Annotated in this window: 52 protein-coding genes and 5 tRNA genes (2 of these 57 running past the window's edge); 36 read left to right on the top strand and 21 right to left on the bottom strand. The window is 71.0% G+C overall.

Going from position 1 to position 56,992, the window contains the following annotated elements:
- Together pruA and OG985_RS15940 are read left to right on the top strand one after the other, a co-directional pair.
- Positions 1-131 carry the 3' portion of an L-glutamate gamma-semialdehyde dehydrogenase gene (pruA, locus tag OG985_RS15945; RefSeq protein ID WP_371668992.1) on the top strand. Its footprint begins 1,501 nt before the window's first position, so 131 of the gene's 1,632 nt are visible here — the last part of the coding sequence; the start codon falls outside the window, past its left edge; its stop codon occupies positions 129-131.
- A 76-nt stretch (positions 132-207) separates the two neighbouring features.
- Entirely contained in the window at positions 208-1,062 is an 855-nt protein-coding gene (locus OG985_RS15940) for an alpha/beta fold hydrolase (RefSeq protein WP_371668991.1), read from the top strand.
- On the opposite strand, the gene OG985_RS15935 is transcribed toward OG985_RS15940, so the two are convergent.
- Positions 1,052-1,933, bottom strand: a complete 882-nt coding sequence (locus OG985_RS15935; protein ID WP_371668990.1) for an alpha/beta fold hydrolase — start codon at positions 1,931-1,933, stop codon at positions 1,052-1,054. The two genes, OG985_RS15940 and OG985_RS15935, sit on opposite strands and share 11 nt — an antisense overlap.
- 368 nt (positions 1,934-2,301) lie before the next feature.
- Here OG985_RS15935 and OG985_RS15930 point away from each other — a divergent pair, with 368 nt between their 5' ends.
- Positions 2,302-2,433: a hypothetical protein gene (locus OG985_RS15930; RefSeq protein ID WP_371668989.1), complete on the top strand. Its 132-nt coding sequence runs from the start codon at positions 2,302-2,304 to the stop codon at positions 2,431-2,433.
- Positions 2,434-2,516: 83 nt separating this feature from the next.
- On the opposite strand, the gene OG985_RS15925 is transcribed toward OG985_RS15930, so the two are convergent.
- On the bottom strand, positions 2,517-4,085 hold the full coding sequence (locus OG985_RS15925) for a purple acid phosphatase family protein (RefSeq protein ID WP_371668988.1): 1,569 nt from the start codon (positions 4,083-4,085) through the stop codon (positions 2,517-2,519).
- Between the two features lie 142 nt (positions 4,086-4,227).
- On the opposite strand from OG985_RS15925, the gene OG985_RS15920 reads away from it, so the two are divergent.
- From OG985_RS15920 to cimA, 7 genes are all read left to right on the top strand, one after another.
- On the top strand, positions 4,228-5,271 hold the full coding sequence (locus OG985_RS15920; RefSeq protein ID WP_371668987.1) for a 3-isopropylmalate dehydrogenase: 1,044 nt from the start codon (positions 4,228-4,230) through the stop codon (positions 5,269-5,271).
- A 248-nt stretch (positions 5,272-5,519) separates the two neighbouring features.
- The gene (locus tag OG985_RS15915; RefSeq protein ID WP_371668986.1) at positions 5,520-6,611 is read left to right on the top strand and encodes a branched-chain amino acid aminotransferase; all 1,092 of its coding nucleotides are present in this window, start codon (positions 5,520-5,522) and stop codon (positions 6,609-6,611) included.
- 564 nt (positions 6,612-7,175) lie between these two features.
- On the top strand, positions 7,176-7,859 hold the full coding sequence (gene ureA, locus OG985_RS15910; RefSeq protein WP_371668985.1) for an urease subunit gamma: 684 nt from the start codon (positions 7,176-7,178) through the stop codon (positions 7,857-7,859).
- A complete protein-coding gene (locus OG985_RS15905; protein ID WP_371668984.1) occupies positions 7,856-9,532 on the top strand; it encodes an urease subunit alpha in 1,677 nt (558 codons plus the stop codon). Before ureA ends, OG985_RS15905 begins: the two co-directional genes overlap by 4 nt.
- 11 nt (positions 9,533-9,543) lie before the next feature.
- The gene (locus OG985_RS15900; RefSeq protein ID WP_371668983.1) at positions 9,544-10,578 is read left to right on the top strand and encodes an agmatine/peptidylarginine deiminase; all 1,035 of its coding nucleotides are present in this window, start codon (positions 9,544-9,546) and stop codon (positions 10,576-10,578) included.
- Positions 10,579-10,587: 9 nt separating this feature from the next.
- The gene (locus tag OG985_RS15895) at positions 10,588-11,214 is read left to right on the top strand and encodes a TetR/AcrR family transcriptional regulator (protein ID WP_371668982.1); all 627 of its coding nucleotides are present in this window, start codon (positions 10,588-10,590) and stop codon (positions 11,212-11,214) included.
- A 285-nt stretch (positions 11,215-11,499) separates the two neighbouring features.
- Positions 11,500-13,104: a citramalate synthase gene (gene cimA, locus OG985_RS15890; RefSeq protein ID WP_371668981.1), complete on the top strand. Its 1,605-nt coding sequence runs from the start codon at positions 11,500-11,502 to the stop codon at positions 13,102-13,104.
- A gap of 99 nt (positions 13,105-13,203) precedes the next feature.
- On the opposite strand, the gene OG985_RS15885 is transcribed toward cimA, so the two are convergent.
- Positions 13,204-15,069 (bottom strand): ricin-type beta-trefoil lectin domain protein, encoded by a 1,866-nt coding sequence (locus OG985_RS15885; protein WP_371668980.1) that lies wholly within the window; start codon positions 15,067-15,069, stop codon positions 13,204-13,206.
- A 238-nt stretch (positions 15,070-15,307) separates the two neighbouring features.
- Here OG985_RS15885 and OG985_RS15880 point away from each other — a divergent pair, with 238 nt between their 5' ends.
- Both OG985_RS15880 and OG985_RS15875 read left to right on the top strand, forming a co-directional pair.
- Complete coding sequence (locus OG985_RS15880; RefSeq protein WP_371668979.1) at positions 15,308-18,328, top strand: CIA30 family protein; 3,021 nt, start codon at positions 15,308-15,310, stop codon at positions 18,326-18,328.
- A 62-nt stretch (positions 18,329-18,390) separates the two neighbouring features.
- A complete protein-coding gene (locus OG985_RS15875; protein ID WP_371668978.1) occupies positions 18,391-19,749 on the top strand; it encodes a hypothetical protein in 1,359 nt (452 codons plus the stop codon).
- A gap of 105 nt (positions 19,750-19,854) precedes the next feature.
- Here the strand turns inward: OG985_RS15875 and OG985_RS15870 are convergent, their stop codons facing one another.
- The 3 genes from OG985_RS15870 to OG985_RS15860 form a co-directional block, all read right to left on the bottom strand.
- Positions 19,855-20,637, bottom strand: a complete 783-nt coding sequence (locus tag OG985_RS15870; RefSeq protein ID WP_371668977.1) for a serine protease — start codon at positions 20,635-20,637, stop codon at positions 19,855-19,857.
- Positions 20,638-20,885: 248 nt separating this feature from the next.
- Complete coding sequence (locus OG985_RS15865; protein ID WP_371668976.1) at positions 20,886-21,560, bottom strand: response regulator; 675 nt, start codon at positions 21,558-21,560, stop codon at positions 20,886-20,888.
- A complete protein-coding gene (locus tag OG985_RS15860) occupies positions 21,557-22,747 on the bottom strand; it encodes a sensor histidine kinase (RefSeq protein ID WP_371668975.1) in 1,191 nt (396 codons plus the stop codon). Before OG985_RS15860 ends, OG985_RS15865 begins: the two co-directional genes overlap by 4 nt.
- Before the next feature lie 101 nt (positions 22,748-22,848).
- Here OG985_RS15860 and OG985_RS15855 point away from each other — a divergent pair, with 101 nt between their 5' ends.
- Genes OG985_RS15855 through OG985_RS15840 form a run of 4 tightly spaced genes read left to right on the top strand, consistent with a single transcriptional unit; the run spans position 22,849 to position 26,847 of the window.
- Positions 22,849-23,892 carry an ABC transporter ATP-binding protein gene (locus OG985_RS15855; protein WP_371668974.1) on the top strand — a complete coding sequence of 348 codons (1,044 nt, stop codon included), beginning with the start codon at positions 22,849-22,851 and terminating at the stop codon, positions 23,890-23,892.
- Positions 23,889-25,421 carry an ABC transporter permease subunit gene (locus OG985_RS15850; protein WP_371668973.1) on the top strand — a complete coding sequence of 511 codons (1,533 nt, stop codon included), beginning with the start codon at positions 23,889-23,891 and terminating at the stop codon, positions 25,419-25,421. The genes OG985_RS15855 and OG985_RS15850 overlap by 4 nt, the downstream gene beginning before the upstream one ends.
- Positions 25,418-26,203, top strand: coding sequence for an ABC transporter permease (locus OG985_RS15845; RefSeq protein WP_371668972.1), 786 nt, complete (start codon positions 25,418-25,420; stop codon positions 26,201-26,203). Before OG985_RS15850 ends, OG985_RS15845 begins: the two co-directional genes overlap by 4 nt.
- 59 nt (positions 26,204-26,262) lie before the next feature.
- Complete coding sequence (locus OG985_RS15840; RefSeq protein WP_371668971.1) at positions 26,263-26,847, top strand: YdeI family protein; 585 nt, start codon at positions 26,263-26,265, stop codon at positions 26,845-26,847.
- A 96-nt stretch (positions 26,848-26,943) separates the two neighbouring features.
- Here OG985_RS15840 and OG985_RS15835 read toward each other — a convergent pair whose 3' ends face one another.
- Positions 26,944-27,561: a YceI family protein gene (locus OG985_RS15835; protein ID WP_371668970.1), complete on the bottom strand. Its 618-nt coding sequence runs from the start codon at positions 27,559-27,561 to the stop codon at positions 26,944-26,946.
- Positions 27,562-27,998: 437 nt separating this feature from the next.
- On the opposite strand from OG985_RS15835, the gene OG985_RS15830 reads away from it, so the two are divergent.
- Positions 27,999-29,618 (top strand): acyl-CoA carboxylase subunit beta, encoded by a 1,620-nt coding sequence (locus OG985_RS15830; protein WP_371668969.1) that lies wholly within the window; start codon positions 27,999-28,001, stop codon positions 29,616-29,618.
- 65 nt (positions 29,619-29,683) lie between these two features.
- Entirely contained in the window at positions 29,684-29,872 is a 189-nt protein-coding gene (locus OG985_RS15825; RefSeq protein ID WP_371668968.1) for an acyl-CoA carboxylase subunit epsilon, read from the top strand.
- A 141-nt stretch (positions 29,873-30,013) separates the two neighbouring features.
- Here OG985_RS15825 and OG985_RS15820 read toward each other — a convergent pair whose 3' ends face one another.
- The 8 genes from OG985_RS15820 to OG985_RS15785 all read right to left on the bottom strand — a co-directional run bounded on the left by OG985_RS15820 (position 30,014) and on the right by OG985_RS15785 (position 40,633).
- Positions 30,014-30,595 (bottom strand): ATP/GTP-binding protein, encoded by a 582-nt coding sequence (locus OG985_RS15820; protein WP_026248371.1) that lies wholly within the window; start codon positions 30,593-30,595, stop codon positions 30,014-30,016.
- Positions 30,576-31,157, bottom strand: coding sequence for a DUF742 domain-containing protein (locus OG985_RS15815; RefSeq protein WP_371668967.1), 582 nt, complete (start codon positions 31,155-31,157; stop codon positions 30,576-30,578). Before OG985_RS15815 ends, OG985_RS15820 begins: the two co-directional genes overlap by 20 nt.
- Positions 31,158-31,251: 94 nt before the next feature.
- The gene (locus tag OG985_RS15810) at positions 31,252-31,665 is read right to left on the bottom strand and encodes a roadblock/LC7 domain-containing protein (RefSeq protein ID WP_356035147.1); all 414 of its coding nucleotides are present in this window, start codon (positions 31,663-31,665) and stop codon (positions 31,252-31,254) included.
- Between the two features lie 10 nt (positions 31,666-31,675).
- On the bottom strand, positions 31,676-34,954 hold the full coding sequence (locus OG985_RS15805; protein WP_371668966.1) for a nitrate- and nitrite sensing domain-containing protein: 3,279 nt from the start codon (positions 34,952-34,954) through the stop codon (positions 31,676-31,678).
- A 377-nt stretch (positions 34,955-35,331) separates the two neighbouring features.
- Positions 35,332-35,910 (bottom strand): ATP/GTP-binding protein, encoded by a 579-nt coding sequence (locus tag OG985_RS15800; RefSeq protein ID WP_371668965.1) that lies wholly within the window; start codon positions 35,908-35,910, stop codon positions 35,332-35,334.
- Positions 35,891-36,286: a DUF742 domain-containing protein gene (locus tag OG985_RS15795; protein ID WP_030611532.1), complete on the bottom strand. Its 396-nt coding sequence runs from the start codon at positions 36,284-36,286 to the stop codon at positions 35,891-35,893. The genes OG985_RS15800 and OG985_RS15795 overlap by 20 nt, the downstream gene beginning before the upstream one ends.
- Positions 36,287-36,397: 111 nt before the next feature.
- Positions 36,398-36,811 carry a roadblock/LC7 domain-containing protein gene (locus OG985_RS15790; RefSeq protein ID WP_030611534.1) on the bottom strand — a complete coding sequence of 138 codons (414 nt, stop codon included), beginning with the start codon at positions 36,809-36,811 and terminating at the stop codon, positions 36,398-36,400.
- A gap of 9 nt (positions 36,812-36,820) precedes the next feature.
- Positions 36,821-40,633, bottom strand: coding sequence for a nitrate- and nitrite sensing domain-containing protein (locus OG985_RS15785; RefSeq protein ID WP_371668964.1), 3,813 nt, complete (start codon positions 40,631-40,633; stop codon positions 36,821-36,823).
- 600 nt (positions 40,634-41,233) lie between these two features.
- On the opposite strand from OG985_RS15785, the gene OG985_RS15780 reads away from it, so the two are divergent.
- From OG985_RS15780 to OG985_RS15740, 9 genes are all read left to right on the top strand, one after another.
- Positions 41,234-41,422 carry a hypothetical protein gene (locus OG985_RS15780; protein WP_371668963.1) on the top strand — a complete coding sequence of 63 codons (189 nt, stop codon included), beginning with the start codon at positions 41,234-41,236 and terminating at the stop codon, positions 41,420-41,422.
- 188 nt (positions 41,423-41,610) lie between these two features.
- Positions 41,611-42,387: a fumarylacetoacetate hydrolase family protein gene (locus tag OG985_RS15775; RefSeq protein WP_371668962.1), complete on the top strand. Its 777-nt coding sequence runs from the start codon at positions 41,611-41,613 to the stop codon at positions 42,385-42,387.
- Positions 42,380-43,894, top strand: coding sequence for a glutamate--tRNA ligase (gltX, locus tag OG985_RS15770; protein ID WP_371668961.1), 1,515 nt, complete (start codon positions 42,380-42,382; stop codon positions 43,892-43,894). Before OG985_RS15775 ends, gltX begins: the two co-directional genes overlap by 8 nt.
- A gap of 114 nt (positions 43,895-44,008) precedes the next feature.
- Positions 44,009-44,740, top strand: coding sequence for an HAD family hydrolase (locus OG985_RS15765; RefSeq protein ID WP_371668960.1), 732 nt, complete (start codon positions 44,009-44,011; stop codon positions 44,738-44,740).
- Between the two features lie 91 nt (positions 44,741-44,831).
- A tRNA-Gln gene (locus OG985_RS15760) sits at positions 44,832-44,903 on the top strand.
- Positions 44,904-44,925: 22 nt separating this feature from the next.
- Positions 44,926-44,998, top strand: a tRNA-Glu gene (locus OG985_RS15755).
- Positions 44,999-45,060: 62 nt separating this feature from the next.
- Positions 45,061-45,133 (top strand) — tRNA-Glu (locus OG985_RS15750).
- Between the two features lie 20 nt (positions 45,134-45,153).
- Positions 45,154-45,225, top strand: a tRNA-Gln gene (locus OG985_RS15745).
- A 28-nt stretch (positions 45,226-45,253) separates the two neighbouring features.
- Positions 45,254-45,326, top strand: a tRNA-Glu gene (locus tag OG985_RS15740).
- A gap of 67 nt (positions 45,327-45,393) precedes the next feature.
- Here the strand turns inward: OG985_RS15740 and OG985_RS15735 are convergent.
- Positions 45,394-46,038 carry a MerR family transcriptional regulator gene (locus tag OG985_RS15735; RefSeq protein ID WP_371668959.1) on the bottom strand — a complete coding sequence of 215 codons (645 nt, stop codon included), beginning with the start codon at positions 46,036-46,038 and terminating at the stop codon, positions 45,394-45,396.
- An 83-nt stretch (positions 46,039-46,121) separates the two neighbouring features.
- On the opposite strand from OG985_RS15735, the gene OG985_RS15730 reads away from it, so the two are divergent.
- Positions 46,122-46,646: a DUF4188 domain-containing protein gene (locus tag OG985_RS15730; RefSeq protein ID WP_371668958.1), complete on the top strand. Its 525-nt coding sequence runs from the start codon at positions 46,122-46,124 to the stop codon at positions 46,644-46,646.
- A 62-nt stretch (positions 46,647-46,708) separates the two neighbouring features.
- On the opposite strand, the gene ndgR is transcribed toward OG985_RS15730, so the two are convergent.
- The gene (ndgR, locus tag OG985_RS15725; protein WP_028806673.1) at positions 46,709-47,425 is read right to left on the bottom strand and encodes an IclR family transcriptional regulator NdgR; all 717 of its coding nucleotides are present in this window, start codon (positions 47,423-47,425) and stop codon (positions 46,709-46,711) included.
- Positions 47,426-47,676: 251 nt separating this feature from the next.
- Here ndgR and leuC point away from each other — a divergent pair, with 251 nt between their 5' ends.
- The 4 genes from leuC to OG985_RS15705 all read left to right on the top strand — a co-directional run bounded on the left by leuC (position 47,677) and on the right by OG985_RS15705 (position 51,013).
- Positions 47,677-49,101, top strand: coding sequence for a 3-isopropylmalate dehydratase large subunit (gene leuC, locus OG985_RS15720; RefSeq protein ID WP_371668957.1), 1,425 nt, complete (start codon positions 47,677-47,679; stop codon positions 49,099-49,101).
- A 14-nt stretch (positions 49,102-49,115) separates the two neighbouring features.
- Positions 49,116-49,709 (top strand): 3-isopropylmalate dehydratase small subunit, encoded by a 594-nt coding sequence (gene leuD, locus OG985_RS15715; RefSeq protein ID WP_371668956.1) that lies wholly within the window; start codon positions 49,116-49,118, stop codon positions 49,707-49,709.
- A gap of 279 nt (positions 49,710-49,988) precedes the next feature.
- Entirely contained in the window at positions 49,989-50,219 is a 231-nt protein-coding gene (locus tag OG985_RS15710; RefSeq protein WP_371668955.1) for a hypothetical protein, read from the top strand.
- A gap of 137 nt (positions 50,220-50,356) precedes the next feature.
- Positions 50,357-51,013 (top strand): HU family DNA-binding protein, encoded by a 657-nt coding sequence (locus OG985_RS15705; protein ID WP_371668954.1) that lies wholly within the window; start codon positions 50,357-50,359, stop codon positions 51,011-51,013.
- 103 nt (positions 51,014-51,116) lie between these two features.
- Here the strand turns inward: OG985_RS15705 and OG985_RS15700 are convergent, their stop codons facing one another.
- Both OG985_RS15700 and cofC read right to left on the bottom strand, forming a co-directional pair.
- Positions 51,117-51,320: a hypothetical protein gene (locus OG985_RS15700; RefSeq protein ID WP_371668953.1), complete on the bottom strand. Its 204-nt coding sequence runs from the start codon at positions 51,318-51,320 to the stop codon at positions 51,117-51,119.
- Positions 51,321-51,329: 9 nt separating this feature from the next.
- A complete protein-coding gene (gene cofC / locus OG985_RS15695) occupies positions 51,330-51,968 on the bottom strand; it encodes a 2-phospho-L-lactate guanylyltransferase (protein WP_371668952.1) in 639 nt (212 codons plus the stop codon).
- 144 nt (positions 51,969-52,112) lie between these two features.
- Here cofC and OG985_RS15690 point away from each other — a divergent pair, with 144 nt between their 5' ends.
- The 3 genes from OG985_RS15690 (at position 52,113) to OG985_RS15680 (ending at position 55,123) form a co-directional block, all read left to right on the top strand.
- A complete protein-coding gene (locus tag OG985_RS15690; RefSeq protein WP_371668951.1) occupies positions 52,113-52,889 on the top strand; it encodes a lysophospholipid acyltransferase family protein in 777 nt (258 codons plus the stop codon).
- Positions 52,886-53,896 (top strand): NAD(P)H-dependent glycerol-3-phosphate dehydrogenase, encoded by a 1,011-nt coding sequence (locus tag OG985_RS15685; protein WP_371668950.1) that lies wholly within the window; start codon positions 52,886-52,888, stop codon positions 53,894-53,896. The genes OG985_RS15690 and OG985_RS15685 overlap by 4 nt, the downstream gene beginning before the upstream one ends.
- A 69-nt stretch (positions 53,897-53,965) precedes the next feature.
- Positions 53,966-55,123, top strand: a complete 1,158-nt coding sequence (locus tag OG985_RS15680; RefSeq protein WP_371668949.1) for a D-alanine--D-alanine ligase family protein — start codon at positions 53,966-53,968, stop codon at positions 55,121-55,123.
- A gap of 51 nt (positions 55,124-55,174) precedes the next feature.
- Here the strand turns inward: OG985_RS15680 and OG985_RS15675 are convergent, their stop codons facing one another.
- Both OG985_RS15675 and OG985_RS15670 read right to left on the bottom strand, forming a co-directional pair.
- Positions 55,175-55,675: a DUF3515 domain-containing protein gene (locus OG985_RS15675; RefSeq protein WP_371668948.1), complete on the bottom strand. Its 501-nt coding sequence runs from the start codon at positions 55,673-55,675 to the stop codon at positions 55,175-55,177.
- A gap of 20 nt (positions 55,676-55,695) precedes the next feature.
- Positions 55,696-55,929: an Lrp/AsnC family transcriptional regulator gene (locus OG985_RS15670; protein WP_020121007.1), complete on the bottom strand. Its 234-nt coding sequence runs from the start codon at positions 55,927-55,929 to the stop codon at positions 55,696-55,698.
- A gap of 206 nt (positions 55,930-56,135) precedes the next feature.
- Between OG985_RS15670 and OG985_RS15665 the strand changes: the two genes are divergently transcribed.
- Positions 56,136-56,992 carry the 5' portion of a thiamine-phosphate kinase gene (locus OG985_RS15665; protein ID WP_371668947.1) on the top strand. The gene runs 109 nt beyond the window's last position, so the window shows 857 of its 966 coding nt (coding positions 1-857); the start codon lies at positions 56,136-56,138; the stop codon falls past the right edge of the window.

The raw sequence follows: 56,992 nt of genomic DNA, 5'->3' as shown, positions 1-56,992 counted from the left end.
GCGGCGGCCGTGCCTCCGGCACCAACGACAAGGCCGGCGCCCCGCAGAACCTGATGCGCTGGACGCTGACCCGCGCCATCAAGGAGACGCTGGTCCCGCCGACCGACTACGCGTACCCGCACATGGGCTGACGCCCGCGCGGGCGGAACGGGCCGGGTCCTGCGGGGATCCGGCCCGTTCGCGGCTTCGGGTGGGCAGACTCGGAGCATGGAGACGACGGTGATCGCGGACGACGGGACGCGCCTGTGGGCGTCCGCTTCGGGGGACGGCGATCCGCTGGTGCTCTGCCACGGCGGGCCGGGACTGTGGGACACGCTCGGGGACGTGGCCGGCCTGCTGGCCGACCGGGCCACGGTCGTCCGCTGGGACCAGCGCGGGTGCGGGCGCTCCCGGCGGTGCGACGGGCCGTGGACGAGCGAGCGGTTCGTCGCCGATCTGGACGCCGTGCGCGCGCACTTCGGCTTCGAGAGGACCGCCCTGCTCGGCCATTCCTGGGGTGCGCAGCTGGCGTTGAGCTACGCGCTCGCGCATCCGGAGCGGGTGAGCGCGCTGGTGTACGTGTCGGGAACCGGCATCGGACCGGACGCCGACTGGCACCCGGCCTACGTCGAGACCTTCCTGGCCCGCCTCGGTGACGTGCCCGAACGCCTCGCCCGCTGGCGGGAGTTGACGGACCGGCCGGACCTCACCGAGCAGGAGGACCGGGAGCGTGCGGTGCTCCAGTGGTCGATCGAGTTCGAGGACCGCGACCGGGCCCTGGAGCACGCCGGGCGCATGGCCGACCCCTGGTACGGGATCAACACGGAGTGCGGCAGGGCCCTCAACGAGGAGCGCCGGCGCACCTGGGGCACACCGCGGCTGTACGAGGCCTGCCGCGCGGTCGGGCTGCCGGTGCTGATCGTCGACGGCGCCCGGGACATCCGGCCGCGCTCGGCGGTGGACTCGCTGGCGCGGGCGCTCGCGGACGTTCGCCGGGTGATCCTTCCGGAGGCCGGCCACATGCCCTGGACGGAGGACCCGAAGGGCTTCCGGGAGGCGGTGGCGTCGTTCCTCAGCCGGTGAGGCGGCGGTCCAGGAAGCCCCGGACGAGGTCGGCGATCTGGTGCGCGTGCGTCTCCAGGGCGAAGTGCCCGGTGGGCAGCAGGTGCACCTCGGCGTCCGGCAGGTCGCGCCGGAAGGCGAGGGCTCCGGCCGGGACGAAGATCTCGTCGTGGGCGCCCCAGACCGCCAGGAGCGGGACCCGGCTGGTGCGGAAGTACTCCTGGAAGGCCGGGTACAGCGCGAGGTTGGAGCCGTAGTCGGAGATCAGGTCGAGCTGGATCTCCGGCTGGCCGGGGCGGGCCATGAGGGCCGTGTCGTGCTCGTAGGCGTCCGGGCTGACGAGCTCCCGACGGTCCGCGGGAACCCCGTGCAGGTACTGCCACCTGATCCCCTCGGGGCTGCTGATCGCACGGACGGGTGCCTCGGTCTCCGGGGTGCGGTCGGCGATCAGGGCCAGCACCGGCGCCCAGGCCTCCGTCCCGAGCCCGTCCTCGTAGGCGTTGCCGTTCTGCGTGACGATCGCGGTCACCCGGTCGGGGTGGGCCAGGGCCAGGCGCAGTCCGATGGGGGAGCCGTAGTCCTGGAGGTAGAGGGCGTACTCCTTCAGTCCCAGCTGCTCGGTGAACTCGCCCGTGACGGCCGCGAGTTCGGCGAAGGTGTACGGGAAGTCCGCGGCGGCCGGTGCCGCAGACCGGCCGAAGCCGATGTGGTCGGGGGCGATCAGGCGGTAGCGGTCGGCGAGCAGGGGGATCAGGTCGCGGAACATGTGCGAGCTGCTCGGGAAGCCGTGCAGAAGCAGCAGCACCGGCGCGTCGGCGGGACCCGCCTCCCGGTAGTACACCTCGTGGCCGCGGACGGTGGTGGTGCGGTGGTGGACCTGGTGGGTGGTCATGACGGCAGTGCATCACGCCCACCTCTAACCAGTCAAGGTGCTTTGAGTAGTTAGGCAGCTCTCCGGTGGTGCCGAGGCCCACTTCCGGGTGTGACGGTCACCGCGACTTCAATGCCGGGAGAGCGAAACCGCAGGTCACGTACGTGCGAGGCAGTGGGCCGTCTCAGATAGTAGGAAGTCCGAGTAATTGTGGAGACAGGCGCGGGCTCCTCCCTTACTTTTGTAGAAGCCGAACGTCTCGCTCGATCAAGCGAATGGCGGTCGTGAGCGGAGCCCCATGCAGGCAACCCCTGCGGCACCGCTCCCCGCCCCTTCCGGCGTCTCGTACACCCTTTCCGCCTCCCGGATTCCAAAGGAGTCGATTTCTCATGGCCGAGACGACCGCACGCCGTCGAGTCCGTCACACCTCCCGCAGCAGCGAGTCGGACCGCAAGAACGCCGCCGCCGCTCTCCAGCGCGCCCTCGACCGCCGGGACAACGGCGGCTCGACCGGTCACTGAATCCCCGGCCGGTCACTGAGCCGCCGTCCGAGCGGGTAGAACCCTCATGCCGGGAGCCGCACCCGCCGGGGTGCGGCGCGGCCTCAACCGCCGCGCCGCACCTCGAAATGGTCGATGCGCTCGCCGCTCTGCGCGAGTGCCGACACCCGCAGCCGTGGGGTCGCACCGCTCTCCGCCTCCACCGAGAGCAACGAGAAGCCCCGGTAGCGGACCCGCGACCACTCGACGCTCTCCTTGTCGGGGTCCTTCGACCTGGTCCAGCGGAAGGTGTCGACGGCCTCGGCGCGGGTGACGTGCCCCTCGTAGCTCTCCTTCACGCCCGGCGGAAAGCCGTACAGGTCACGGCCGCCGCCGCCCGCCGTGACGTACACGATCCCGTCCCGCGTGGGGTCGGTGGCCGCGCCGATCGGCACGGCCCGGCCGACGCGGCCGTCCCGGATGGCGTCGGTCCGCTCGTACACGTGGTTGTGCCCGTTGATCACCAGGTCCACCTGGTGTCGCGTGAACAGCGGCAGCCACTCCGCGCGGACGCCTCCGTCGGAGGCGTGCGTGGACGTCGAGTAGGCGCAGTGGTGGAAGAACACGACGACGAAGTCGACCGCCTTGTCCGCTCGCAGCTCACCCAGCTTCCGGTCGAGCCACGCCGTCTGCCGGCCGCCCGTGTAGCCGAGGTTGGCGGGGATCTCGTAGGAGACGTCGTTCGCGTCCAGCGCGACGACACCGACATTGCCGTACGTGAACGCGTACGCCCCCGGCGCCGCGCGCGGGTCGAAGCCGCTGTCGGGCAGGGAGAAGCGGGCCAGCTGGCCGCCGTAGCCGTCCGGTGAGTACCAGGCCTCCATGTCGTGGTTGCCGGTGGTCACCATCCACGGCACCGACCTCGCCACCGGCTCGTTCTGCTTGAGGAACAGGTCCCAGAAGGCGGGGTCGTACCCGTCCGTCCTCTCGCCCCGCCCGTTCCCGTCGGCGTAGCAGATGTCGCCCGCGTGGAGGTGGAAGGCCGGCTTCCGGCGCAGCAGCAGGTCGTCGTTGGCGGCGGCGGCCCGGCCCACACCCTGGTCGCCGAAGGCGGTGAACACGAACTTCCGCGGGCTCGCCGGTGCCGTGTCGAAGGAGGCGATCGTGCGCCGGTTGGCGGACGAGGCCGGGTCGAAGCCATCGTGGCCGACGCCGTAGTAGTACGTCGTGCCGGGGCGCAGGCCGTCCAGGGCCGCGTGGAGGTAGTACTGGTCCAGCGCCGCCCGTACGCCCGTCAGTCCCGGGGTGTGCAGGTGGCGTACCTCGGCCTCGATTTTCCGGCCGAGCCGGTCGGGCCGCGGGCCGATGCGGACGTAGGGCTTCCGGACCGTCAGCGGCACCTGCCAGGAGATCCGCATCTGGGTCCTCGGGTCGGCGCCGAAGGCGAGATGGCGACCGAAGGGGTGGACGACGGAGCCGTGCACCTTCTCCGGAGCCGACGCGGCAACCGGCGCGCCGACCGCCGTACCACCCGCTCCCGAGCCGGAGCAGCCGGTCAGCAGGCCGCCCGCCACCGCACCCGCCGTGACCAGCGTGCGGCGCCGGGTCAGCTTCGTGCGCAGGTACTCGTACTGTTCCGCCATGCTCATCCGGCGGGCGAGCCGCTCGGGGATGCCGACGTCGGGTGTCTCCATGCCTGTCAACTTCCCGGCGGAACTCAACGGCCGGCACACACACGGGTGAACGGCGGACGAAGGGCTGACGCTGTCCACCGTGCGGGTGTCCGGATCGCGGACACCGCATGTCATCCCATGGGACAAGGAGTACGGTGCCGACATGTCTCGCAGCATCAATCTCGCAGTGATTCCCGGTGACGGCATCGGCCAGGAGGTCGTGGCCGAAGGTCTCAAGGTCCTCTCCGCCGTCCTTCCGCAGGATGTGAAGCTGGAGACCAAGGACTACGACTTCGGCGCCACTCGCTACCACGCGACCGGTGAGACCCTCACCGAGGCCGACCTCGACGCCCTCAGGCAGCACGACGCCATCCTGCTCGGCGCGATCGGCGACCCGTCGGTGCCGTCGGGCGTGCTGGAGCGCGGCTTCCTGCTCAAGCTCCGCTTCGCCTTCGACCACCACGTCAACCTGCGCCCGTCGAAGCTCCTTCCGGGCGTCGCCACCCCGCTCGCCGGTGAGCCGCAGATCGACTTCGTCGTGGTCCGTGAGGGCACCGAGGGTCCGTACACCGGCAACGGCGGCACCATCCGCAAGGGGACCGAGCACGAGGTCGCCACCGAGGTGTCAGTCAACACCGCCTTCGGTGTGGAGCGCGTGGTCCGCGACGCCTTCGCCCGCGCCCAGGCGCGGCCGCGCAAGAAGCTGACGCTGGTCCACAAGAACAACGTGCTGACCTTCGCCGGACACCTGTGGACGAACGTCTTCAACAAGGTGGCCCAGGAGTTCCCCGAGGTCACCACCGACTACATCCACGTGGACGCCGCGACGATCTACCTCGTCACCGACCCGGCGCGCTTCGACGTGATCGTCACGGACAACCTGTTCGGCGACATCATCACCGACCTCGCCGCGGCCGTCTCCGGCGGCATCGGCGTCGCCGCCTCCGGGAACATCAACCCGAGCGGCGAGTTCCCGTCCATGTTCGAGCCGGTGCACGGCTCGGCCCCGGACATCGCCGGTCAGGGCAAGGCCGACCCCAGCGCCACGGTCCTGTCCGTCGCCCTGCTCCTGCGCCACCTCGGCTACGAGGCCGAGGCGGCCCGCATCGAGGACGCCGTCTCCGCCGACCTCGCGGAGCGCACCGGCAAGCCGGCCCGCAGCACCGCCGAGATCGGCGACGCGCTCGCCGTACGAGTAGCCGGCTGACCCCGCGCCGCTCGAACCACTTTCGAAGCCGCCGGGTCACTCCGTACCCGGCGGCTTTCGTATGTCCCCGCCGGGTGCCACCATCATCCCCTGGGCCGCATTCACGCCGTTTTCGTCCACGGTCTCCGCTCTTGCGATAATCGAACGCGGAGCCGCGGAATGAGGGAATGCTCGGACGTTAGCACTGGCCACTGGCAGTACGGGCGTGAGCGCGGCCCGTCACTACAACCGGTGAAGGACACCCATTCATGACGACGCCCACGACGATCGAACTCAAGCCGTCCGCCAGCCCGCTCGCCGACGCCGAGCGCGCGGCGCTCCTGGCCAACCCAGGGTTCGGCCGCCACTTCACCGACCACATGGTGACGATCAAGTGGACCGAGGGCCGCGGCTGGCACGACGGCCAGCTCGTGCCGTACGGCCCGCTCTCCCTGGACCCGGCGAACATGACCCTGCACTACGCGCAGGAGATCTTCGAGGGACTCAAGGCGTACCGCCAGCCCGACGGAACCGTCGCCACCTTCCGCCCCGAGAAGAACGCCCGCCGCTTCCAGTTGTCCGCGCGCCGGCTCGGCATGCCCGAGCTGCCGGTCGAGACGTTCATCGAGGCCTGCGACGCGCTGGTCCAGCAGGACCGGGACTGGGTTCCCGCGCACGGCGGCGAGGAGTCCCTCTACCTGCGCCCGTTCATGATCGCCACCGAGGTCGGCCTGGGCGTGAAGCCCGCCAACGAGTACCTCTTCCTGGTGATCGCCTCCCCGGCCGGCGCGTACTTCCCCGGCGGCGTGCGGCCGGTCTCCATCTGGCTGTCCGAGGACCGCGTCCGCGCCGTGCCCGGCGGCATGGGCGACGCGAAGACGGGCGGCAACTACGCGGCCTCCCTCCTCGCCCAGGCCGAGGCCGCCGCCAAGGGCTGCGACCAGGTCTGTTACCTCGACGCGGTCGAGCACAAGTGGGTCGAGGAGCTCGGCGGCATGAACCTGTACTTCGTGTACGGGGACAAGATCGTCACGCCCGCCCTGACCGGATCGATCCTGGAGGGCGTCACCCGCGACAGCCTCCTGACGGTCGCCCGCGACCTCGGTTACACCTCCGAGGAGGGACGCGTCTCCATCGACCAGTGGCAGCGCGACGCCGAGAACGGCACCCTCACCGAGGTCTTCGCCTGCGGCACCGCCGCGGTCATCACCCCGGTCGGCACGGTCAAGCGCGAGGGCGTCGAGTGGAAGCAGTCGGGCGGCGAGCCCGGCGAGGTCACCCTCAAGCTCCGCCAGGCCCTCCTCGACATCCAGCGCGGCATCGCCGAGGACAAGCACGGCTGGATGCACAAGCTGGGCTGAGCCCGACGGTCCGTCGAACGCCGCGAGTCGGTTCGACGCGAACAGCTCCCCCGCACGGGTGTCCACCACCGATGCCGCGGGGGAGCGCGTGCCCTCCCTCCCGAGGAGGGCACGCACGGCGCGGCCTGACCGACAGCGTCAGGCCGTGTCCGGCCCTGGACACCGGGCGGGTGCCGTCCCGTCCGGCACCTTCGCCGTCCCGCTGTCACCCGAGTACGCCCGGTTCGCGGGTCGTCCTCCGCCTCGCGACGCGCCCACCGGGCGCCGTCCGCCCGCGGTCCTGACATGAGTGCCCGGCACTGCCTGGTGCCCGCTTCCGGCGCGAGCCGGTTTCCGCCCCGTCCCAGGACGGGCTGCGCGAGCGGCATGCGGGGCGGCCCGCCACCACGCCCGGCGGCGGGAAGCCGCAGTCCACTCCGCCGGTCAGGGTCAGCAGCGGGTCCGTGGGCAGAGTTTGAGTGATGCTCTATGTGAGCTCGACACTTCTCCACGCCAAGCGTTCCGCCACGTCGATTCAGCGTTTAGAGTGATGCTCTAAAGCAAGTGAGACATGGAGGTGCCGTCGTGAGACTCACTCCCACGGAACGTGACCGGCTGCTGCTCTTCGGTGCCGCGGAGCTGGCCCGCGCCCGCCGGGCCCGCGGTCTCCGGCTCAACGTGCCGGAGGCCACCGCGCTCGTCGCGGACACCGTGTGCGAGGCCGCGCGGGACGGCAGACGGCTGGCGGAGGCCATCGCGGCCGCCCGCTCGGTGCTCGGCCCCGAGGACGTCCTGCCGGGCGTCGCGGACGTCGTCACGGAGGTGCACGTGGAGGCCGTCTTCGACGACGGGTCACGGCTCGCCGTCGTCAGCGATCCGATCGGCGCAGGCGGACTCGGCGAGCACGGACCGGGCGCCCTGCTGCCGGGACCGCCGCACTCCGAGCCCGAGGCGGTGGACCGGGTGACGGTCACCAACACCGCCACCGTGCCCATCTCCGTCACCTCGCACTTCCACTTCTTCGAGGCCAACCCCCGGCTCGACTTCGCGCGCGAGCGGGCCTACGGCATGCGGCTCGCCGCGCCCGCCGGCTCCTCGGTCCGCTTCGGGCCCGGCGAGAGCGTCGAGGCCGGGCTGCTGCCGATCGGCGGCGACCGGATCGCCATCGGTTTCGCCGGTCTGGTCGACGGGGCGCTGGACGCGCCGGGCGCGAAGGACGAGGCCCTGCGCAGGGCCGTGGCCTGCGGATATCTGGGAGCCGACCGATGAGCGTCGACCCCTACGCGTACGCCGCCACCCACGGTCCCCGGGCCGGTGACCGCGTCCGCCTCGGCGACTCCGGCCTGATCGTCCGCGTCGAGTCCGACGCGCAGCGCCCGGGTGACGAGTTCCTCGCCGGCTTCGGGAAGACCGCCCGCGACGGGCTGCACCTCAAGGCGGCGGCCGTCCGGGAGACCTGTGACGTCGTCGTCAGCAACGTGGTGGTGATCGACGCGGCGCAGGGGATCCGGAAGGTCTCCATCGGCATCCGGGAGGGGCGGATCCACTCCATCGGGCGGGCAGGCAACCCCGACACGCTCGACGGTGTCGACGTCGTGGTCGGCACCGGCACGTCGATCGTGTCCGGCGAGGGCCTCATCGCCACCGCCGGCGCCGTCGACACCCACGTCCATCTGCTGTCGCCGCGCATCATGGAGGCCTCGCTGGCATCCGGGGTGACCACCGTCATCGGGCAGGAGTTCGGGCCGGTGTGGGGCGTGGGGGTCAACTCGCCCTGGGCGCTGCGGCACGCGTTCAACGCCTTCGACGCCTGGCCGGTCAACATCGGCTTCCTGGGCCGGGGTTCGTCGTCCTCTCCCGCCCCGCTCGTCGAGGCCCTCGCGGAGGGCGGCGCGTCCGGCTTCAAGGTGCACGAGGACATGGGCGCCCACACCCGGGCGCTGGACACGGCGTTGCGCGTCGCCGAGGAGTACGACGTCCAGGTGGCCCTGCACAGCGACGGGTTGAACGAGTGCCTGTCGGTCGAGGACACCCTGCGGGTGCTGGAGGGCCGCACCATCCACGCCTTCCACATCGAGGGCTGCGGCGGCGGACACGTGCCGAACGTGCTGAAGATGGCCGGCGTCGCCAACGTCATCGGTTCCTCCACCAACCCGACCCTGCCCTTCGGCCGGGACGCGGTCGCCGAGCACTACGGGATGATCGTCTCCGTCCACGACCTGAAGACGGACCTGCCCGGCGACGCCGCCATGGCCCGCGACCGTATCCGCGCCGGGACGATGGGCGCCGAGGACGTGCTGCACGACCTGGGCGCGATCGGCATCACCTCGTCGGACGCGCAGGGCATGGGGCGCGCGGGCGAGACGGTACGGCGCACCTTCGCGATGGCCGGAAAGATGAAGGCCGAGTTCGGCGCCCCCGAGGAGCACGACAACGCACGCGTCCTGCGCTACATCGCCAAACTGACCATCAACCCCGCCATCGCCCACGGCCTCGCGCACGAGGTCGGCTCCATCGAGGTGGGCAAGCTCGCCGACCTCGTGCTGTGGCGGCCGGAGTACTTCGGCGCCAAGCCGCAGCTCGTGCTCAAGTCGGGCTTTCCGGCGTACGGCGTGGTCGGCGACCCGGGCGCGGCGACCGACACCTGTGAACCCCTGGTGCTGGGACCGCAGTTCGGCGCGTACGGCGCGACCCCGGCCGACATCTCGGTCGCCTTCGTCGCGCGGGCGGCCCTCGACCAGGGAAACGACACGATGCCGACCCGGCGCCGCCGGGTCGCCGTACGCGGCACCCGCGGGATCGGTCCGGCCGACCTGCGCCTCAACTCCCGTACCGGCGCGGTCGACGTCGACGGGCGCACCGGTCTGGTCACCCTCGACGGCGAGCCGATCCGCTCGGATCCCGCCGAGTCCGTCTCCCTCAACCGTCTCTACTTCCTCTGAAGGTGCCCGCCATGACTCCTGCCGCCGACGGCTTCCGCATGCCCGCCGAGTGGACCCCGCACGAGCGCACCTGGATGGCGTGGCCGGGCCCCAACCCCACCTTCGACGACCCCGGGGACCTCGCCGCCGCACGCGCCGCCTGGGCGTCGGTCGCCCGCGCGGTCCGCCGCTTCGAACCGGTCACGGTGGTGTGCGGCCCCGGACAGTCGGGCGAGGCACGGGCCCTTTTGGGCGAGGGGGTCGACACGGTCGAGCGCGACCTCGACGACGCCTGGATGCGCGACATCGGACCCACCTTCCTGACCAACGGGCGTGAACTGGCCGCCGTCGACTGGACGTTCAACGGCTGGGGCGCCCAGGACTGGGCCCGCTGGGAGCACGACGCGAAGATCGCCGCCCACGTCTCGGACCTGGCGGGGGCGAGGACGTACGCCTCGAAGCTCGTCAACGAGGGCGGGGCGATCCACGTCGACGGCGAGGGCACGGTCCTGCTCACGGAGACCGTGCAGCTGGGCCCCGAGCGCAACCCGCACTGGTCGAGGGAGGAGGTCGAGGCGGAGATCCACGCCCACCTCGGCACCCGCAAGGCGATCTGGCTGCCGCGCGGCCTGACCGGCGACTACCCTCCCCACGGCTTCGGCACCCTCGGTCACGTCGACATCGTCGCCGCCTTCGCCCGCCCCGGCGTCGTCGTCGCCCACCACCAGCAGGACCCCGCGCACCCCGACCACGAGGTGAGCCGGGAGGTCATCGGCCTGCTGCGGGCGCAGACCGACGCGCGCGGGCGCCGCCTGGAGGTCGTGGAGGTGCCCGCCCCGACCGTCCTGGAGGCGGACGGCCACTGGGCCGACTACTCCTACATCAACCACTACCTGTGCAACGGCGGAGTGGTCCTGTGCGGCTTCGGCGACCCCCGCGACGAGAACGCGGCCGGCATCTTCCGCCGCCTGTTCCCGCGGCGGACGGTGACGCTGGTCGACGCCCGTACGATCTTCTCCGGTGGCGGTGGCATCCACTGCGTCACGCAGCAGCAGCCGAGGATCTAGGAGTCGCGGATGGCCGGAGCGGCACGGGCGCGGAAGAACGCGCCGCCGCGCGAGCACGTCCTCGCCGCCGCCATGGAGATGATCGCCGAGCGCGGGCTGGAGCGGCTCACCATGGCGGCGCTCGGGCGCGAGGTCGGCATGAGCAGCGGCCATCTCCTCTACTACTTCCACTCCAAGGACGAGTTGCTGCTGCGGACCCTGGAGTGGAGCGAGGGCCGGCTCGGCGCGGAACGCGGCCGACTGCTGACCCGGACGGCCACCGCCCGCGCCCGCCTCGACTCCTACGTGGAGCTGTACGTGCCCGATGGCCACCGCGATCCGCACTGGACGCTCTGGCTGGAGGTGTGGAACCGCTCGCAGAACGCCGACGACGACGCCCGCGACCGGCAGGCCGCCATCGAGGGCGCCTGGCACCGCGACCTGGTCGCCCTCCTCGCGGAGGGCGTCTCCCGCGGCGAGTTCCGGCGCGTCGACCCCGACCGCTTCGCGGCACGGCTCCGGGCGCTGCTGGACGGCTTCTCCATCCATGTCGCGATCGGACTGCGGGGCACCGACCGCGAGCAGGTCCTCGGTCATGTCCGTGAGTTCCTGGACCAGGAGCTCGACGGCCCGCACCACCCGCTGTTCGCATCCTGAGACAGACGGTGAGCCCGGCGGCGGTTTGTGCCAAACTGCCACCGTGCTCTCGTTCGCCACGATTATTGGCAGCAGGCGCGCCGGTCCGCAGTGACCGCCACGTACGACCAGGTACGGGCGGACACCGTCGTTCTCGACCCGCGCGCAGACCTCTCGCACCCGCGAGGGGTTTTTCGCTTTTTCTGGCCCACCCCAAGCCGGGAGCGCAGCGCGAGGGATCATTGGAGGACGGTGGAGCCGGTCATTCCGGTACAGACCGAGATCCGACACAGGAGCCTTGACACCATGACGGAAACCAGCGAGCTCGACGACACGTTCCACGTCTTCGACACCACCCTGCGCGACGGCGCCCAGCGCGAGGGCATCAACCTCACCGTCGCCGACAAGCTGGCCATCGCACGGCACCTGGACGACTTCGGCGTGGGCTTCATCGAGGGCGGCTGGCCCGGCGCCAACCCGCGCGACACCGAGTTCTTCGCCCGCGCCCAGCAGGAGATCAGCTTCCAGCACGCCCAGCTCGTCGCGTTCGGCGCCACCCGCCGGGCCGGCGCGAAGGCGTCCGAGGACCCGCAGGTCAGGGCGCTCCTGGAGTCCGGAGCCCCGGTGATCACCCTGGTGGCGAAGTCCCACGACCGGCACGTCGAGCTCGCTCTGCGCACCACCCTGGAGGAGAACCTGGAGATGGTCCGGGACACCGTCTCCCACCTGTGCTCCCAGGGCCGCCGGGTCTTCGTCGACTGCGAGCACTTCTTCGACGGCTACCGCGCGAACCCCGAGTACGCGAAGGCCGTCGTCCGTACGGCGTCCGAGGCCGGCGCGAGCGTGGTCATCCTCTGCGACACCAACGGAGGCATGCTCCCGGCGCAGATCCACGCGGTCGTCTCGACGGTGCTGGCCGACACCGGCGCCCGCCTCGGCATCCACACCCAGGACGACACGGGCTGCGCGGTCGCCAACACCCTGGCCGCGGTGGACGCGGGCGCGACCCACGTGCAGTGCACGGCGAACGGCTACGGCGAGCGGGTCGGCAACGCCAACCTGTTCCCGGTCGTGGCGGCGCTGGAGCTCAAGTACGGCAAGAAGGTCCTGCCCGACGGCAAGCTCCGCGAGATGACCCGCATCTCGCACGCCATCGCGGAGGTCGTCAACCTCACCCCCTCCACCCACCAGCCCTACGTGGGCGTATCGGCCTTCGCCCACAAGGCGGGCCTGCACGCCTCCGCCATCAAGGTCGACCCGGACCTCTACCAGCACATCGACCCGGAGCAGGTCGGCAACACCATGCGGATGCTGGTCTCCGACATGGCGGGCCGCGCGTCGATCGAGCTCAAGGGCAAGGAGCTGGGCGTCGACCTGGGCGGTGACCGCGAACTGGTCGGCCGGGTCGTCGAGCGGGTCAAGGAGCGCGAGCTCAAGGGCTACACCTACGAGGCGGCCGACGCCTCCTTCGAACTGCTGCTCCGCGCCGAGGTCGAGGGCAAGCCCCTGAAGTACTTCGAGGTCGAGTCCTGGCGCGCGATCGTCGAGGACCGCCCCGACGGCACCCACGCCAACGAGGCCACGGTCAAGCTCTTCGCCAAGGGCGAGCGCATCGTCGCCACCGCCGAGGGCAACGGCCCCGTCAACGCCCTGGACCGCGCCCTGCGGGTCGCCCTGGAGACGATCTACCCCCAGCTCGCCAAGCTCGAGCTCGTCGACTACAAGGTCCGCATCCTCGAGGGCGTGCACGGCACCCAGTCCACGACGAGGGTCCTCATCTCCACGTCCGACGGCACGGGGGAGTGGTCGACGGTGGGCGTGGCGGAGAACGTCATCGCCGCCTCCTGGCAGGCGCTCGAGGACGCGTACGCGTACGGCCTGCTGCGGGCGGGCGTGGAGCCCGCGAAGTAGGCGCCGTTCACCAGGGTCCTCGGCGGGCGGGGCGCCGCCCGGCCGGGGTCCTCGGCGAGCCGCCCGAACGGCGCCGAGGACCGGCGGGCTCCTCTCCGGCTACCGCAGCAGCCACTTCTGGTTGGCGGCCCCCGTGCACGACCAGATCTGCGCCCGCGCCCCGTTGGCCGACGAGTTGTCCGTCACGTCGAGGCACTTGTTCGCCGCCGTGTTCACCACGTCACCGGTCGCGGCGTCGTACGACCAGCGTTGCGCACCGGTGCCGTTGCAGTCGTACAGCTGCGTCCTCGCCCCGTCGGCGGTCGACGCCGAGACCACGTCGAGGCACTTGCCGAGCGCCCGCACCGAGCCGTCCGTCCGCACGGTCCACTGCTGGGCCGTACTGCCGTTGCAGTCGTAGAGCTGCACCGCGGTTCCGTTGGCGCTCGCGCCGCCCGTCACGTCCAGGCACTTGCCCGCGAGCCCGACGAAGGCCCCGGTCCCGCCTCCGCCGCCGGACGGCGTGCCCGCCCAGGTGAAGGTCGCCGACGTCTTCCCGGGCAGGTTGTAGGTCGCGTGCTGTCCACCCCAGTTGACGGTCACCGTCCGGGCCGAGGCGGAGCCGTTGTACGCGATCAGGGCCTTGCTGCCGTCGGGGTTGCGCCATGCCACGTTCGGCACGGCCGACGACGCGGTCGAGGCGATCCGCTGCGCGCCCGGCCGGACGAACTTCGTCAGGTGTCCCATCGTGTAGTACTCGACGGTGTAGTCGACCGTGCCGCTCGCGCCGTCACCGTTGTGCACGGTGACCAGCCCGGTGCAGGTTCCGCAACCGCCGTTGTGCGGGCCCATGTTCTGGTCCACCGCCAGCGACCACTTGGTCACCGACTTCGCCCAGTTGCGGGTGTAGTCGACGATGTTCAGCATGTCCTCGCGCTGCTGGTCGGCGATCCAGGTGCCGCCCGAGTGCTCGGTGCCGAACGCGTCGAGCTGCGGGTACCGGTCGTGCGTGGAGGTCTGTTTCGCCACGTCCCCGCCGTAGCCGTGCCAGGCGATCCCGCCGAAGTTGGGGTGGCTGCGGACCGCCGCGTCGTCCACGGTCGGGGCGGCGTACGCGTCGTACACGTCCCAGTTCCAGTCGTGCGCCAGGACCTTCGTCGACAGGCCCGCCGCCTGGAGCTTCGGCAGCAGCTCGCTCTTGGTGAAGTACGCGAGGCCGCTCGCGTTCCAGCTCATCGAGGGGTATCCGGAGCAGCACGTCGGCTCGTTCTGCGCCGTCACGTACGACACCGGCACGCCCTGGTCCCGGTACGCCTGGAGGTACTTCACGAAGTACGAGGCGTAGGCCCCGTAGTTTTCGGCCTTCAGCCACCCGCCGTTGAGCTGCCCGCTGTCCTTCATCCAGGCCGGCGCGGTCCACGGGGAGGCCATGACGGTGAGGGACGGGTTCAGCTGGAGCGCCCGCTTCGTGAGCGGCACGACGTCCGCCAGGTCGTGCGCGATGGAGAAGCCGGACAGCGAGGGATCCGTCTGCCCGGCCGGCATGTCGTCGTAGGTGTACCCGAACCGGGCCAGGTCCGAGGCACCCATCGGATTGCGCAGGAACGACAGCCCGATCCCCTCCGTCGGTGAGAACAGCTTCCGCATGGCCGCGTCCCGGGCCGCCGTCGAGAGGGCCCCGCTGCTGTTCATCAGCCAGGCCGCGGTGTCGGTGAAGGAGGCGCCGCCACCGGTGAAGGTCTGGTAGCGGGTGTCCTCGTCCACGGTGATGTTCTCGCCGCTGCCGCCGGAGCCGGACTGGAAGGCGAACGGCGTCTGGGCCTGGAGTCCGCGGACCACATGGCGTCCGCCGGTGTCGTCTGTGGTGGTCAGCCAGGCCGTGACCTGCTCGCCGGCCGCGTGCGCCGGCGCGGTCGCCGCCGTGAAACCGGCCGTGGTGAGCAGCCCGGCGAGAAGCAGCCGGACCGCCCGAGTGGATCTCCTCATGGAGCGCCGCCTTCTGGAGGTGGGGGGATGGGAGGCGTGCGAGGCGTGAGTAAATGACGGCTTCGTATACACGTCAAGGGGGCGCGCGTTCACTTTTCGAAGTGACAACCTCCCTGATCCGGCCGCGCGTTGGGCTCGCACCGGTTCTGACGTGAACTCTTGACGGCTTCACGGGGCGCCAGTTAACTCACGGCGTGAGCTAAGTCATGAGTGGACTACGAGAGCCGAGGAATGGTCCATGCGAAGAACCGCCCTGCTCGCCACCGCCGCACTTCTCACCACCCTGCTCCCGCTCGCCACGGCCGCCACGGCGTCCGCCGACGACCCCGCCCCGGTCGCCGTCGACCGCTTCGAGGGCGAGGTGCCCTTCGCGAGCCAGCCCGCCGAGGGCCTCTTCACCTGGGGAAGCGACAGCGACGACCCGCCCGCCCTCGCGCTCACGGCCCGCGACGACGCGCCGGAGGGCGCCAAGGTCCTCTCCGGGACCTACGACATCAGCGGGTACGGCGGCTTCACCCACGACTACGCCGCCGACCGGCCCGCCCACGACTGGTCCGCCCACAAGGGCATCCGCTTCTGGTGGGACGGCCGGGGCAGCGGCAGGAAGATCGCCTTCGAGATCAAGGACGGCGGCGCCCACGGCGAGGCCTCCGAGCTCTGGACGACCTCCTTCACCGACGACTTCACCGGCTGGAAACAGGTCGAGATCCCCTTCGCCGACTTCACCTATCGCACGGACTACCAGCCCGTCGGCGGCATCGACCAGGTCCTGGGCCTCACCCGGATGTGGGGGTACGCCCTCACCCTCCCCGTGGGCCTCAAGGGCGAGTTCGCCATGGACGACGTCGAGCTGTACGGCAGGGCGGACCAGTCGCTGCGTGCCTCCGTCACCACCGACTCCGCCGTCCTTCCGGTCAAGGAGGGCAACGCCGCCTCGGTCCGGGTCACCGTCGCCACCACCGGCTCCGCCCCCATCGACGAGCCCGTGACCGTCGCGTACGAGACGACCGCGGCCGGTACCGCGACACCGGGCAGGGACTACACGCCGGTCACCGGCACGATCACCTTCCCGGCGGGCACCGCGTCCGGCACCTCCCGCACCCTGCGGGTCCGCACCCTCGAGGACAAGGCCGCCGAGTCCGCCGAGACGATCCCGCTGAAGCTGACCGTCACCGGCGCCAAGCCCCCGGCCGAGAACCCGCAGGTCGTCGTCGACGCGCACGGGCTGCCGTACCTGAACGCCAAGCTGCCGGTGCGGAAGCGGGTCGCCGATCTCGTCTCCCGGCTGTCTTTGGCGGAGAAGGCCGGCCAGATGACCCAGGCCGAACGCGGCGCGGTCACCGCCCCCGGTGACATCGCCGCCTACGACCTCGGCTCACTCCTGTCCGGCGGCGGCTCCACCCCGACGCCCAACACCCCCGAGGCCTGGGCGAAGATGATCGACGCCTTCCAGCTGAGGGCGCAGGCCACCCGCTTCCAGATCCCGCTGATCTACGGCGTCGACGCGGTGCACGGCCACAACAACCTGGTCGGCGCCACGGTCATGCCGCACAACATCGGCATCGGCGCGACCAGGGACCCCCGACTCGCGCAGCGGACGGGCGCGGTGACCGCCGCCGAGGTCCGTGCCACCGGCATCCCCTGGGATTTCGCCCCCTGCCTCTGCGTCACCCGCGACGAACGCTGGGGCCGCTCGTACGAGTCGTTCGGCGAGGACCCAGCTCTCGTGGAGTCCATGGAGACGGTCGTCCAGGGCCTCCAGGGCGCCCGGGACGGCAGCGATCTGAAGGACGACGACAAGGTCCTGGCCACGGCCAAGCACTTCGTCGGTGACGGCGGCACCGGGTACGGCACCTCCACCACCGGCACATACACCATCGACCAGGGCGTCACCAAGGTCACCCGACAGCAGTTGGAGGCCGTCCACCTGGCCCCCTACCAGCAGGCCGTGGACCGCGGGGTCGGGTCGGTCATGCCGTCGTACTCCTCCCTCGACGTCATCGGTGACGGCCGGGGCCCGGTCAAGATGCACGCCCGCGCCGACATGATCAACGGGGTGCTGAAGGACCGCATGGGCTTCGACGGCTTCGTGATCAGCGACTGGGCCGGCATCGACCAGATCCCCGGCGACTACGCCTCGGACGTCCGTACGTCGGTCAACGCGGGCCTCGACATGATCATGGTCCCGTACGCCTACAAGGACTTCCACACCACCCTCGTGGACGAGGTCGAGGCGGGTCGGATCAGCGAGCGCCGCATCGACGACGCGGTGTCCCGCATCCTCACCCAGAAGTTCCGGCTCGGCCTGTTCGAGCGGCCCTACGCCGATACCGGCGGCGCCGCGGCCATCGGCTCCACCGCCCACCGGGCCGTCGCCCGCCAGGCGGCGGCCGAGTCCCAGGTGCTGCTGAAGAACGCGGGCGGTGTGCTGCCCCTGAGGAAGTCGCAGAAGGTCTACGTGGCCGGTTCCAACGCCGACGACATCGGCAACCAGACCGGAGGCTGGACCGTCACCTGGCAGGGCTCCTCCGGCGACATCACCCCGGGCACCACCGTCCTGGAGGGGCTGCGGAACGCCGGCGGCGAGGTCACGTACTCCAAGGACGCCTCGGCCTCCACGCAGGGCTACGACGTCGGTGTGGTCGTCGTCGGCGAGACCCCGTACGCGGAGGGCGTCGGGGACGTCGGCAACGGCAACGACCTGGAGCTGTCCGCCGCCGACCGGGCGGCCGTGGACCGGGTGTGCGCGGCGATGAAGTGCGCGGTCCTGATCGTCTCGGGGCGCCCCCAGCTCATCGGTGACCGGCTCGGCGGCATCGACGCCCTCGTGGCCTCCTGGCTGCCGGGCACCGAGGGCGACGGCGTCGCGGACGTCCTGTACGGCAAGCGGCCCTTCACCGGCCGGCTCCCGGTCACCTGGCCGAGGTCCGAGGCGCAGCTGCCGATCAACGTCGGCGACGCTTCGTACGATCCGCAGTTCCCGTACGGCTGGGGGCTGACCACGGTGACGAAGGTGCCCGCAGGCGGCGAGAAGACGCTGAGGGTGCTGGCCGCGGCGGCTGCCGCGGCCGAGCGTGCCGGCGCGCGGGAGGCGGGCGGCGCACTCGTCGCCAGGGCGCGGCTGATCGTGCAGCGGCGGGTGGGCGGCACCCTCACGGCGGCGGTGTCGAAGCCGTTCGCCGACGCGGACCACCTCCTGCTGAGCGGGCGGTACGCGGCAGCCGTGCAGAAGCTGCGGGAGGCCTACCGGGCGGTCTGAGACGCCAGATCCCTCGCCTGCGTCGATGTCCGGTTCTGAGAGGCTTCGGGTAGCTTCGAAGCATGAAGGTCGTCCCCTGGACCCGAAGCCTCTCAGGGCTGTTGCCGGCCCTGGTGCTCGCCGCCCTGACCGTGCTGGCGGTGGCCCCGGCGCCCGCCTCCGCCGCCACCGGCGTCTCCTCCGTCGCCGCGGCGCTGCGCGAGAATCCCGTCTACGTCGATCCGGCAGCGAGCGCACAGCTGTCCGACGCCGAGGCCGACACCCTCGCGCGGCAGATCAGGAAAGCGGACAAACCGCTCTTCATCGCGGTGCTGCCCGCCGACTACCCGACCCGGGACCTGTTCACCAGGCTGCGCACCGCCACCGGCGTCACCGGGCTCTACGCGATCCGTCTGGGCAGCCGCTTCGACGCCCGCGCCGACTCCGCCGTCCTGCCGCGCACCGCCGTACAGAACCTCGTGACCAGCGTGCGCGGCGAGGACGCCCCGGCCCAGCTGAGCGACTTCACGAACCGCGCCCTCACCAACATGGGCGGCACGGCGCCCTCGACCTGGGGTTCCTCCGACGGCGGCGGCGGCGTGTCCGGCACCGCGCTGATCACCGTCGGCGCGGTGCTGGTGGCCGGCGGGGCGGGGGCGTACACGGTCGTCAGGCGCAACCGGCGGCGCAGGGAGGAGGAGCAGCGGGCCGCGCTGGAGCGGCTGCGGGTCGTGGTCGACGAGGACATCACCGCCTTCGGCGAGGAACTGGACCGCCTCGACTTCCACCCGGCGGAGGCCGGCGCCGACGACACCATGCGCGCCGACTACGAACGCGCGCTGGACGCCTACGAGCAGGCGAAGACGTCCATGGCGCAGGCGCACCGGCCGGAGGACGTGCGGGCCGTCACCGAGGCACTGGAGGACGGCCGCTTCTCGCTCGCCCAGCTCGCCGCCCGCCGCCAGGGCCTGCCGCTGCCCGAGCGCCGGCCGCCCTGCTTCTTCGACCCGCGCCACGGACCCTCGGTCGCCGACGCCGAGTGGACCCCGCCGGCCGGCGCGGCCCGCGAGGTCCCGGTCTGCGCGGCCGACCGGACCCGCCTGGCCGACGGCCGCGACCCGGTGATCCGCGAGGTCGACACCGACCACGGCCGCCGCCCCTACTGGGACGCGGGCCCGGCCTACGGTCCCTGGGCGGGCGGCTACTTCGGCGGCGGCATCCTGCCCGGCCTCCTTGTCGGCACGGTCCTCGGCAGCATGATGTCCGCCCCCGCCTACGCGGCCGACTACGGCTCCGGCTACGGGGACTTCGGTAGCGGCGGCTACGAGGGCGGCGACCTCTCCGGCTCGGACTTCGACCCGGGTGACTTCGGGGGCGGGTTCGACGGTGGTGGCGGCTTCGACGGAGGCGGGGGAGGGGACTTCGGCGGAGGCGGGTTCTGACTCGCGCCGAAGCCCGGGATCACGAGCGGGACCACGAGGACGAGACGGGCACGGGTCCGGCGCACACCGCGCCGGACCCGCGTCCGTCGTACGGGAGACCGTGCGTCAGAGGGTGGAGGCGGCCGAGGCGATGGCGGAGGCGAAGGTCGAGACCTCGCTGTAGACGCCGGGGGCGTTGGCGCGGGCGCAGCCTATGCCCCAGCTGACGATGCCGACCTGGATCCAGGCGTTCGCGCTGTCCCGGCGGAACATCGGGCCGCCGGAGTCGCCCTGGCAGGTGTCGGTGCCGCCCGCGGTGTAACCGGCGCAGAGCTCGTCGCTCGCGACCAGGCCGCTGTAGCCGCTGTAGGAACGGCAGGTGGCGTCGCTGACGAACGGCACGGTCGCCTTGAGCAGGTAGCGCTGCTGTGCGCCGCCCTCGCTGGCGGAGCCCCAGCCGGCGATGGTGAACGTGCCCGTGTTGTAGGCGGTGGTGGTGGCGATCTTCAGGGTGGGCAGGTTGATGGGCGCGGCGAGCTTGATCAGGGCCCAGTCCTTGCCGTTGCCGTTGTAGCCGGGGGCCCGGTAGACCTTGGTGGACTTCACCTGGACCCGGCCGGTGGTGGACTGGAGGTCCACGACGCCCGCGGTGGCGGTGATGCCGGTGTTGTTGCCGGTCGCGCCCACACAGTGCGCGGCGGTGAGCACGATCTGCTGTGTGTAGAGGGCGCCGCCACAGCCCATGGAGAGCCGGACCATGAACGGGAACTCACCCTGCGCGGCGCGGGTGCCGCCGACGACGGGCGCCGGGGCGGCCTGGGCGGCCGAGACGGGCTGGAGGCTGGCGATCGCGAGAGCGGCGGCACCGGCGGCGGCGCATCTCTTGAGGGTCGTGAGGAGCTTCTTCAACGTGATGCCTTCCGTGGGGGGTCGACCTTGGGGATGGAGCCGAAACACGGAATTGACGAGAACATGTCAACGGGGGCAACAAAGAAACGCCCATTTGCTGGCATGGGCAGGTCAAATCTGTTGCTGGATTATGAGAACCCCGCAAGCCCTCACGCAAGGGGTGCGATCCGGCCACGTCCGCCCCGAGGGCCGGCCGCCGTCGGCCCGCCGGGCCTCGCCGCATCCGCCGTACCTCCCGGCCCGCCGGTTCACGACATCCGCGGTACGACCAGCCCGGACTCGTACGCCAGGACCACCGCCTGGGTACGGTCCCGCAGCCCCAGCTTCGACAGCACACGGCTGACGTGCGTCTTCACCGTCTCCTCGCCGACCCGCAGCCGCTCGGCGACCTCCGGGTTGGACAGCCCCTCGGCGAGCAGCCGCAGCACGTCGGTCTCGCGCGGGGTGAGCGCGGCCAGCGCGCCCCGACCGGAGCTGTCCGCGGGGGCCTTGGGCCGCAGCCGGGCGAACTCGGCGATCAGCCGCCGCGTGATCGCCGGAGCGAGCAGCGCCTCACCGGCGGCGACCACCCGCACCGCCTCGAAGAGCCGCTCGGCGGTCACGTCCTTCAACAGGAACCCGCTCGCTCCGGCGGCCAGCGCGTCGTACACGTGCTGATCGAGGTCGAAGGTCGTCAGGACGAGCACCCGCGGTGCCTCGGGCCCCTGCAGCCGCGCGGTCGCCTCGATGCCGTCCATGACCGGCATCCGTACGTCCATGAGGACCACGTCGGGCAGCCGCTCCCGGCAGACCCGCACCGCCTCGGCACCGTCGCGGGCGGTACCGACCACGCTGAAGTCGGGCTGCGTGGCCAGGAGTCCGGCATAGCCGGCCCGGACGACCTCGTGGTCGTCGGCGACGACGATCCGGATGCCGTCACTCACGGCAGCGCCTCCGCCCCGAACGGGAGCCGGGCCTCGACCAGGAAACCCCCGCCGGGGTCCGGGCCGGTGCGCAGCGTGCCGCCGAGGGTCGCGGCACGCTCCCGCATGCCGAGCAGACCGTGGCGGTCGGCGCCGGGGCCGGGGTCCCGGAGGCGGGGCCCGGGACCGTTGTCGCGGACGCGCACCAGCAACTGGGCTCGCCCGTAACGCAGTTCCACATCCACGGCGGCACCCGGCGCATGCCGGCGCGCGTTGGTCAGGGCCTCCTGGACGATCCGGTACGCGGTGACCTCCACCCCCGGGTCGAGCGGCGTGACCGGTCCGCCGACGATCAGCCGGGTCCGTGAGCCGGCCGTCTCCCGCGACGCGTCGATCAGCTCCATGAGCTGGCCGAGCCCGGGCTGCGGCCGGCGCTCGACCCCGGTGTCCGCGTCCTGGCGCAGCACCCCCAGCAGCCGCCGCATCTCCGTCAGGGCGCCGCGCGCGGTGTCCCCGATGGCCAGCAACCGGGCGGCACCCTCGGCCGGCATGCCCGCCGTGGTCAGCCGGGCGGTCTCCGCCTGCACGGCGATCATCGAGATGTGGTGGGCGACCACATCGTGCAACTCCCGTGCGATCCGCGCCCGTTCACCACGTGCCGCATGGTCGAGGAGAGTGTCGGCGAAGGCCTGTTCGGTCGCGGTGTGCGCGAGCGCCGTGGTCCGCGCGTGCTGGGCGATGCCGGTCGCGGCGGCGGCCGAGGCGAGGGTCGCGACGAGAACACCGGTGGCCCGGATCACGCCCTGCGGGCCGAGCAGGGCGATCACGACGTACGGCACCACGAGCAGCCCGCCCAGCCGGGTGGCACCGGTCCGCCCCAGTACGTACACGCACACCAGTTGGGCCACCACCCCGCCCACGGTGAGCGTACGGAAGGGCAGCAGCGCCAGCACGCCGACCGTGCTCAGCGTCAGGGCGGCCCCGGCCCGGGTGACCCGCTCGGCACCGAGGACGAGCGCGAGCGGCAGGGTGGAGCCGAGCGCGAGCAGCAGCACGACGGCGACCCCGCCCGCCATGCCGTCCCCGCGGACCTGCGCCTCCCCGACGGACAGCACCGCGAGCACGGCCGGCAGCACCCTGGGCGACCTCGCCGCGGCGAGCACGCCGAGCCGGCCCGTCCCCGTCACGTCCCCGGTCTCCGCGCTCACGGGGGCCATTGTGCCGGGCGCCCACCCCGGCGACGTCCCCCACGTGAGGGACCTCCCCGGCGTGACGACACCGCCGCGCGGCCCGCATAGCGTCCGGTTCCATGAGCGACGCAGCCATCGAAGTCCGCACTCTGCGCAAACGGTTCGGCCGGACCCTCGCGGTCGACGGCCTGTCCTTCACGGTCGAGTCCGGCACGGTCACGGGCTTCGTCGGCCCCAACGGCGCGGGCAAGTCCACCACCATGCGGGCCCTCCTCGGCCTGGACGCCCCCGACGAGGGCCAGGCCCTCATCGCGGGCCGCCCCTACCACGCCCTGCGCACCCCGCTTCTGGAGGTGGGCGCCCTGCTGGACGCCGCCGCCCCGCACCCCAGCCGCCGCGGCCGAGACCACCTCCGCTGGCTCGCCCACTCCCACGGCCTGTCCATGCGCCGGGTCGACGAGGTCCTGGAACAGGTCGGCATGGAGTCGGCGGCGAGGCGCAGGGCGGGCGGCTACTCCCTCGGCATGCGACAACGCCTGGGCATGGCGGCGGCCCTGCTCGGCGATCCGCCGGTCCTGCTCCTCGACGAGCCCGTCAACGGCCTCGACCCCGACGGCATCCAGTGGATCCGCACGCTGCTGCGGCATCTCGCCGCCGAGGGCCGCGCGATCCTCGTCTCCAGCCACCTGATGAGCGAGCTGGAGGACACGGCCGATCACCTGGTCGTCATCGGCCGCGGCCGGCTGATCGCCGACACGGCGGTGTCCGAGCTGCTCGCCGCCGCGTCCGGCGACCGGGTCCGACTGCGCACCGACGCCCGTACGGAAGCGATGGAACTCCTCGCCCGCGAGGGCGCCACGGTGGCGGTCACCGACCGCGACATCCTCACCGTCACCGGCCTGCCCGCGCGTCGGATCGTCGAACTGCTGGGCGCCGCCCGGGTCCCCTTCGCCGAAGTGGGCGCCCACCGCGCGACCTTGGAGGAGGCCTACATGGAACTCACCAGAGACGCGACCGAGTTCACGAGCGGGTCCGTCGCCGTGGCCGACAGCGGGTCCGCCCCCGAGTCCGACAGGGGTCCCGCCTCCGGCTCCAGCAACCGGTCCACCCCCGCCACCAGGCCCGGCTCCACCCCCACCACGAACGACGAGGTCGCCCCATGACCACCACCCCGACCCCGTCCCGCACGCCGTACCGCTCCGCACTGCATCCCACGCGCGCGGGCTTCCCGGGCCTCCTCCGCGCGGAGTGGACGAAGTTCCGGACGGTCCGCGCCTGGCCGCTGGTGCTGGCCGTGGCCGCCGCCGTCACCGTGGTGATCTCCCAGCTGGGGGCGGCCGGATCGAGTTTCGGCGGCGGCCCGGAGGTCACCGTCGGCCCCGACGGCACGGTGGTCACCGACGCCTTCCACTTCACCCACCGCCCGCTCACCGGCGACGGCAGCCTCACCGCCCGGGTCACCGGACTCAGGAGCGCCGACGGCAGGGACATCGAGCCGTGGGCGAAGGCCGGGCTGATGGTCAAGCGGAGCCTCGAACCCGGCGCCCCGTACGCGGCGGTCATGACCACCCCCGAGCACGGCGTGCGCATGCAGTGGAACTTCACCCATGACACGGCGGGGGACGGCGGCGGGACCGCGGCCTGGCTCCGGCTCACCAGGTCGGGCGACCGACTCACCGGATACGAGTCCGGGGACGGCCGCACCTGGCACCGGATCACGGAGGTACGACTCGACGGCCTGCCGCGCACCGTTCAGGTGGGCCTCTTCGTCGCCACCCCCGCCCACCAGGTCCTGCGCCGGTCCTTCGGCGGCACGACCGAGGTGTTCGGCGGCGGCTCGGTCACCGCCGCCTTCGACGGCCCGGCCCTGCGGGGCACCTCCACCGGTGCCGCCTGGACGAGCACGGACGTGGGCGGCCCGGTGCCCAACGGCCCCACACCCGCCGACGCCGAACCGGGCCGGACCCGGGTGTCGGCCACGGGCACCCACACCCTCACCGGGCGCGGAGACGTCGCCCCCGACGAGAGCCTCGGCGACCCCGTGCAGATGAGCTTCCAGGGGGTCTTCGTCGGCGTCCTGTTCATGGTCGCGCTGGGCGCGCTCTTCGTGACGAGCGAATACAAACGGGGTCTGATCCGTACGACGTTCACGGCGACGCCGAGCCGCACCAGGGTCCTGGCGGCGAAGACCCTGGTGGTGACGGCCGTGACCTTCGCGGTCTCCCTCCCGGCGACGGCCCTGTCCTTCACCCTCGCCCAGTCCCGCCTCCGCACGAACGGCTACCGGCCCCCGGCTTTCCCGGACCTCTCCCTGCTGGACACCCCGGCGCTGCGCGCCGTCGTCGGCAGCGCGGCCCTGCTCTCCCTGGTCGCGGTACTCGCCCTGGCCGTGGGCGTTCTGCTGCGCACCAGCGCGGGCGCGATCGCGGCGGTCGTGGTCCTGGTGGTCCTGCCGCAGATCCTGGCCTTCGCCCTGCCGCTCCCGGCCGCCCACTGGCTCCTGCGGCTGACTCCGGCGGCGGCCTTCGCGATCCAGCAGGGGGTGACGTACTACCCGCAGGTGGACCACACCTGCCTGCCGGAGAGCGGCTGTTACCCGATGACACCGTGGGGCGGCCTGTCCGTCCTGGCGGCCTACGCGGGCGTCGCCCTGCTCCTGGCGGCCTGGCGCCTGCGCGGGAGGGACGCATGAGGTCGCTGCACGCGGAGTGGACGAAGCTCCGCACCCTGCCGAGCACCTGGTGGCTGCTGGCGGCGACGGTCGCGCTGACGGTGGCGGTGGGGGCGGCCGCGGTCTCGTCGGTCACCCCGGGAGTGTGCCCGTCGCCCCGGGCCTGCCACGAGGACACCGTGAAACTGGGCCTGACCGGCATCTGGCTCGGCCAGGCGACGGTCCTGGTCCTGGGCGCCCTGTCGATGGGAGCGGAGTACGGCACGGGCACGATCGGCGCGACGCTGACGGCGATGCCGGACCGCCAGAAGACGCTCCTGGCGAAGGCGGCGGCCCTGTCGCTGCCGACGGCGGCCGCGGCCACGGCGGCCGTGCTGGCCGTCCTGGGCGCGGCCCGCCTGATCCTCCCGGCGAACGGCTTCGAGCCGTCGACCGGCTACCCGCTCCCCACCCTGACCGACGGCCCCACCCTGCGGGCGGCGACCGGCACCGTCCTGTGCCTGGTGCTGGTCGCGCTCCTGGGGCTGGCCCTGGCCGTCCTCCTGCGGGACACGGCGGGTGCGATCACCGTCGGCCTGGGCATCCTGTACGTCGTCCCGCTCATGGCCCGTCTGGTCCACTCACCCACCTGGCAGCACCGCCTGGAACGCTGGACCCCGATGCCGGCGGCCCTGTCGATCCAGGCGACGAGAGACCTGGACCGCCTCCCCATCGCCCCGTGGCCGGGCCTGGGCGTCCTGGCGGCCTACGCGCTGGCGCTGTCGTTGCTGGGCGCGGCGGCCTTCGGCAGACGGGACGCGTGAGAGCGACGGGACTTCCCCGCAGGACAGCTTCCGACCTACTTGGCGCCTACGGTCGTCCCATGCCGTCTCCCGCGACGCCGACCCCGATGCCGGGACCCGAGGCCTTCGCCTCCGCGGCCGCCCTGGACGCCTGGCTGAGCGCTCACCCGGCTCCCCACCCGGGACTGTGGGTGCGGGTCGCCAAGAAGAATTCCGGCCTGGCGTCCGTCACCGCCGGCGAGGTCAACGACGTGGCGCTGTGCCACGGCTGGATCACGGGTCAGCGCAGGAGTCTCACCGCCGCGTACTACCTCCAGAAGATCACCCCGCGCCGGCCGGGCAGCCTCTGGTCGATGGTGAACGTACGGCGGGTCGAGGAACTCGGGGCGGCCGGCCGGATGCGACCCGCCGGGCTCGCCGAGGTGGCCGCCGCGAAGGCCGACGGGCGGTGGGCGGCGGCGTACGCCTCGCAGAAGGAGGCCGCGGTCCCCGACGACCTGGCGGCGGCGCTGGAGCGCAGCCCGCGGGCCCGGGCGGTCTTCGACGGTCTCGGGCGGACCGACCGGTACCTGGTCATGCTCGGCCTGCTGCGGGCCCGGACCCCGCAGAGCCGCGCGGCCCGGCTGACGGCCGCGATCGCCAGGCTGGAGTCACCCGGAGGGTGACGGCCGAAGTCGCACCCGACCGGCCGGAAACGACCGAGCGCCCGTCTTCCACCGGAGTGGAGGACGGGCGCGCTCGGGGTCGTGCGGGCCGACGGATCAGGCGTTCTTGATCGCCGAGATGTCGAAGTTCAGCTTGATCTTGTCGGAGATCAGGACGCCACCCGTCTCCAGGGCCGCGTTCCAGGTCAGGCCGAACTCGGAGCGCAGGATCTCCGCCTTGCCCTCGAAGCCGACGCGGTCGTTGCCGAAGGGGTCCTTCGCGGCGCCGTTGAACTCGAGGTCGATGGTGAGCGGCTTGGTGACGCCGAGGATCTCCAGGTCACCGGTGATGCGGTAGTCGTCGCCGCCGAGGGCCTCCGCCTTGGTGGAACGGAAGGTCATCGTCGGGAACTCGTCGGTCTTGAAGAAGTCGGCGCTCTTCAGGTGACCGTCGCGGTCCGCCGAACCCGTCTCGATGCTGTCCATCGTGACGTCGAGGGTCGCCGTGGACTTCGCCGGGTCGCCGCCGTCGAGGTGCAGCGAGCCGGTGAAGTCGAGGAACTTGCCCTTGACGTTCGTGACCATGGCGTGGCGGGCGACGAAGCCGATCGTGGTGTGGGACGGGTCGATCGTGTAGTCGCCGGTCAGCGCGGCCAGTTCGGGGTTCACGGCGTCGGGCGCCGGGGCGTCGGTCACGGCGGTGGCGGTGTCGGTCTTGCGGCTGAAGATGCTCATGGTGTGCTCCCGGGGAGAGGATGTTGAATGTTCAACGAGGTCAACAGGGACGACCGTAGACCTATTCCGTTCAAGTTTCAACAGTATCCCTCGGATGTCCGGGAGATATGTTGGACCGACCCGTTCGGGCGAACCGCCGAAGATCATTCAGGGGTGTGCGGTGCGCGGGCCGACTCCGGGCGTGCCACGTGGTCCAGACCCTTGCTCCAGGCGGTCGGCCGCGCCGGGTGTCACTCCGGCGGAGGCGTGCGCCACCTCCGGATGTGAGGTGACTCTCAGCCCGCCCCTTTGTGTGACCCCTACAACGCCCACGCCCCCTGAGCAGTCAGAAGCGCTGCACGCCGGTGAGGTTCTGTTCGGTGGTACCAGGAAAACGGGTCGGAGACTGTACGGAGTCGACGGCTCGCTTTCCTTGCCGGACTTCGTAAGGTCGCTACATGACCGTTTTGGATGAGGCGCCGGGTGAGTCGACCAGCGAGACGCTGAGCGAGCCGACGGGTGAGCCGACGGACGCGCGCGGGCGAGTGGCCGAGCTGCACGAGATCCGTGCGCAGGCACTGGCCGGCCCCAGCGAGAAGGCGACCGCGGCGCAGCACGCCAAGGGCAAGCTGACCGCCCGGGAGCGCATCGAGCTGCTCCTGGACCCGGGCACCTTCCGGGAGGTCGAGCAGCTGCGCCGGCACCGGGCGACCGGCTTCGGCCTGGAGGCCAAGAGGCCGCACACCGACGGTGTCATCACCGGCTGGGGCACGGTCGAGGGCCGCACGGTCTTCGTCTACGCCCACGACTTCCGCATCTTCGGCGGCGCGCTGGGCGAGGCCCACGCCACGAAGATCCACAAGATCATGGACATGGCCATCGCGGCCGGCGCGCCCCTGGTGTCGCTGAACGACGGCGCGGGCGCCCGGATCCAGGAGGGCGTCAGCGCGCTGGCCGGCTACGGCGGCATCTTCCAGCGCAACACCCGGGCCTCCGGCGTCATCCCGCAGATCAGCGTGATGCTCGGCCCGTGCGCGGGCGGCGCGGCCTACAGCCCCGCCCTGACGGACTTCGTCTTCATGGTCCGCGAGACCTCACAGATGTTCATCACCGGCCCGGACGTCGTCAAGGCCGTCACCGGCGAGGAGATCACCCAGAACGGGCTGGGCGGCGCCGACGTGCACGCCGAGACCAGCGGTGTCTGCCACTTCGCCTACGACGACGAGGAGACGTGCATCGCCGAGGTGCGCTACCTCCTGTCGATGCTCCCGCAGAACAACCGGGAGAACCCGCCGCGCGCGGAGTCCAGCGACGCCGCGGACCGGCGCTCCGACGTCCTGCTCGACCTGGTGCCGGCCGACGGCAACCGTCCGTACGACATGACCAAGGTCATCGAGGAGATCGTCGACGACGGCGACTACCTCGAGATCCACGAGCGCTGGGCCCGGAACATCATCTGCGCCCTGGCCCGCCTGGACGGCCAGGTGGTGGGCATCGTCGCCAACCAGCCGCAGTCCCTGGCGGGCGTGCTGGACATCGAGGCGAGTGAGAAGGCCGCCCGCTTCGTCCAGATGTGCGACGCCTTCAACATCCCGATCGTCACCTTCCTCGACGTACCCGGATTCCTCCCGGGCGTCGACCAGGAACACGGCGGCATCATCCGCCACGGCGCGAAGCTCCTCTACGCCTACTGCAACGCGACCGTCCCGCGGATCTCCCTCATCCTGCGCAAGGCCTACGGAGGCGCCTACATCGTCATGGACAGCCAGTCCATCGGTGCGGACCTGACGTACGCCTGGCCGACGAACGAGATCGCCGTGATGGGCGCGGAAGGTGCCGCCAACGTCATCTTCCGCCGCCAGATCGCCGATGCCGAGGACCCCGAGGCCATGCGGGCCCGCATGGTCAAGGAGTACAAGTCCGAGCTCATGCACCCGTACTACGCGGCCGAGCGCGGCCTGGTGGACGACGTGATCGACCCCGCGGAGACCCGCGAGGTCCTGATCCAGTCACTGGCGATGCTGCACAGCAAGCACGCCGACCTGCCCTCCCGCAAGCACGGCAACCCCCCGCAGTAACCAAGCGGTCCCGCGGTAACCCACCGGTTGCCCCGCGGAAACCTCATCCACGGAGACTGAGACCTATGACGACCCATGACATCCGTGTCGAGAAGGGCCACGCCGAGCCCGAGGAAGTCGCCGCGATCACGGCCGTCCTCCTGGCCCGCGCGGCCGCCGCCCCGGCGGCCCCCACCCACCGCAAGCACCCCAAGGCCGGCTGGCGCCGCCTGGAGCGCGAGCCCGGCTTCCGTGCCCCGCACAGCTGGCACTGATCCCGTCAGGCATGACGAAGGGCCCCTCTTTCGGGAGGGGCCCTTCGTCATGCCTGAGAGGCGGGGAACCACGGAGATCGGCCACCGACTCCCCGCGGACGGCCCACGACCGTCCGCGGCGGCCCGGTGGCCGCACGTCCGCTACCGCAACCGCGCCATCAGCGCGTGTTCCACCAGCGTGATCAGCGCCGACTTCGCGTCCGCGCGGTGGCGGGCGTCCGTCGTGATGATCGGGGTGTCCGGACCGATCTGGAGAGCCTCACGGACCTCGTCCGGGTTGTAGGGCTGGTTGCCGTCGAAGCCGTTGAGGGCGATCACGAACGGCAGGCCGCTGTTCTCGAAGTAGTCGACGGCGGGGAAGCAGTCGGCGAGACGGCGGGTGTCGACCAGGACGATCGCGCCGATGGCGCCCCGCACCAGGTCGTCCCACATGAACCAGAAGCGGTCCTGGCCGGGGGTGCCGAACAGGTACAGGATCAGGTCCTGGTCGAGCGTGATACGGCCGAAGTCCATGGCCACCGTGGTGGTGGTCTTGTCCCCGGTGTGGGTCAGGTCGTCGATGCCCGCCGAAGCAGACGTCATGACGGCCTCGGTACGCAGCGGGTTGATCTCCGAGACGGCGCCGACGAACGTGGTCTTGCCCACGCCGAAGCCGCCCGCCACCACGATCTTCGCGGACGTGGTGGAGCGGGAAGGCCCTCCGCTAGAGCTTGCGAAGTCCACTGAGCACCCTTTCGAGCAGTGTCACGTCTGGCTGGCCGCCGGCGTTCTCGTCGCCGCCGGGCTGATGAATGGCGACCAGGCCCGCCTCCGCCAAGTCGGCGACGAGGATCCTGGCCACGCCGAGAGGGATCGTGAGGAGGGCCGAGATCTCGGCCACCGACTTGATCTCCCGGCAGAGGTTGCAGATCCGCTGATGCTCGGGCAACTGGCCCTGCATCTGGTGCGGCTGCGCGGTGGTGTGCACCAGTGCCTCGATGGCGAGCTGGTACCGCGGCCTGGTGCGGCCGCCCGTCATGGCGTACGGGCGCACCAGGGGATTGTTCGACGAGCCGGCGGGCGCCGGCTCGGGAGCGCGCCGCTGCGGCTGCACGGGCTGGATGCGCGGCGCGGGCGGCTGGTCGTACGGCGAGGGTCCGGGACCCTGGGGCGCGTACGGCTGTTGGTGCCGGCTCGGTGCGGAGGGGAAGTTGTAACGGTTCGGGTTCTGGGAACCGTCGTTCGGGCCCTGGGCAGGGCCGTACGACCAGTTGCCCGAAGGCGAACCGCCTGGGGGTGTTGCCACTTTCTCCTCCTCCGACTGTGCCGGGCACCCATCAATGTGGAGCCGCGTCCCGAAACCTTATGGCCTCGGGACGCCAAAACGCACCGTCTGACTGTTAGTTGAGCAGGCTCCCCTGGAGCTCCGCGCGCAGATCGGGCGTCAGGACCGTACCGGCACGGTCCACCAGAAGGGCCATCTCGTACCCGATGAGGCCGATGTCCGCCTCAGGATGTGCGAGAACGGCGAGGGAGGAACCGTCGGAGATGGACATGAGGAAGAGGAATCCCCGCTCCATCTCCACAACCGTCTGGTTCACGCTGCCACCCTCGAAGATGCGGGAGGCGCCTGCCGTCAGAGATGTCAGACCTGAGGCGACAGCCGCGAGCTGGTCGGCGCGGTCGCGGGGAAAGCCTTCGGACATCGCCAGAAGGAGTCCGTCGGCGGAGACCACCACCGTGTGGGACACACCGGGGGTGTTGTCCACGAAGTTGGTGATCACCCAGTTCAGGTTCTGTGCCGCCTGGCTCATCGGGCTCACACTAACGCTCCTGGTTGTAGGTGCTGTCAGGCCCACCGTGGTGATTCCTGGTGGCCTGGCCGTTCGTTTCACTGCCTGCGTTGCGTCCCCGCTGGACACCGCGACGCAGGTTGCTCAGCCTGCCCCGGACGTCCTCGGGAGCGCGGGAGACCTGTGGGCCCCCCTGTGGGGTCGTCTCGGCAGCTCCCTCGACCAGGTTGGCCTTGGGTACCCGCCGCGGCAGGCCGGAGGAGGTCACTCCGCCCGCCTTGGGCTTGCGGAGCTGTGAGGCCTGCTGCCAACGCGCGTCGTTCGCCGAGCGCCAGTCCGCGGGGCCGGTCCCGTTGCCGTTGCCGTTGCCGTTGCTCTCCGGCGCGGGGGCCGGCTGCTCGTGACTCCCGGGCCGGGTGCCGTTGCTGCCGCTCGTCGTGGTGGATCCGCGGCGCGGAAGCCCTGCGTCGGTGAGCGCGTGGGCGGCGGAGGTGGTCGGTCCCGGTCGTTCGAAGCCTACGCGCTCGCGCTCACTGACGTCAGCGGCCTGTACGGGCTCCGCTTCCGGAGCGTACTGGTCCTGGTAGCCGTTCCGGTAACCGTCCTGCTGCGGCCAGTCGTCCTGGTAGGACGGCTCCTCGAAGCCCGAGTAGGTCTCCGGGGCCGCGGAGTGGGCGCTCGCCCGCTCCTCCTGGACCGGTTCCGTGTAGGTGGGCTCCGGGTAGCCGCCGTTCGCCGAGAAGGCGTCGTTCTGCGGCAGGCCGCCGTTCGGCGCGTAGTACTGCTCGTCGTACGACGAGCGCTGCTGCTCCTCGTACGGCGCCTGCTGGGGCTCCTCGTACGCCGGGCGGCGGTCGTCGTAGGCGGCGGGCTGCTGTTCCTGGTAGCCGTTGCCGTTCGTGTAGCCGGTCTGCGGGTCGAAACCGTCGGCGTACGCGGTGGCCTCGGGGCCCTGCTCGAGGCTGGGCTGGCCGCTCTGGGACTCCAGGGCCGCGCGGCGCTCCTCACGCATCAGGGAGCGGCCGACGGGGTCCAGCTCCCGGATGTCGTCCGGGACCTCCGTGTAGCGGCTGTCGTCGAAGCCGAGTTCCGCGGCCGTGCGCATCGGCAGACCGTTGTTGAAGTCCTCGCCGTGGTAGCTGGGCTGCTGCTCCGGCATGATCTGCGAGACCGTGAACTCGTCACGCTCGGGGTGGTGCTCGCCGCCACCACCGTGGGTGATCGCGTCGGGCAGCATGACCAGCGAGGTGGTACCGGCCTGCTCGCCCGAGGGACGCAGCTGGACCCGGATACCGTGCCGGTCGGACAGCCGGCCGACCACGAACAGGCCCATGCGCTGCGAGATCGCGGCGTCCACGGTCGGCGGGTTGGCCAGCTTGTGGTTGATGTCCGCGAAGTCCTCGGCGGTCAGGCCGATGCCCTTGTCGTGGATCTCGATCATGATGCGGCCGTCGGGCAGCCGGGTCGCGGTGACGCGGACCTTGGTCTGCGGGGAGGAGAACGTGGTGGCGTTCTCCAGGAGCTCGGCGAGCAGGTGCACGAGGTCGGTCACGGCGCGGCCGTGGATCTCGGCCTCCGGAACGCCCGACAGCTCGACGCGCTCGTACTGCTCCACCTCGGAGGAGGCGGCGCGCAGCACGTCGACCAGCGGGACCGGCTGGTCCCAGCGGCGGCCCGGCTCCTCGCCGGCGAGGACCAGGAGGTTCTCGCCGTTGCGGCGCATACGGGTCGCGAGGTGGTCCAGACGGAAGAGGTTCTCCAGCTGGTCCGGGTCGGCCTCGTTGTTCTCCAGGTCGGTGATCAGGGTCAGCTGGCCCTCGATCAGGGACTGGTTGCGGCGCGAGAGGTTGGTGAAGATCGCGTTGATGTTGCCCCGCAGCAGGGCCTGCTCGGCGGCGAGCCGGACGGCCTCGCGGTGGACCTGGTCGAAGGCGCGGGCGACTTCGCCGATCTCGTCCCGGGTGGTGATGGGGATGGGCTGGACACGGGTGTCCACGCGGCCGGGGTCGGTGCGCGAGAGCTGGTCGACCAGCATCGGCAGCCGCTGCTCGGCGATGCCGAAGGCGGCGTTGCGCAGCTGGCGCATCGCGCGGCTCATCTGGCGGGCCACCATGCCGGCCAGGATGAACGCGGCGAGCAGGGCGACGATGACGGCGGCACCGGTGATGAAGGCGTCGCGCTTGGCGTCGTCGGAGATGGTGGAGGCCTCGCTCACCGCGGCGTCGGTGAGGTCGGACTCGATCGTGTGGTACGCGTCGAACTTGAGGGTGGTGACCGCCCACCAGTTCTGCGCGGTGATGCCCTTCTGGGCCAGCGGGGCGCGCTCGGTCGGGTCCGTGGACTGCAGCTGGGACATCGCCGAGATCATCGTGGTGGGGTCGGACGGCGGCGGCACGTAGTCCGGGTCCTTGGCCTTGGCCGCCTGGGCCATCTTCGCGCCGTCGGCCTTGATCTGCTTCTCGGCCGCCTCCAGCTTGGCGATGTCCTGCTCGGTACCGCCGCCCTGGTACTCCTGGATGGCGATGCCCTCCAGGTAGGCGTACGAGGTGAGGGCGATGCGCTGGGTGGCCAGGCTGCCCTGGCCCGGACCGGGCTTGATCAGCAGGTGCATGCCGATGGAGCGCTCGAGGGAGAGCGCGCCCTTGGCGAGTGCGACCGCGTAGACCGTGCGGCCGTAGCTGGTGATGTTGCCGGTGCCCAGGCCGAGCTCGTTGGAGAACTCGAGCAGCGTGTGCTCGACGGCGACGTAGCTTTCCTCGGTCTGCACGCCCGTGCGCTCGGAGGTGTAGGCCTTGGCGCGGATCTGCTGCAGCCCCGGCTCCACCTTGCGGAAGCGGGCCAGGCGGCGCTGGAGGTTGGCCCGGTCGGGCATGCTCTCGGCGGCCTTGTCGAACTCGTCGGCGCTCTTGTCCGTGGCGGCGCGGGCGGCCTTGACCGTCGGGTCGTCCTGCCCCTTGCCCTGGAGCAGCGGCGCGGCGGTGACATCGCGCTCGACGAGCAGGGCGTTGCTGTAGTTCGAGGCGGCGCGCACCAGGCGCGCCGTGTTCTCCGCGTCCTGCGCCTCCTGCCAGGTGTCGATCGAGCTCTTCACCTGGAAGCCGCCCATGATGAGGCCGACGACCACGGGTATGAGCAGGATCGCGTTCAGCCGGGTCGGCACCCGCCAGTTGCGCGGGGAGAAACGGCCGCCACCGGAAGCGGGGGCTGCCGTCGGCTCCGAACCGGGCACAGGGGCGGGCGCCGCTCCGCGCGGCGGCGGGGTGAAGTTGCCCCGGGCCGACGGCTCGGGACCGTTCTTGCTTCGCCTCACTCGACCAACAACCTTCCGGCGGCCGGCACCAACGTTGTGCCGCTGTGTCTCAGAGCCCAGGGACGCATCGTCTGATGAGTACGTCTTTGACTATTGGGCAGTTCAGGCATTCCAGCACGACGGCCTGCGCACTTCCAAACAGTGGAAGATGAGGATTCCGAGTGATGTAAGCCCTAGATAAAACGGTCATAAAGAGCGAGCCCCGTCAAATGACGGGGCCTTCGTGCGCGCAGCGAGACCGGATGACCGCGACGAGTGGCCATACCACCCGATTCCTCTGCCGAAACGTTATGAACACCGTGGCCGACCGTGTCTAAGGACACAGCCGGCTCCGGTACATCTACGACAACTGCCGTACGTCACTCCCGTTTTGCGTGCTACCGCAGCCGTGCCATGAGCGCGTGCTCCACCAGCGTGATCAGCGCGCTCTTGGCGTCGGACCGGTGGCGGGCGTCCGTGGTGATGATCGGGGTGTCCGGACCGATCTGGAGCGCCTCCCGCACCTCCTCGGGAGCGTACGGCTGGTGCCCTTCGAAGCCGTTGAGCGCGACGACGAACGGCAGGCCGCTGTTCTCGAAGTAGTCGACGGCCGGGAAGCAGTCGGCGAGACGGCGGGTGTCGACCAGGACGATCGCGCCGATGGCGCCCCGCACCAGGTCGTCCCACATGAACCAGAAGCGGTCCTGGCCGGGGGTGCCGAACAGGTACAGGATCAGGTCCTGGTCGAGCGTGATACGGCCGAAGTCCATGGCCACCGTGGTGGTGGTCTTGTCCCCGGTGTGGGTCAGGTCGTCGATGCCCGCGCTCGCGGACGTCATGACGGCCTCCGTGCGCAACGGGTTGATCTCGGAGACGGCGCCCACGAACGTGGTCTTGCCGACGCCGAAGCCGCCGGCCACCACGATCTTCGCGGAGGTGGTCGCCCGACCGCCTCCGTCAGAGCTTGCGAAGTCCACTGAGCACCCTTTCGAGCAGTGTCACGTCCGGAGCGCCGGTGCTCTCGTCGCCGCCCGGCTGGTGAATGGCGACGAGCCCCGCTTCCGCGAGGTCGGCGACGAGGATCCGGGCCACGCCGAGCGGCATGGCCAGCAGAGCCGACACCTCCGCTACCGACTTGACCTCGCGGCACAGGTGGCAGATGCGCTGGTGCTCCGGGAGCAGCCCCATGAGCGCTGCCGGGTCGGCCGTGGTGCTGATCAGCGCCTCGATGGCGAGCTGATAGCGCGGCCGGGTCCGGCCACCGGTCATCGCATATGGACGTACCAGCGGCTGGTCGCCCTCATCCTCGTACGGCTCCGCGTACGGATCATGAGAGGCGGTGGGCGGGGTCATGAATCCTCCGGACGGGACAGCAAGTCGGTCAGTCGTGCCGTCTGACAGGGCCGGTGGGGGGATTGTGGCGGCCGGACGGTGATTTGGTGAGGCGGGTGGTGCCGGGGCCGATCAGTGGAGCAGACTGCCTTGGAGCTCGGCACGCAGGTCAGGCGTGAGCACCGCGCCCGCGCGGTCGACCAGAAGTGCCATCTCGTAGCCGACGAGGCCGATGTCGCAGTCGGGGTGTGCGAGTACGGCCAGCGACGAGCCGTCCGAGACGGACATCAGGAAGAGGAATCCCCGCTCCATCTCGACGACCGTCTGTGCCACCGAACCGCCCTCGAAGATCCGGGACGCCCCGGCTGTCAGCGAGGTGAGTCCGGAGGCGACGGCCGCCAGCTGGTCGGCACGGTCGCGCGGGAATCCTTCCGACATCGCGAGCAGAAGGCCGTCGGCGGACACGACGACGGTGTGGGACACCCCAGGGGTGTTGTCCACGAAGTTGGTGATCAACCAGTTGAGGTTCTGTGCCGCCTGGCTCATCGGGCTCAACTAACGCTCCTGCTGGTGAGTGGGGCTCGGGAAGCTTCCGGTCTGGCCGGTACCACCGGCTTGACGACCCTGCGCGATACCCCGACGGAGATTGGTCAGCCGGCCGCGTACGTCATCAGGCGCACGCGAGACCTGCGGACCGGTTTGGTGCTGTTGCTGCTGAGCCGTGCCCGGAACGAGGTTCGCCCGGGGCACCCGGCGCGGCAGGCCGGAAGTGGTGACGCCGCCCGCTGCCGGCTGCCGAACGCGTTCTGCCTGCCGGACGAGGTCGTCGTTCGGCGAGCTGCGCCAGGCGGAGGCGGCGGGACGTTGAGGGGCAGCGGGAGCCTGTGAGGGCTGGTGCTGCGGGGACGGGGCGGGGGCCGGCGCCGCGGCACCGTTGCCCTGCTGGCCGTGGAACCAGTTCGTCTCCAGCGTGTCGTACAGCGGGGTACGACCGTCGCCGGGACCCGCCGGCGGCAGCGCCTCCGGCTCCGGGCGGGCGGGCCGCTGCTGCGGACGCTGCGGGACCGGCGGGCGCGGGAAGTCGTTGCCGCCGTGCGTGCCGTTGACCTGCGGACGCTCGAACTGGCCGGTGTTCGCGGGGTTCTGCCGGCCGGGCAGGGAGTGCTGCCCGGTGGAGCCGTTGTCGTAGCCCGGAGTGGCGAACTGGCCCGTGGACCCGTTGGTGTGGCCGACCGCCGGGAACTGACCGGTCGAGCCGTTGTCGTACGCCTGCGGAGTGGGGAACCGGCCCGTGGAGGACGGGTCGGGCTGCCCGGGCGGCTGCGTGCCGAAGACGTCCGAGCGGACGAACTGGCCCGTGTTCTGCGGCGGGTTGCCGCCGGAGCCGGGGTACTGCGCCGGGTCCGTGAAGCCGTTCGTACCGGAGACCGGGAACTGACCCGTGTTCTGCGGACCGCTCGCGCCGGGGCGGGAGAACTGGCCCGTGTTGTGCGGCTCGTTCAGTCCGGGGCGGGGGAAGTCCGGCACCGCACCGGGACCCTGGCGGTCGTCGATGCGCGGCATCCGGGCGGTCTGCGCGGCGTCCTGCTCGTCGTGGCCGCGCGGGGTGTCGAGCGAGGCACGCGGCACCGGGGGCTGCGCGTTCTCGTCGCTCCAGCTGGGCGTGCGGGGCTGCTGGTTGCCGCCCGGCAGCTCGGCCCGCGGACCACCGCGGCCCGGCAGCTGCGGCCGGCGGCCACGACGGGAACCGCCACCCTGCTCGGCGTTCACACTCGAGGTCTGCGGCGGCACGGGACGGCCGCCACCGAAGGCGTCCTGACCCTGCGGGGCACCGGTGCCCGTGGACTGGAGACCCTGGGGGGAACCCGGCGCCTGGCCGAAGCCGGCGCCCGCACCGGCCGGAGCCGGACGTCCCTGCGGCGGCGAGGCCGGACCCTGCGGTCCGCGGCCCGAGCCGGGCGCACCCGGTCGGCCGCCCGCGTCGTTGCCGGGCAGTGCGGCCCGCGGTCCCTGACCGGCGGCGAGCCGGCCACCGCCGGAGGCACCCGCGCCGAGGGCACCGCCACCGGGCGCACCGGCACCGAGGGCACCGTTGCCGCCCGACTGGCGGCGGGCCGCCGCCACACCGGCGGCCGCCTGCGCGGCGGCCGGACCGCCTGCGGACGGGGCGCCCTGGCCGGGCTTGCCCGGAACGGGCTTCCTGCCGCCCTGGGCGACATCGACGGGCAGCATGACCAGCGCGGTCGTACCGCCGGAGTCGGACGGGCGGAGCTGGATGCGGATGCCGTGGCGCTGGGACAGCCGGCCGACCACGAACAGACCCATGCGGCGGGAGACCGAGACGTCCACGGTGGGCGGCGAGGCGAGCCGCTCGTTGATCGCGGCGAGGTCCTCGGGGGAGAGGCCGATGCCGGTGTCGTGGATCTCGATCAGTACCCGGCCGTCGGGCAGGGCGTGACCGGTGACCTTGACCTTGGTCTGCGGGGAGGAGAACGAGGTGGCGTTCTCCAGCAGCTCGGCGAGCAGGTGCACGAGGTCGTTGACGACGCGGCCGGCCACTTCGGTGGTCGGCACGGAGGCCAGTTCGATGCGCTCGTACTGCTCCACCTCGGACGCCGCGGCGCGGAGCACGTCGACCAGCGGGACCGGACGGGTCCAGCGGCGGCCGGGCTCTTCACCGGCGAGAACGAGGAGGTTCTCACCGTTACGGCGCATGCGGGTCGCGAGGTGGTCGAGCTTGAACAGCGAGGACAGCTGGTCCGGGTCGGCCTCGCGCGACTCCAGCTCGGAGATGAGCGAGAGCTGACGCTGGATGAGGCCCTGGGAGCGGCGCGAGAGGTTGGTGAACATCGCGTTGACGTTGCCCCGGAGCAGGGCCTGCTCGGCGGCCAGACGGACCGCCTCGCGGTGCACGTCGTCGAAGGCCGCGGCGACCTGGCCGATCTCGTCCCGGGAGTGCACACCGACCGACTCGACGGAGGTGTCGACGTCCTGCGGGTCGGACTCGGACAGCTGCTTGACCAGCTCGGGCAGACGGTCCTGGGCGACCTTGGTGGCGGTCTCCTGAAGGCGGCGCAGCGAGCGGATCATGGACCGGGCCACGACGAAGGCGCCGACCAGCGACACACCGAGGACGATCAGGATGAGCGCTCCGGAGATGATCGCCTCGCGCTCGGAGACGCTGCGCAGCTCGCGCGCCTTCTGCTCCATGTCCTCGAGCAGGGTGTGCTCGATCTTGCCCATCTGCTCGATCTTGGTCGAGCTGTCGTCCGTCCAGTCCTTGTACGACCGCTTGTCCAGCGAGGACAGACCGTTGGTCGAGCCCAGCGCGCGGCTGGCGTAGGTGTCGGTCGCCTCGATCGTCGCGTTGCCCTCTTCGATGGGCGCGAGGAGTTCGGTGGCGGCCGCGCTGCCGTAGATGCTCTTGAAGCTCCGCAGCTCGGAGTCCTGGCTCTCCAGCGCCGAGTCGGCGTACAGCCGGTCGTTCTCGGTGAGGTCGCCGAACGTGGTGTCGTTGGCGGGCAACGCGGCGGCGAGCGTGGCCCGCTGGACCGACGCGTACTCCTTGGCGGACGAGAAGGCCGACAGGGCGCGCGTGCGGCTGATCATCTCGGGGTTGCTGGTCGCCTCCGCCATGTCCTGCGAGAGGTCCAGGAGGTGGGTGATCAGCCGGTGGTACGACTCCACGGTCTGGGTGGAGTTGTCCTTCGAGGTGTAGGCGGTGTTGCGGATCTTGGAGAGCGTGCCCAGGTCGGTGACCAGGCCCACGAGGCTGTCACGGACGCCCTGGAGGTTGCCGTTCTTGACGGAACCGTCGATCTCCTCGGCCGCGTTGTTGAAGTTGTCGACGGACCGGTCCGTCTTGGCCCGGGCGGTCTTGACCGTGTAGTCGGTGCTCGCCTTCGAACCGTGCGCCAGCGGACCGGCCGACTCGTCGCGCTCGTCCTGGAGCGCCGCCGCGAGCTCGGTGGCCTGCTTGGTCATCTCCGTCAGCAGCTTCATGTTGTCCAGCTGCTGGATGTCGTCCATCGACTGGTTGATGCGCAGCGCGCCCAGCGAGGTGGCCGCGACCACCGGGAGCGCGAGCAGCGACACCAGACGCGTGGAGATGCGCCAGTTGCGCAGCGCTATTCGCGAGCCGGGGCCGGTCGCGTTCTTCGGTGGTTTGACCGGTGGAGCGGTCGCCGCAGAGGAGCTCGGCGACGCCGGCGCGCCGGGGCGCCCTGGGCGCTCACCGCCGTCGCCGGGCGGGGCCGCCCCCGGGTTCTGGGCGTGCTGGGGCGAGGAACTGCCGGCATTGGGGCCAGTCCCGCCATGCGGCTCCGGCTCCGCCGAAGCACTGCCATCCCTCTTGAAACGTCCCTGCACTAGCGTCGCAACCTCTGGACCAGGCGCCCCTCCGCGCGAACGGAGAAACGGTGTCGGCGTTATAGGGAGCGCCCTGAATGCGCCCCCCGGGTGGTCGTGAGTGACCGGCGCGGGGTCCCCCTCTCGCCGCCACTCGGCGCTCTGAGTGCGCCCCCTGCGCGCCGGCTCGATCCCTGCGGCGGTCCGTGGAATTCCAGCACAGTGCCGGATCTCCAACAAGGTGTCTGGACCAGACCGTGACCTACGTGACAGCTCGTGAGTGCCAGATTACGAGACGTAGAAAAAGATCTCGTCCATAACGGACGTATACCCGCGAGTCGTCCGCTCCGCAAGAGTGTCCCAGTCGAGATGATCAGGAGCGGAATGTTTGCTTCAAGGGGTTGATGTCCGTTTTGTTGGGGTCAGTTGCGAGTCTCAATTGACCGTTTTGCCCGTACCTCCGTGAGCAAACTCACACCCAGTTCCTACGGTCTCCGCGGCCGCCGAGGGGAATCTGATGTTTAGCCTGGCGCTTTACATCAGGGAAGCATCTGCCAACCTGCGCCGGATCCGGCCCCCTTGGTGCCGCCCGACGCCCGCACGACAGGGTCCACTGCAACCGTGAAGACGACGATGATGTTCCGCACCATAGCCAATCCGCGGCGCACGACGCTGGCGCACCTCGAGGACGCCGCCGACCTACAGGCCCCGGACCAGCCGGAGCACTCCGTCGACCTCCCGGCCCAGACCGCCAACCCCCGTCGCACCGTCCTCATGGACATCCCCGTCGCGGCCGGCGCGGCCGAGTAGCACCCCACCGACGGCCGCCCGACGCCCGGGCGGCCGTCGCTGTTCCCACGGCCTCCCGCCGGTGGCGGCCAACCTCCCGGCGCCCCGGGCCACGAACCCGCGCGGATGCGTCCCGCCGGCCCGCGGGCGCTAGCCTGGGGTCTCAGACTCCAGCAGCTCAGTGACTCAGTGAGGGGCGCAAGGATCCCGTGCGCATCGCCAGATTCTCCATCGACGGGAACGTCGCCTTCGGCGCGGTAGAGGGTGACAAGCCGGACGAACTCGTCCTCGACATCATCAAGGGCATCCCGTTCGCCGACTTCGAACTCTCCGGTACGAAGGTCCCGCTGAGCAAGGTCAGGCTGCTGCCGCCGGTGCTCCCCAACAAGGTCATGGCCTTCGGCCGCAACTACGCCGAGCACGCGCGGGAGCTGGGCAACGAGGTGCCCGACGCGCCGTTCGCCTTCTTCAAGCCGTCGACCTCGGTGATCGGCTCCGGCGACGAGATCCAGTACCCCCCCTTCTCCGCGGACGTGCACCACGAGGCCGAACTGGCCGTGGTGATCGGCCGGCTGTGCCGCGAGGTCCCGCGCGAGCGCGTCAAGGACGTCATCCTCGGCTACACCTGCGCCAACGACATCACCGCCCGCGACGTCCAGAAGCGCGAGAAGCAGTGGGCGAGGGCCAAGGGCTTCGACACCTCCTGCCCGCTCGGCCCCTGGGTGGAGACGGACCTCGACCCGTCCGACCTCACGATCCAGCTCACGGTCAACGGGCAGCAACGCCAGCTCGGCCGCACCAGCGAGATGATCCACTCCATCGAGGATCTGATCGTCAACATCACCGAGGCCATGACGCTGCTTCCCGGCGACGTCATCCTCACGGGCACCCCGGCAGGCGTCGGGCCGCTCACCGTCGGCGACGAGGTCGCCGTCACCATCGAAGGCATCGGCACTCTCACCAACAAGGTTGTCAAGCGTGGCTAGCGCACCCTCCCCCAAGCCCTCGACTTCGCTCGCGCAGGGGGTACCCCCACGCGTACGTTTCTGCCCCTCGCCCACCGGTAACCCCCACGTGGGCCTGGTCCGCACCGCCCTGTTCAACTGGGCGTTCGCCCGGCACCACGAGGGCACCCTGGTCTTCCGCATCGAGGACACCGACGCGGCCCGCGACTCCGAGGAGTCGTACGAGCAGCTCCTCGACTCGATGCGCTGGCTCGGCTTCGACTGGGACGAGGGCCCCGAGGTCGGTGGCCCGCACGCGCCCTACCGCCAGTCGCAGCGCATGGACCTCTACAAGGACGTCGCCCGGAAACTCCTGGACGCCGGCCACGCCTACCACTGCTACTGCTCCCAGGAGGAGCTGGACACCCGCCGTGAGGCGGCCCGCGCCGCCGGCAGGCCGTCCGGCTACGACGGCCACTGCCGCGACCTGAGCGCCGGGCAGGTCGAGGAGTACCGGACCCAGGGCCGCAGCCCGATCGTCCGCTTCCGGATGCCCGACGAGACGATCACCTTCACGGACCTGGTCCGCGGCGAGATCACCTACCTCCCGGAGAACGTCCCGGACTACGGCATCGTCCGCGCGAACGGCGCACCGCTCTACACCCTGGTGAACCCGGTCGACGACGCGCTGATGGAGATCACCCACGTCCTGCGCGGCGAGGACCTGCTCTCCTCCACCCCGCGCCAGATCGCCCTGTACAAGGCGCTGACGGAGCTGGGCATCGCCAAGGAGACCCCCGCCTTCGGGCATCTCCCGTACGTCATGGGCGAGGGCAACAAGAAGCTCTCCAAGCGTGACCCCGAGTCCTCGCTCAACCTCTACCGGGAGCGCGGCTTCCTCCCCGAGGGCCTGCTCAACTACCTCTCGCTGCTCGGCTGGTCGCTCTCGGCCGACCGGGACATCTTCACGATCGACGAGATGGTCGCGGCCTTCGACATCGCGGACGTCAACCCCAACCCGGCCCGCTTCGACCTGAAGAAGTGCGAGGCGATCAACGCCGACCACATCCGCCTGCTCGACGTGAAGGACTTCACCGAGCGCTGCGCCCCGTGGCTGCGGCAGCCCGTCGCCCCCTGGGCGCCGGAGGACTTCGACGAGGCCAAGTGGCAGGCGATCGCCCCGCACGCGCAGACCCGCCTGAAGGTCCTCTCGGAGATCACGGACAACGTCGACTTCCTGTTCCTGCCGGAGCCGGTCGTCGACGAGGCGTCCTGGGCCAAGGCGATGAAGGAGGGCTCCGACGCCCTGCTGCGCACGGCCCGCGAGAAGCTCGAGGCGGCCGACTGGTCCTCCGCCGAGTCCCTGAAGGAGGCCGTCCTGACCGCCGGCGAGGCGCACGGCCTCAAGCTCGGCAAGGCCCAGGCCCCCGTCCGCGTCGCCGTCACCGGCCGCACGGTCGGCCTCCCGCTCTTCGAGTCCCTCGAGGTCCTGGGCCGGGACAAGACCCTGTCCCGCCTCGACGCGGCCCTGGCGAAGCTGACCGCGTAAGCCGTACGCCTGTGAGGTGCGGCACCCGCCCGGGTGCCGCACCTTCGTCGTACCGCCGTCCTCGGCAGGCCGATTCCCGGTGTCCCCGGCCGGTCCGGAGGTACCGTCGGTGCCATGCCGATCAAAGCCGTTGTCTGGGACGTCGACGACACCCTCTTCGATTACACGACCGCGGACCGCGAGGGCATGCGCGCGCACCTGGCGGTCGAGGGACTGCTCGCCGGGTACGGGACCCCCGAGGCGGCCCTCACGCGCTGGCGCGAGATCACCGACCAGCAGTGGGCGCGGTTCGCGGCGGGGGTGACGTCCTTCGAAGGGCAGCGCCGCGACCGTGTACGGGTCTTCGTGGGGCGGGAGCTGACGGACGGCGAGGCCGACGCCTGGTTCGGCCGCTACCTGCGTCACTACGAGACGGCCTGGGCTCTCTTCCCGGACGTGCTGCCCGCGCTGGACCTCCTCGCCGCCAGCCACCGGCACGCGGTGCTGTCCAACTCCAGCCTCCACGTCCAGGACCGCAAACTGCGGGTGCTCGGCGTGCACGACCGCTTCGAGGTGGTCCTGTGCGCCGCGGAACTCGGCGTCTCCAAGCCGGCCGCCGAGGCCTTCCACGCGGCCTGCGAGGCGCTGGCTCTCGCCCCGGACCAGGTGGCCTACGTCGGCGACCATCCGGAGATCGACGGGCGGGGAGCGGCCGAGGCGGGACTGCTGTCGGTCTGGATCGACCGTGACGGTGTGTACACCGCCCCCGACACGCCCACCGGGCCGCGCCGTATCGCCTCCCTCGCCGAACTCCCCGCGCTCCTCGGCGCCGATACCCGTTTTGGAGCCCCGTCCACCTTCGGGTAATGTTCTTCCTGCGCCGCCGGAGAGCGGGCCGAAAGGCCGGCAACCGGAGGCGCAAGCTAGAACAAGATCCCCTCAGGGGCTTGAGTTCCAGTGGCCTATGGTGTAATTGGCAGCACGACTGATTCTGGTTCAGTTAGTCTTGGTTCGAGTCCAGGTAGGCCAGCTCGCAGAGCTCATCTGCATTCGCCCCCGTTGTGTAGCGGCCTAGCACGCCGCCCTCTCAAGGCGGTAGCGCCGGTTCGAATCCGGTCGGGGGTACAGATCCTTCCCAGGGAGACAGTTCGGGTCGCACCCGCTGACTCTCATGCAGGATCGCTAGGGCCCCCGTTGTGTAGCGGCCTAGCACGCCGCCCTCTCAAGGCGGTAGCGCCGGTTCGAATCCGGTCGGGGGTACAAACTGGTCTAAACCACATTGGTCTATGGTGTAATTGGCAGCACGGCTGATTCTGGTTCAGTTAGTCTTGGTTCGAGTCCAGGTAGACCAGCTCGGATCTGCGGAAACGTAAGATCCTCGCCCCCGTTGTGTAGCGGCCTAGCACGCCGCCCTCTCAAGGCGGTAGCGCCGGTTCGAATCCGGTCGGGGGTACACGAATCGATGGGCCTCCACTTCGGTGGGGGTCCATCGGCGTCTCCGTCCCCGGCCGCCGTACGCCTCACTCGAAGCCGTACCGGCGCGCGGACTCCTCCTCCTGCGCCAGTCGGTGCAGGGCCTGCAGCACCGGCTCGACGAAGATCGCGCCGGCCACCGCCGTCTCGACCTTCTCGGCCTCCGAGGGATGCGTGTCCATGAAGTCGAGGTCGAGGACGGCGGCTTGGTGCATCAACCGGGCGTACGACGCGATCAGTTCGGGACTCCAGTCGTAGCCGAGCCGCCGGAAGGTCGCCACCGCCACGACCAGCGAGCGGTACGCGGGCGAGATCGTGACCAGGGCCTGGGCGTTCGACCAGCCCACCGTCTCCAGCAGCCGGTCCACCTCGAGGCGCGCCCGCACGACGTGTTCGTCCTCCGCGTCCGGCTCGGGAACCTGGGGCAGCGCCCACAGGGCCGCGCCGAGGCGCATTGTGCGGCCGAGGGAGTCGTCGTCGACGTGCCCGAGCACCTCGCGGACCGTCGCCACCGGCACGCGCGCGATGTGGATCATCGCGCGTACCAGCCGCAGTCGGCGCAGGTGCTCCTCGTCGTACTCGGCCGTGGTCGCGTTGAGCTGGCGGCCCGGCTCCAACAGCCCTTCGCGCAGGTAGTACTTGATCGTGGCGGTGGGCACACCGCTGCGCTCGCTCAGCTCGGCCAGCCGCATCCCTTGCGCCTCCTCTCGGATACCGGCACTATCCAAACACGGGCACTCGGATAGTGCCGCTCGCCAACGAGGGGGGAAGCGACATGTTCGGCAAGTCCGTCACCACGGGCCGTACGACCGCCGCGGCCGAGGGGGAGGTGGTCGTCCTGCTGATCGGCATGCGGATCAACCACTTCCGGGCGCCGCGCCACTGGCTGCCGGTGCTGCTGGCGATGGGGCGCATGCTGCGCGAGCTCGGGAAGGACCCGGAGCGCGGACTCCTGGGGCACGTCCTGCTGACGGCGTCGCCGCGGACGTACTACGTCGTCCAGTACTGGGAGTCCAAGGAACGGCTCTACGCCTACGCGCACTCGCCCGACATGTTCCACCACCGGGCGTGGGCGGTCATGAACCGCAAGGAGCGCGCGGGGAAGGCGCGCCAGCACGTGGGGCTGTGGCACGAGACGTACGTCGTGCCCGAGGGGGCGTACGAGTCCATCTACGCCGACATGCCGGCGTTCGGACTCGCCGGAGCGCACGGGCAGGTGCCGGTGGAGCGGCGGGGGCGGCAGGCGCGGGAGCGGTTCGCGTACCGGTCGGAGAAGGCGACGGCGTCCGAGGAGCTGTGACACGCGGGAAGGGCCTGCCGCGGCGTTGAGGCAGGCCCTTCCGGTGCGTACGGGGTTGCTGGTCAGCCGGTGCGGCGCAAGGCCTCGGAGAGGCGGCCGGCGGCGTCGATGACGGCCTGGGCGTGCATCCGGCCCGGGTGGCGGGTGAGGCGCTCGATGGGGCCGGAGACGGACACGGCGGCCACCACACGGTTCGAGGGCCCGCGGACCGGGGCGGAGACCGAGGCGACGCCCGGCTCGCGCTCGCCGATGGACTGGGCCCAGCCGCGGCGCCGTACGCCCGAGAGCGCGGTGGCCGTGAAGCGGGCTCCCTGCAGGCCTCGGTGCAGACGCTCCGGCTCCTCCCAGGCCATCAGGATCTGGGCGGAGGAGCCGGCCTTCATCGTGAGCGTCGAGCCGACCGGGACGGTGTCCCGGAGTCCGGACAGACGCTCCGCCGCGGCGACGCAGATACGCATGTCGCCCTGGCGGCGGTAGAGCTGCGCGCTCTCGCCCGTGATGTCCCGGAGGTGGGTGAGCACCGGCCCCGCCGTGGCGAGGAGGCGGTCCTCGCCGGCGGCGGCCGCCAGCTCGGCGAGGCGAGGGCCGAGAATGAAACGGCCCTGCATGTCACGCGCCACCATGCGGTGGTGTTCCAGAGCCACGGCCAGCCGGTGGGCCGTGGGTCGTGCCAGTCCGGTGGCCGCGACCAGACCCGCGAGGGTGGCCGGACCGGACTCCAGAGCGCTCAGGACAAGGGCTGCCTTGTCCAGAACGCCGACGCCGCTACTGTTGTCCATGAAACGATACTCGCGTCTCACTCTGTGAAACGCAAGTTCAATTTTGCGTGGAACGCGCCACCCTGGAAGACACAGCGGCTCGTGATTCGCGGGCCCGGCGACCACATGCCCGAGAACAGCGGCGAGTGAGTCGAAGGGGCGCCGGAGACGAGGGCCGAACGCGCACAGGCCCGAAGGGCCGAGCACGGTCAGGCACTCGACACCGGCTGGAGCGCCCCGCAGACGACCGAGCCACAAAAAAGGGGAAAGCGATGGGTAGGACACTCGCGGAGAAGGTCTGGGACGACCATGTCGTCCGGCGCGCCGAGGGCGAGCCCGACCTCCTCTTCATCGATCTGCACCTGCTGCACGAGGTGACCAGCCCGCAGGCCTTCGACGGCCTGCGCCAGAACGGCCGCCCGGTGCGGCGTCTCGACCTCACCATCGCGACCGAGGACCACAACACCCCGACCCTCGACATCGACAAGCCGATCGCCGACCCGGTCTCGCGCGCGCAGTTGGAGACGCTGCGCAAGAACTGCGCCGACTTCGGCGTGCGTCTGCACCCGCTGGGCGACGTCGAGCAGGGTGTCGTGCACGTCGTCGGCCCGCAGCTGGGCCTCACCCAGCCCGGCACGACGGTCGTGTGCGGTGACTCGCACACCTCCACGCACGGTGCCTTCGGCGCGCTGGCGTTCGGCATCGGCACCTCCCAGGTCGAGCACGTGCTGGCCACCCAGACGCTGCCGCTGGCCCGCCCCAGGACCATGGCGATCACCGTCGAGGGCGAACTGCCCGACGGCGTCACGGCCAAGGACCTGATCCTGGCGATCATCGCCAGGATCGGTACGGGCGGCGGGCAGGGCTACATCCTGGAGTACCGCGGCTCCGCCATCGAGAAGCTCTCGATGGAGGCCCGGATGACCATCTGCAACATGTCGATCGAGGCCGGCGCCCGCGCGGGCATGATCGCCCCCGACGAGACCACCTTCGCGTACCTCAAGGGTCGCGCGCACGCCCCCGAGGGCGAGGACTGGGACGCGGCCCTCGCGTACTGGAAGACGCTGAAGACGGACGCGGACGCCGAGTTCGACGCCGAGGTCGTCATCGACGCCGCCGAGCTGTCGCCGTTCGTCACCTGGGGCACCAACCCCGGCCAGGGCGCCCCGCTTTCGAGCGAGGTCCCCGATCCCGCTTCGTACGAAGACGCCTCGGAGCGCTTCGCCGCCGAAAAGGCCCTGGAGTACATGGGGTTGGAGGCCGGACAGCCGCTGCGGTCCATCAACGTGGACACCGTCTTCGTAGGTTCCTGCACCAACGGGCGCATCGAGGACCTGCGCGCCGCCGCCGCGATCGTCGAGGGCCGCAAAGTCGCCGACGGCGTACGGATGCTGGTCGTCCCGGGCTCCGCGCGCGTGGGTCTGCAGGCCGTTTCCGAGGGCCTGGACGTCGTCTTCAAGGAGGCCGGCGCCGAATGGCGGCACGCGGGCTGCTCGATGTGTCTGGGCATGAACCCCGACCAGCTGGCTCCCGGTGAGCGCTCCGCGTCCACCTCCAACCGCAACTTCGAGGGCAGGCAGGGCAAGGGCGGCCGTACGCACCTGGTCTCGCCGCAGGTCGCCGCCGCGACCGCCGTGCTGGGCCACCTGGCCGCGCCCGCCGACCTGTCCGACGCCCCCGTGCCCGCCGAAGTCTGAGAGCGCTGAGAGTCATGGAAGCATTCACCACGCACACCGGCCGGGCCGTCCCGCTGCGCCGCAGCAACGTCGACACCGACCAGATCATCCCTGCTCACTGGCTCAAGAAGGTCACGCGGGACGGGTTCGAGGACGGGCTGTTCGAGGCCTGGCGCAAGGACGGGTCCTTCATCCTCAACCGGCCCGAGCGGCAGGGCGCGACCGTTCTGGTGGCCGGCCCCGACTTCGGCACCGGCTCCTCCCGCGAGCACGCCGTCTGGGCGCTGCAGAACTACGGCTTCAAGGCGGTCATCTCCTCCCGCTTCGCCGACATCTTCCGCGGCAACTCGCTCAAGAACGGCCTGCTCACAGTGGTTCTGGAGCAGAAGATCGTGGACGCGCTGCAGGAACTCACCGAGAAGGACCCGCAGACCGAGATCACGGTCGACCTGGAGGCCCGCGAGGTGCGCGCCGAGGGCATCACCGCCGCCTTCGAACTCGACGAGAACGCCCGCTGGCGGCTGCTGAACGGGCTGGACGACATCTCCATCACCCTCGCGAACGAGGCGGACATCGCCACGTATGAGGCCAAGCGTCCCTCGCACAAGCCGCGGACCCTCCCGGTCTGACCCTCCCGGTCCGACCCCGGCCGCCCCGACAGGTCGGGTTTCGGCCACCGCGACACCCCCGCCGTACCCCCGATCGCCCCGATCGGGGGTACAGCTGTGTCTGGACCCGAACGGCCCCGCCCACGTCCGGGTGACCCCTCAACTTCCCACGTTAGAGGGGTTGTTGTCGGGGTACGCGTGCCATGTACCCGTGACTTCCCCGTGCGTCCGAGAGGCCGTTCGAGGCGGCAGTTGCCCCCTGAGCAGGCGACAACTCGCCCCAGATGGCACAATCTGTGCATGGAACACGACGGCCAACTCGAGCTCTATGCGGCAGTCGCGGACCAACTGAAGGAAGCGCACACAAGAGTGCGCGCACTGCAAGTCCCGGAGGGCGTACGGATGGCGCTGGCCCGGAAGCTGCTGGTCATTACGGCCGCGGCCAAGCACGATCTCGCCGATGCGACAAGGCGTCTGGAGCGGTTCACCGCGGACCTCGACGAGGGTCGATTCCCCGAAGAGGAACGCTGAACAAGTCCGAGACAGCCGAGTCCGTTGCGGCACAAGGGTGATAAGCCCGTTTCGTGTTTGATTTGCGGTATATATCTGCCTAACGTGCGAAAACGCTTGAACACTTTCGTTCTGGCAATGTCTCCGAAGGGGAAGACGTGAACAAGGCGCAGCTCGTAGAAACGATTGCCGACAAGATGGGCGGCCGCCAGCAGGCCGCCGAAGCCGTCGACGCGGTCCTGGACGCCATCGTCCGCGCTGTGGTCGCCGGAGACCGGGTCTCGGTCACCGGGTTCGGGTCGTTCGAGAAGGTCGACCGTCCGGCCCGCTACGCCCGCAATCCCCAGACCGGCGAGCGGGTGCGGGTCAAGAAGACCTCCGTGCCGCGCTTCCGCGCGGGCCAGGGCTTCAAGGACCTGGTGAGCGGGTCGAAGAAGCTCCCCCGCGGTGGCGAGGTCTCCGTCAAGAAGGCCCCCAAGGGCAGCCTGACCGGTGCCGCTTCGGCGACGGTCAAGAAGGCCGCGGCCAAGAAGACCACCGCCAAGAAGGCGACCGGCGCGGCCGCCGCGAAGAAGACCACGGCGAAGAAGACGACGGCCAAGAAGACCACGGCCACCGCCAAGAAGACGACGGCCAAGAAGGCGCCCGCCAAGACCGCGGCGACCGCCAAGTCCACCGCCGCGAAGAAGACCACCGCCAAGAAGGCGACGGCCCAGAAGGCCCCGGCGAAGAAGGCGACGGCCAAGAAGGCCCCCGCCCAGAAGTCGACCGCGCGCAAGACCACCGCCAAGAAGGCCACCGCCCGCAAGCGCTGAGGGCGCAGGGGTATTCACGCGCCGGGCCGGACTCCGTGTGGAGTCCGGCCCGCGGCGTGTTCTTCCCGGATCGGGCGCAGTCACGGAATCGCCCGGCCGGGGTTCAGAACGTGTGGAGCGTCACCAGGGTGATCCGGCGGGTCTCGCCCTCGCCCTCGGTCTCGATGCGCACCCGTTGGCCGGGCCGCAGCAGCCTGAGCCCGCCCGCGTCGAACGCCGGCCCGTCGAAGGGCACCGGGGTGCCGTCGTCGAGCAGCACCTGCCCGCTGCGGCTTTCGGGGTCGTAGGTGTACGCGGTGGCCTGCATGGCGGCAGCCTACTGCTCCGGGATCAGCAACCGCGCGGCCGCCGCCGCCGTGCGCGGCCCCACTCCCAACGCCAGCGCGGCCCGCAGATCCTCACCGGTGTCCACGTCCTGTCGTACGGAATCCACTGCGGCGAGGGCGATTTCGACGGCACCGGACGCGCGGTGGCGGGCCCGGGAATCGGTGCCGAAAGACGGAAGCAATTCCCGGCCCGGGGCGGCCGCCAGCAGAGTTGTGCCGACCGCGGCCGTATCCGCGAGAAAAGCGCGGGGGAATTGCGCGGCCGCGTCCAGTACCCGCGCCAATTCATGGGGGCGCAGCGCCGGGAGATCGGCGTTCAGGGCCGCCAGGGCGCTTTCGGGACGGGCCGCCCGTACGACCGCCGCGCCGTGCGCCAGCGCGGTGTTGAGGCCGCCCCGCGGTTCGTCGGGGACGATCCGGGCGCCCAGCGCCGCCAGCTCCCGCCCGGCCAGGGAGTCGTCCGTGACGACGGCCACATCCCGCACCGCCGGGCAGGCCAGCGCGGCCGCCACGGTGTCCTGGGCGAAGGCGAGGGCGAGGCCCGGGCGCACCCCGTCGGCGGCGGTGTCCGACAGCCTGCTCTTGGCCCGCGCCAAGGGCTTCAGAGGTATCACCAAGGTCCACTGCACGAGCGTTCCGTCCTTCTCTTGTCGCGGCCATTGTCACCCGGCCCATCGGGGGGCGGCGCGGCCGGGGCGTACGGTGTTCTCGACAGACCGGCGGCCTGGGGCGACACTTGTGCGGCCCCCCAGGCCCAAGAGGAAGGTGTCCGCGTGCCCCGCCGCAGAATCGGGTTCTGGTACCGCTTCGCAGCGGTCCTCTGCAAACCGCCACTGGTGGTTCTGATCAAGCGGGACTGGCGCGGAATGGAGCACATTCCGGCCGCAGGTGGATTTATCACCGCGGTGAACCATAATTCGCACATTGATCCCTTCGCATACGCGCACTATCAGTACAACACCGGGCGCGTTCCGCGATTCCTGGCGAAGAGCGGCCTTTTCCGGAAGGGGTTCGTCGGTGCCGCGATGCGCGGCACCGGGCAGATCCCCGTCTACCGTGAGAGCACGGACGCGCTCAGCGCCTTCCGTGCCGCCATCGACGCCGTGGAGCGGGGCGAATGCGTCGCCTTCTATCCCGAGGGCACCCTCACCCGCGACCCGGCCGGCTGGCCGATGACCGGCAAGACCGGTGCCGCGCGCGTCGCCCTGCAGACCAAGTGCCCGGTGATCCCCGTCGCCCAGTGGGGCGCGAACGAGGTGCTGCCGCCGTACGCCAGGAAGCCCGACTTCTTCCCGCGCAAGACCCATCGGGTGCTGGCGGGCCCGCCCGTGGACCTGACCCGGTTCTACGACCGGGAGATGACCCCGGACCTCCTGAAGGAGGCGACCGAGGTCATCATGGCCGCCATCACGGCACTGCTGGAGGACATCCGCGGCGAGCGGGCACCCCAGGCGGCGTACGACCCGCGCCGGGAGCGGATCGAGCAGCGCCGCAAGACCCGGTCGCAGACGCAGCCGAGGACCGAGCAGGAAGAGGGGCGGAGCAAGTGAGCAAGCCGGTCAGGGCGGCCGTCTTCGGCAACGGATCGTGGGGCACCGCCTTCGGCATGGTCCTCGCCGACGCGGGCTGCGAGGTGACCCTGTGGGGGCGTCGCGCCGAACTCGCGGAAGCGGTCAACTCCACCCGCACGAACCCCGACTACCTGCCCGGCGTCGAACTCCCGGCGAACCTGCGGGCCACGGCGGACGCCGCCGAGGCAGCGCGCGACGCCGACTTCACCGTCCTCGCGATCCCCTCGCAGACCCTGCGCGGAAACCTCGCCGAATGGGCGCCGTTGCTCGCGCCGGACACCGTTCTCGTCTCGCTCATGAAAGGCGTCGAACTCGGTTCCGCCATGCGGATGAGCGAGGTGATCGAGGACGTCGCCAAGGTCGGGCAGCACCGGATCGCCGCGGTCACCGGACCCAACCTGGCCCGCGAGATCGCGGCCCGGATGCCGGCCGCCGCCGTGGTCGCCTGCACCGACGAGGCCGTCGCCCAGCGGCTCCAGGCCGCCTGCCACACGCCGTACTTCCGGCCGTACACCAACACCGACGTCGTCGGCTGCGAACTCGGCGGCGCGGTGAAGAACGTGATCGGTCTCGCCGTCGGCATCGCGGACGGCATGGGTCTCGGCGACAACGCCAAGGGCTCGCTCATCACCCGCGGACTCGCCGAGACCACGCGGCTGGGCCTCGCCATGGGCGCCGACCCGTTGACCTTCTCCGGGCTCGCCGGTCTGGGCGACCTGGTGGCGACCTGCTCCTCGCCGCTGTCGCGCAACCACACCTTCGGCACCAACCTCGGCAAGGGCATGACCCTCCAGGAGACGATCGCGGTCACCCGGCAGACCGCCGAGGGCGTCAAGTCCTGTGAGTCGGTGCTGGATCTGGCCCGCCGGCACGGCGTCGACATGCCGATCACCGAGATGGTCGTCGGCATCGTCCACGAGGGCAAGCCGCCGGTCGTCGCGCTCAAGGAACTGATGTCGCGCAGCGCGAAGCCCGAACGACGCTGAGCGACGCCCGCCGACGCCACCGGGCGGACGCTGTATCAGCGCACTACCACCGGGTACTCTCATGCCGATATGAGCACCGAGAACCTCTCCCAGAACCCTGAGCAGTCGCCTCGCAAGCCGCGCGTGGCCATCGTGTTCGGCGGACGCAGCTCCGAACACGGGATCTCCATGGTCACCGCCGGCGCCGTCCTGAAGGCCATCGACCGGACCAAGTACGAGGTCCTGCCGATCGGCATCACCCGGGAGGGCCGCTGGGTGCTCACCGCCGACGCTCCGGAGCGCATGGCGATCACCGACCGCCGTACCCCCGAGGTCGAGGAGCTCGCCGAGTCGGGCGAGGGCGGCGTGGTGCTCCCCGTCGACCCCGCGAACCGCGAAGTCGTCTACAACGAGCCCGGATCGGTGCCCAAGGCACTCGGTGAGGTCGACGTCGTCTTCCCCGTCCTGCACGGCCCCTACGGCGAGGACGGCACCCTGCAGGGCCTCCTGGAGCTCTCCGGCGTCCCGTACGTGGGCTCGGGCGTGCTCGCCTCGGCCGTCGGCCAGGACAAGGAGTACATGAAGCGGGTGTTCACCTCCTTCGGGCTCAAGGTCGGCCCGTACGTGGTGATCCGGCCGCGCGAGTGGTCCGGTGACGAGTCCGCCGCCCGCAAGAAGATCATCGACTTCGCGGGCGAGCACGGCTGGCCGCTGTTCGTGAAGCCCGCGCGCGCGGGCTCGTCGATCGGCATCACCAAGGTCGACGACCTCTCCGGCCTCGACGAGGCGATCGCCGAGGCGCAGCGGCACGACCCGAAGATCCTCGTGGAGGCCGCGCTGCGCGGCCGCGAGATCGAGTGCGGGGTGCTGGAGTTCGAGGACGGCCCGCGCGCCTCCGCGCCGGCCGAGATCCCGCCGCCGGACGCGCACGCCTACTACGACTTCGAGGCGAAGTACATCGACTCGACGCCGGGCCTGGTGCCGGCCCCGCTCTCGCCGGAGGAGACGGCCGAGGTGCAGCGGCTCGCGGTCGACGCCTTCGAGGCGGCCTCGTGCGAGGGGCTCGTCCGCGCGGACTTCTTCCTCACCGAGGACGGGGAGTTCGTGATCAACGAGATCAACACGATGCCCGGCTTCACGCCCATCTCGATGTACCCGCAGATGTGGCAGGCGAGCGGCATCGGTTACGCGGAACTCGTGGACAGGCTGGTACAGGCGGCGCTGCGCCGCTCGACGGGCCTGCGCTGAACGACGTACACCTCGGACGTACGGCGCGGCCGTCCACCTCGGGCCCGCACCTCAGTCGGCGATCCCTCCGGGGATCGCCTTCTTCACGGCCGGGGCCAGGTCGACGAGCACACCCGAGCTGTCCCGCCCCTTGGGCACCGTGACCTCGACATACGCGCTGCGGTTGGCCGTGGTGAACCGGTACGAACCGTCGCCCTGCTTCTCCATCAGCCAGTCGACGCCGTTCACTCCGCCGCCCATCGCGTCCGGGTCGCTGCCCGTCGCCACCTTGGGATCGATCATCTTCGGCGGCTGTACGACACCGCAGCGCAGTATGATCGCCGCACTTCCCCAGCCCGCGGTCAGCGTGGAGGCGGGCTCGGGATCCTCGCGGCTCTCACCGTCCACCGTGGCCGGCAGCACCTCGTCCAGGTTCTCGCACAGCTTCGCGACCTTCGCGTCCGGGCTGGGAACCGCCGCGGAGCCGCTGTCGTCTGCTGAGGAGCAGCCGACAGCGGCGATCAACAGGACGAGCGCGGGCAGACCGATCGGCCGGTGGCGAGAGAAGTGCACCGGCCAAGGGTAGACGGGGGCTACAGATGCACCACCGGGCAGGTCAGGGTGCGCGTGATGCCGTCCACTTGCTGGACTTTCGCGACCACCAAGCGGCCGAGATCGTCGACGGTGTCGGCCTGGGCGCGCACGATCACGTCGTACGGCCCTGTCACGTCCTCGGCCTGGATGACTCCAGGGATCTTGCTGATCGTTTCGGCGACGGTCGACGCCTTGCCGACCTCCGTCTGGATCAGGATGTACGCCTGTACCACGGAACCTCCAGGGCGGCCACGAGGATCATGTGGGGAAAAGGAACGCCACGGTATCGCGTCGCCGCTCGCCGCGGGGAGACCCGCGGCGTCCACGGCCCCCGCGCCGGGGTGCGGACGCGACGGAAGTTGACGGTCACCTCGACCGTAGCGAGGACAGAGATGCAGCGCGAGCGGGCACGGACAGGGACAGAAGGGGCGTCAGAGCGATGAAGGGCACTGTTGGTGAGCTCGGCGAGTTCGGGCTCATCAGGGAGCTCACCTCCCGCCTCACCACCACCCCGGCGGTCCGGGTCGGTCCCGGCGACGACGCCGCGGTCGTCGCCGCGCCCGACCGCAGGGTCGTGGCCAGCACCGACATCCTGCTGGAGGGCCGGCACTTCCGCCGCGACTGGTCCACGGCCTACGACGTGGGACGCAAGGCGGCCGCGCAGAACCTCGCGGACATCGCCGCCATGGGCGCCGTACCGACCGCCCTGCTGCTCGGCCTGGTCGTGCCCGCCGAACTCCCCGTGACCTGGCCGACCGAGATGATGGACGGCCTGCGCGACGAGTGCCAGGTCGCCGGCGCCTCCGTGGTCGGCGGCGACGTCGTGCGCGGCGACACGATCATGGTGTCGATCACCGCGCTCGGTGACCTGCGCAACCACGAACCCGTGACCCGTGGGGGCGCCCGGCCCGGCGACCTCGTCGCGGTGACCGGCTGGCTGGGCTGGTCCGCGGCCGGGTTCGCGGTGCTCTCCCGCGGCTTCCGCTCGCCGCGCGCCTTCGTCGAGGCGCACCGGCGCCCCGAGCCGCCGTACCACGCGGGGCCGGCCGCCGCCGGGCTCGGCGCGACCTCGATGTGCGACGTGAGCGACGGTCTCATCGCCGACCTCGGGCACATCGCCGAGGCCAGCAAGGTCCGGATCGACATCCGCTCCGGCGCGATCGACATCCCGTCCCAGATGAACGACATCGGGCAGGCCGTCGGCGTCGACCCCATGCAGTGGGTGCTGACCGGGGGAGAGGACCACGCGATCGTCGCGACCTTCCCGCCGGACGTGAAGCTGCCGGCCCGCTGGAA

The sequence above is a fragment of the Streptomyces sp. NBC_00289 genome (assembly GCF_041435115.1).
Taxonomy (GTDB): Bacteria; Actinomycetota; Actinomycetes; order Streptomycetales; family Streptomycetaceae; genus Streptomyces.
This window is presented reverse-complemented; position numbering and strand designations above follow the sequence as displayed.

Coding starts and splice junctions, on each gene's coding strand:
- OG985_RS15940 (WP_371668991.1), top strand. CDS start 208: ATGGAGACGACGGTGATCGCGGACGACGGGACGCGCCTGTGGGCGTCC.
- OG985_RS15935 (WP_371668990.1), bottom strand. CDS start 1,933: ATGACCACCCACCAGGTCCACCACCGCACCACCACCGTCCGCGGCCAC.
- OG985_RS15930 (WP_371668989.1), top strand. CDS start 2,302: ATGGCCGAGACGACCGCACGCCGTCGAGTCCGTCACACCTCCCGCAGC.
- OG985_RS15925 (WP_371668988.1), bottom strand. CDS start 4,085: ATGGAGACACCCGACGTCGGCATCCCCGAGCGGCTCGCCCGCCGGATG.
- OG985_RS15920 (WP_371668987.1), top strand. CDS start 4,228: ATGTCTCGCAGCATCAATCTCGCAGTGATTCCCGGTGACGGCATCGGC.
- OG985_RS15915 (WP_371668986.1), top strand. CDS start 5,520: ATGACGACGCCCACGACGATCGAACTCAAGCCGTCCGCCAGCCCGCTC.
- OG985_RS15905 (WP_371668984.1), top strand. CDS start 7,856: ATGAGCGTCGACCCCTACGCGTACGCCGCCACCCACGGTCCCCGGGCC.
- OG985_RS15900 (WP_371668983.1), top strand. CDS start 9,544: ATGACTCCTGCCGCCGACGGCTTCCGCATGCCCGCCGAGTGGACCCCG.
- OG985_RS15895 (WP_371668982.1), top strand. CDS start 10,588: ATGGCCGGAGCGGCACGGGCGCGGAAGAACGCGCCGCCGCGCGAGCAC.
- cimA (WP_371668981.1), top strand. CDS start 11,500: ATGACGGAAACCAGCGAGCTCGACGACACGTTCCACGTCTTCGACACC.
- OG985_RS15885 (WP_371668980.1), bottom strand. CDS start 15,069: ATGAGGAGATCCACTCGGGCGGTCCGGCTGCTTCTCGCCGGGCTGCTC.
- OG985_RS15880 (WP_371668979.1), top strand. CDS start 15,308: ATGCGAAGAACCGCCCTGCTCGCCACCGCCGCACTTCTCACCACCCTG.
- OG985_RS15875 (WP_371668978.1), top strand. CDS start 18,391: ATGAAGGTCGTCCCCTGGACCCGAAGCCTCTCAGGGCTGTTGCCGGCC.
- OG985_RS15855 (WP_371668974.1), top strand. CDS start 22,849: ATGAGCGACGCAGCCATCGAAGTCCGCACTCTGCGCAAACGGTTCGGC.
- OG985_RS15850 (WP_371668973.1), top strand. CDS start 23,889: ATGACCACCACCCCGACCCCGTCCCGCACGCCGTACCGCTCCGCACTG.
- OG985_RS15845 (WP_371668972.1), top strand. CDS start 25,418: ATGAGGTCGCTGCACGCGGAGTGGACGAAGCTCCGCACCCTGCCGAGC.
- OG985_RS15840 (WP_371668971.1), top strand. CDS start 26,263: ATGCCGTCTCCCGCGACGCCGACCCCGATGCCGGGACCCGAGGCCTTC.
- OG985_RS15835 (WP_371668970.1), bottom strand. CDS start 27,561: ATGAGCATCTTCAGCCGCAAGACCGACACCGCCACCGCCGTGACCGAC.
- OG985_RS15830 (WP_371668969.1), top strand. CDS start 27,999: ATGACCGTTTTGGATGAGGCGCCGGGTGAGTCGACCAGCGAGACGCTG.
- OG985_RS15825 (WP_371668968.1), top strand. CDS start 29,684: ATGACGACCCATGACATCCGTGTCGAGAAGGGCCACGCCGAGCCCGAG.
- OG985_RS15810 (WP_356035147.1), bottom strand. CDS start 31,665: ATGAGCCAGGCGGCACAGAACCTGAACTGGGTGATCACCAACTTCGTG.
- OG985_RS15795 (WP_030611532.1), bottom strand. CDS start 36,286: ATGACCCCGCCCACCGCCTCTCATGATCCGTACGCGGAGCCGTACGAG.
- OG985_RS15790 (WP_030611534.1), bottom strand. CDS start 36,811: ATGAGCCAGGCGGCACAGAACCTCAACTGGTTGATCACCAACTTCGTG.
- OG985_RS15765 (WP_371668960.1), top strand. CDS start 44,009: ATGCCGATCAAAGCCGTTGTCTGGGACGTCGACGACACCCTCTTCGAT.
- OG985_RS15735 (WP_371668959.1), bottom strand. CDS start 46,038: ATGCGGCTGGCCGAGCTGAGCGAGCGCAGCGGTGTGCCCACCGCCACG.
- OG985_RS15730 (WP_371668958.1), top strand. CDS start 46,122: ATGTTCGGCAAGTCCGTCACCACGGGCCGTACGACCGCCGCGGCCGAG.
- ndgR (WP_028806673.1), bottom strand. CDS start 47,425: ATGGACAACAGTAGCGGCGTCGGCGTTCTGGACAAGGCAGCCCTTGTC.
- leuC (WP_371668957.1), top strand. CDS start 47,677: ATGGGTAGGACACTCGCGGAGAAGGTCTGGGACGACCATGTCGTCCGG.
- leuD (WP_371668956.1), top strand. CDS start 49,116: ATGGAAGCATTCACCACGCACACCGGCCGGGCCGTCCCGCTGCGCCGC.
- OG985_RS15710 (WP_371668955.1), top strand. CDS start 49,989: ATGGAACACGACGGCCAACTCGAGCTCTATGCGGCAGTCGCGGACCAA.
- OG985_RS15700 (WP_371668953.1), bottom strand. CDS start 51,320: ATGCAGGCCACCGCGTACACCTACGACCCCGAAAGCCGCAGCGGGCAG.
- OG985_RS15680 (WP_371668949.1), top strand. CDS start 53,966: ATGAGCACCGAGAACCTCTCCCAGAACCCTGAGCAGTCGCCTCGCAAG.